Origin of the sequence: Pseudoalteromonas sp. P1-7a, assembly GCF_001401855.1 — a bacterium.
In the GTDB taxonomy this organism is placed as follows: Bacteria; Pseudomonadota; Gammaproteobacteria; order Enterobacterales; family Alteromonadaceae; genus Pseudoalteromonas.
This window is the reverse complement of record NZ_LKDU01000011.1, coordinates 57,672-114,411: the sequence shown is the minus strand read 5'-3', so window position 1 is coordinate 114,411 and position 56,740 is coordinate 57,672. Positions and strand designations below refer to the sequence as shown.

The window sequence follows — 56,740 nt, the reverse complement described above, 5'->3', positions numbered from 1 at the left end:
GTAGGAAAGTGGTGGAGCTAAGCAGGATCGAACTGCTGACCTCCTGCGTGCAAGGCAGGCGCTCTCCCAGCTGAGCTATAGCCCCACATTCCTAAATTACATAGTTGTAATTACTTGGTTGCTGAGTTCCAAGCGGGGTGAACTTTAAATATTTTTATAAAATTGGTCAAGTATTTTTTAGCAATATTTAACTGTTATCGTTTATTTTTGATAGACTCGTGAAAAATACCTCGCGAAACGACAAAAACAATGAAAAAAAGTATCTGTATACTTGCTTTGCTGCTTGCCGGCTGTGTAAGTAATGAAGCGCCTCCTTATGAAATAAATAACAAACAGTTTTATGAAAACGTAGATGAGCAGGGTAATAAAGTATTTGCTTATGTTGTTTCGGTTAAGGCCAAGCACCGTAGTAACATAAACTTAAATAACGGCGGACGAGGCGAGAAAAGACCGAGCCGCTCTGATGTAAAACGTTACATAGAACAAGAACACTTCGAAGACTCCAGTGTATTAAAACTTAAGCTGGAGGATGAAGCCGTCAGGTTTTTAAATCAAACCCTAAGTGAAAATAACTACTGTGAAAATAAACACGAAATTACACAAGTATTGTGGCGAGACTTAAGTGTGCAGCTAAGAGGGCGTTGTTTGTAGTATGTTGGCCGATAAAGCAAAGCTTGCGCAGCTATTAGCGCAATTAGGTATAAATTACGATGTGATAGAACATCCTGCGTTACATACTAGTTTAGATGCTGATGCATTTATGGTAGAACGCCCAGGTACGCGACTTAAAAATTTGTTTTTGCGTGATAATGAAGGAAAAAATCACTTTTTAGTGATCACCGCACACGACAAACAACTCGATTTAAAAACCTTATCTAAGCAACAAGGGCTTTCTCGGTTGGGGTTTGCTTCAAGTGAGCGCCTAGCGCGGTATTTAAAAGTACAACCAGGCTGTGTGTCTATGCTTGCTCTGGCAAACGACAAACAAAGCAAGGTCACTTTGTGGCTTGATCAAGATATTTGGTTTAATGAGCTGTTTCATTGTCACCCGTTTGAAAACACCCAAACTTGGCTGCTTACAAAAAATGATTTAAACATATTTTTTAAGCATACAGGGCATCAGCCTCGGGTAATGTTTTTACCTTCTCGATAGCCTAACGTGACTAAGACTAAACCAATAAAACACACACTCAGTAAGCAAAGCATAAATGCAGTTTGCCCTGAGTGCTGATAAACAATACCTGGTAATAACGAGCCCAGCGCTCCGCCGCTGTAATAAAACGATACATACCCGCCATTTGTTACACTTGCAGGTGCCTTGCTAATCTTGTTAACAAGCGGGGCTGCACTTGAGTGAATAACAAACATAGCAGCACAAAATATCGTAAATGCGATTAAAAACACACTCAGTTGCTGGCTTATAAGTAACACTATGCTTAAGTTATATACGATAAAAACCGCAGCCAGTAAATGCCAAGGCGAAGGCGCTTTTTTAGCAAGCCAAGGTGTGGCAATAGAGGCTAAAGCACCGATTAAGTAGCCGCTGTACACTAAACCTATATCGCGAGTATTTGTAATTAAAAAGGTGTGTTGCAAAATAAACGGAAGGTAATTTAATAAGGCCGCAAAGCAAAAAAACATACAAAAAACGGCACCATACAATTTTAATACTGCGGCATCTTTTAGCTGTTTAATATACGTTAGCGGCGTATGTGCTGGCATAACAGGTATCACAAAGCCCGTAGGCTTTATATTTATAGCTAGGCCAATAAGTACAAACGAAATAACATAATAAAAACTTTGCCAATGCCACACATCACTAAATAACGCCGCCAATACTCGGCCAAAGTAACCTCCAGCTATGGTACTGCCTATGTATAAGGTCATATTTTTTTGTAAGGCATTTGCGCTGTAGCGTATACCAATGTAGCTCGTCATCGCGGTAAGTGCGGCAGGTAAAGTTAAGCCTTGTATAAAACGCACCAAAAGTAATAGCTCAAAACTGGGCGCAGCTGTAAACAGTATGCAGCTCCCCCCTAAAATAAACATAGCAATACGTAAAATAACAAGTGGGTTTTGCTTGGCTAAAAAAAGCCCATAAATAAAAGGAGCTATTGCTAAAGGCAGCATGGTTACGCTCATTAAGCTGCCAGCAAGCGCTGGGGGCACGCTAAATTCGTTAGCAAATAAGTTTAATAAAGGCTGAGGTGCGTACAGCACAAAAAATATAAACACCGAGCAAATAAGTAAGTGAGCAAAGCGCATTGTTAGGCTTAAAATATAAGCTGATAAGTTAGCCAAAGTATATGAAAAATGGCTTATATTTCATAGGTTAAATCATTAACAATTGCGCTAAATCAAAGTGTATATTCAGCCCTTTGCTAGATTAATGCTAATAGCACTGTTATTTGTAGTCGTTGGTGATTAAAATAAACCTAATATAAGTTTTTAGTGGAACAAAGCCATGGGTTCATTACAAGACCAATTGCTGCAAGCAGGGTTAACAACATCGCACAAAGCTAAAGTTGCTAAGTCAGAAAAACGTAAGCAACAAAAAAAGCAAAAAAAGGGGGCTACTAGTAACCCAAGTGATCTGCAAAAGCATATACAGCAAACTAAATTAGAGCAGCAAAAAAAGGCTGAAGAACTTAACCAGTCGCGCCAAGAAGAGCTTAAGCAACGTGAGCAAGTTGCTCGTGTTAAGCAAATACTTGAGCACCATAACCAAGACTCTATCCGCGGTGAGCGTACCTTTAATTTTACTTACGACAACAAAGTAAAAGGGATAGACGTAAACGAGAAAACCCAAAAAGCGTTATCGGGTGGCCGTTTAGCTATTTGTGTACTGGAAGGGCAGTTTTACGTACTTGATGATGAACCGGCGCGTAAAGTCGCAGAAGTTGATGAAAAGTACATTGTTTTTCATGTTGAACCTGAAAACAAACCAAAAGACGAAGACGACCCCTATGCAGACTTTGAAGTACCAGATGATTTAGTATGGTAAGTGTCTGTTCAGTATTGTTTGCTACAGTTAACAACAATGGCTGAAAACGTAGTCATGTTTGTTTGATCGCCTAACGTAAATTGATACGTATGCTTTTTACCAGATTGTTTACTACAATCAATAGACTATTTTCTAACCGTCAAAAAGAAGAGTGAATATAATGAGCAAGATGAAAGCACTAATAGTAGGCGCGGGTATTAGTTTAGCCGCAAGTTTTTCGTTTAACGCCGCCGCTGCTGATGGCGAAGCCCTTTACACCCAAAAAATGTGTCAAACATGTCATGGTGCAGAAGGTAAAGCACCTATTATGGGCGCATACCCTAAAATTAATGGTCAAAACAAAGACTATTTAGTGGCCCAAATGAAAGATATTAAATCGGGCGCACGTAGTAATGGTATGACCGCGGCAATGAAAGCAATGGTTGCAACAGTAACGGACGAAGAGTTTGAAGCGATTGCAGACTACCTTTCAAAGGTAAAATAAAGCACCGCGTTTAAAAACGTATTATCGTTTTAAATTAAAGCGAAGCGTAAACAGCCACACATTTGTGTGGCTGTTTTGTTTGTGTTTGCTATAAAATTAATACTGCTTTAGACTTCTAAACATCTATTCGTACTTGTGTTGTTGTACGTATTTTAAAAGGCTGATTATGATTGATTTACCCCAACTAGATTTAAAAAATAAAGTATCGGAGCAAGAGTGGCAATTGCGCGTAGATTTAGCAGCGTGCTACCGATTAGTAGAGCATTTTCGTTGGGGGGATTTAATATACACGCATTTATCGGCACGTTTACCAGGGACTGATCACTACCTTGTAAATGCATTTGGCTTAACGTTCGACGAAGTAACCGCATCAAACCTGGTAAAGGTTGATTTGCACGGCAATATTATTGATGACACTCCGTTTAGTATTAACCCTGCGGGGTTTACTATTCATAGCGCCATTCACGAAGTGCGTGAAGATGCTCACTGTGTTATTCACTTACATACCAAAGAAACCATTGCCGTTGCGACACAAAAAAATGGCCTATTGCCACTAAGCCAATATTCTATGTTTTCGCTCCCTTCGCTGTCGTACCATGGCTACGAGGGGTTAGCTGTAAATGATGACGAGCGCAAAGTATTACAAGATGATTTAGGCAGTACCAATCATATGCTATTGGTAAATCATGGTGGCTTAACCGTAGGCCCAACCGTAGGCGATGCTTTTATGCGTTTTTATGACTTGCAACGAGCCTGCGAAATTCAGCTTGCATTACAAGCCAGTTCACAAGAGGTTATACCGGTGCCACAGCCAATTATCGACAATATTTATAACCAAGCTAATGTGGTACATAGTGGCAGTACAGGCGGGCAATTAGCGTGGCCTGCCATGTTACGAAAAGCGTACCGACTTGATCCCAGTTTTGCACAATAGCCTGCGTGGCTAATAAGGAATTTTAATGAAAGTAAATCGCGTAGAAGTATTTGATATTCATTGCCCAGAGCGTCCAGCTTGGACGCCGGTTTTTGTACGTATTCATACCGATGAAGGTATTAGTGGTGTAGGTGAAGCTGGTTTAGCTTACGATTTAGGCCACAGCGCAGCGGCAGCAATGATAAAAGAAATGGCTGATGCTTTTTTAATTGGGCACGACCCATTTCAAACCGAAAAGTTATGGTCGCGTATGTTACGCGAAAGCTTTTGGGGTTTAGGTGGCGGCCCTGTTGTGTATGCAGCGATGAGCGCCATAGATACAGCACTTTGGGATATAAAAGGTAAAGCACTTGGCTTACCTGTGTATCAACTACTGGGCGGTAAAGTAAACGATAAACTACGTACTTACGCATCGCAGCTACAGTTTGACTGGGACAGCGAGTTTAAAGCGCTAGTACAACCGCAAGAATACGCAGAAGCAGCGTTAAAAGCGGTTGGCGAAGGCTATGATGCAGTTAAAGTTGACCCTATTCAATACGATAAAGACGGGAATACATATTACGACCGCACTAAAATTATTTCTCGTGGTGAAATGAAGTTATACCGTGCGCGTATGCAAGCTATACGTGAAGCGGTGGGTGATGAAGTGGATATTATTTTTGAATGCCACAGCTTGCCTGGCGCAACTTCTGCTATTCAAATTGGCGAAATAGCCGAAGAGTTTGATTGTATGTACTACGAGGAACCCGTTAACTACTTAAATCATTCTTTACATGCAAAAGTAGCCGATAAAGTGGCCGTGCCCATTGCTGGTGGCGAGCGTTTATACAACCGCTGGGGTGTGCGCCCTTATTTAGAAGATCAAAGCATTGATGTACTACAGCCTGATATCGGTTTATGCGGTGGTTTTACTGAAACTAAAAAAGTATGTGACTACGCCGATATTTTTGATGTGCGTATTCAGGCGCACGTATGTGGTGGTCCCGTTGCGACTGCCGCATCATTGCATTTAGAAACCGCTATTCCAAACTTTTTGATTCATGAGCATCATACTTATGCCATTAAAAAGTGGAACCGAGAGCTGTGCTTACAAGATCCACAACCTAAAAATGGCTTTTTTGAAGTATCAGAAGAGCCAGGCTTAGGCATTGAATTAAACGATGAGATTGTTATGCGCTCGCAGCGTGTAGAAATTAAATAGCCTAAGCGTTATTTAAATACTATTGTTTAAAAGTAAAAGCCGGTAAGTGATAGCTCACTTACCGGCTTCTTTATAGCTGTGTGACCGCACCTAATACCTATGAGCAATAACGCTTGAATATTTTAAGGGATTAATTAGAAGGGTTAATTGAACACGTAACGCTGTTTATTTCAGCGGTGGCTTTACTATCAAGGTGGCGTATATAGCAGCGGTTATTGTTTATCATTAGCTCAAATTGATCGGGAAAGTTGCGCTGCTGATTAGCCGTTATATCGCTACGGTTAGTGTTTTTAAGAGTAAAGGTGCTGGAGTGCATAAATACATCGTCAGCAAGTTTTATGTTTTTTATATGCATTAGGCGCTCTATAACACGCGAAGCTGCTTGGCTATTTGGCGCGGTAAGTAAGGCATGATGCAGCTTAGGAGTAGGCTGCGTGTTAGACGCGCAACCACTTAAAATAGTAAAGATGCCAAGGGCTGATAATCGCGAATGTAGTGTCATAGTCATTGCCGCATTTAAGTAAGTGGTTAAATTTAATATAGATCAACACGCCCTACATATTATAAAAATGCTTAGCATTTGCGTAGCTGAGGTTATGCCATATTTTATTTGTTTTGCATAAGGCTTGATGGCTATGCCAAACATCATTATAGCTTGCGTTAATTTGGCAAACCGGAAAGTTACTCGCAAACATAATACGCTGCTCGCCAAAGTACGAGAACAAAGTGTCAAAACAGTATTGCTGCTGTTGTAAATTTAACGCTAAAAGCTCAAAACCCGAAAACTTAATCGCTATATTAGTGTACGCGCTTAGCATGCGAATGCTTTGTTGCCAGTTATTAATATTATTAGGTAAGCCGCCATGGTTTATTATTATTTTTAGCTGAGGCAGCGCCTTAGCGTAACGAGCAAGCTGAGCGGCTACGACAGTATTTTCAAGCTCAAACTGCGCTTCATAATGCAGCCCTTGCTGGCAAAGAGTTTGCAAATTACCAAAGCAAGCGGGGTTAAATAATCGCTGTGCGTCTGCGCCTTCGGTTATATCCCGTATGCCGATTAAATGCGGGTGTGCAAGGTCGTTAATTGCTTTTTCAAATTGCACAGGTACGCAATCTAACTGTGCGTAACTAATGGCTTTAAAGGGGAGCTTTTTTAAATGCGCCGTTAGCCAATTGAGTTCGTTAATGGGGGCGTTGTTATCAAAACCAGCCTCTATATGTACTATACCGGCGAGGGTAAAGTCACTGCTCCCTATTAGCTTTTTTTCACTAATAGGTTGTTTTATTAACTCTAAATTTGGCCATGCTGGTGGGTTTTCGCCTTGCAGCCAGGTATATTGCCCCTCGGCAAGGTTAAAAAAATGCACGTGGGGGTCAATAATTTTTTGGCTCATCGGCATGTGCTCATTGTGTTGTATAGCCGCCATCTATACTTTGCAGGCTACCGGTTATAAAGCTTGCATCATCACTTGCTAAAAAGCTAACTAGCGCGGCAACTTCATCAGCTTGGCCTAAGCGGTTTAGGGGTTGAAGGCTTGCCTCTTCTGCCACTATATCTGCCTTATTAGCACCGCTTTTTTTACAATAAGCATCTATGGCGTTATGAAATAGAGGGGTTTCTATTGTCCCTGGGCATACCGCATTTGCGCGAATATTAAATTGCGCGTAGTCAAGCGCTGTGGTTTTTGCCATAGAAGCCAGAGCATGCTTTGTCAGGTTGTAGGCAAACGAGTTAGGTTTACCAATTATTGCCTGATCTGAGGCTATTAAAATAATGGCGCCATTGTTTTGCGCTTTCATGCTTGGTAGTACACTTTGTACAGCCGCATAGGCCCCTTTCACGTTCAATGCAAATAACGCATCGAAGGTGTCCTCATCGGTATCCTCTATGCTAGCACTGAGGTGTTTACCAGCGTTAGAAACAAGTACATCTATGCGCGGGCTTCGATTACAAATGGCCGTAATACATGCTTTTACAGCACTAACATTACTCACATCGCATTGGTGAAAAGTACCTAGCTCGCTGTACTCAATATCTAAATTGTGCACCGTGTAGCCATTTTCAATAAAGCGCTTTACAACTGCTAATCCAATGCCTTTTGTACCGCCTGTAACAATAGCAACCTTAGACATACTTGCTCCTAATTTTAGGGATGTGACTAGTGAGAGTGACCGCAGCCGCCTTCTGCGTGAACATGGCCATGCGAAATTTCTTCACTGGTTGCTTCACGAACCGATACCACTTCTAAATCAAACGTTAGCGTTTTGCCTGCAAACGGGTGGTTTAAATCGCAATCTGCATTAAAGCGGCCTACTTTAACTAATGTTACTTGGTGCTGCCCTTGGTTTGAGTGCACCATCGCAGTCATACCTGGTTTCCACACTTTTACGTCACCTTGTAGGTGCTTAAGTGGAATACGCTGAATTAAATCGTCAACGCGCTCACCGTATGACTCGCTAGGTTCAAGTGTTACGCTAAACTTATCGCCCGCAGCTTTGCCTTCAAGGGCTTTTTCTAAGCCAGGAAGCATGCCTTCGCTGCCATGAATATAGCTAAGCGGCGCGTGGTTTACACTGCTTTCTAGTTGCTCGCCCGCTTCGCTTAAGGTGTAATGAAATTCAACTGCTGAATTTTTGCTAATTTGCATGCTTGTCTCTTTAAGTTTTTGACTAAGTTAAACGCCGATTTTACGCGAAATACCGAGCTTTATAAACTCAGCGTGGTTGAATAAGTGATTTTTGTAGATCTTGCAGTAAATCTTGTTTTTGCTGCGGTTGCTTGGGTTGTTCTGCCTGGGGAATAAATAGCGTTAATTGCGTGCCAGGCTTTAAAATGCTTGAGGCACTTAAGTTGTTCCATTTAGCTAAATCGCTGTGCGGCACTTCGTAAAGCTGGCTAATGCTCCACAAGCTATCGCCTTGTTTTACTTCATAGTCTATTTCTATGGTTGGGATCACGACTTCTTGAGGCTCCAAATATGGACTAATTTGATAATCTATAGTGAGCGATTTGGGGAGCGTTTTAGGCTGTCCAACAAACAGTTTTTCACCTATCCCTATCATATTATTTTGTTTGCCATTGAGCTGCTTTAACGCGCTTACCGACATGCTAAAGCGCCTTGCAATACTGTATAGCGTATCATTTTTTTTAACGATGTATTCGCCTGCAAAATTAGACTTAAAAAACTGACTTTTTAACAGTGCCTCTTGGCCAATAGGTAAAAGCAATGAATGGGGACCATTAGGTGAACTCTGATTTTTTAAATAACCTTGGTTAAGCGCGTGCAACTGTTTTGAGCCAACCCCAGAGAGCTTAGCAATGACCGAAAAATCAAACTGTTGGCCAATGTTCATTAGGGTTGTTATTGGTTTATTAGCAAGTTTAGGGCGCTTAAAGCCTTTTTGCGGGTGCTTTACTAAGTAGCTTAGCGCTAACAGTTTAGGCACGTAGTCGGCCGTTTCTTTTGGCAGCTTTAGAGAAAAATAATCGGTACTTTTACCGCGTTTTTTATTTCGCTCAATGGCTCGTTTAACTCGGCCTTCACCACTGTTATATGCCGCTAGTGCGTGAAGCCAGTCGCCATCAAAGCGTTTGTGTAAATAGCTAAGGTATTCAAGTGCGGCATCGGTGGAAGCAAGTACATCTTGTCGTCCGTCATACCACTGATCGGATTTAACCCCAAAATGATGTGCGGTGGCGGCCACTAACTGCCAAACGCCTACCGCTTGCTGCGACGAAGCAATGGTGGGTCTAAAATCACTTTCTACAAAAGGCAATAAAGCCAGTTCCATAGGCAGGCGTTTTTGCTCAATTTTTTTTACTATATGGTACAAATAAGGCGCGGCGCGTTTATTTACAGTGGGTAAATAGTTAGGTTGTTTTAAATACCAGTTAATGCGCTTTTTTAAGGCGCGATTTTGATACACCGTAAAATGTAGGTTGTTGGCAATATGCACCCATAGATTTTTAGCTTTCGCGAGGCGTTTTTTTACAACGTTTTTTTTTGCTTTTACCGGCGGGGCAGGCTTTGCTTGTTGTAATTGTTTTGGCTCTGCTGGCTCAAGGTCAATTTGGTTTTCGTAGCTTGGCTCAAAGTGAGTGAAAATCTGTGGTGCTTCAACAGGCTCTGCATTTTCTGTGGAGCTGCAACCAAACATTAAAATACACGCAAAAATTAAACACAATCCGCGAATTATCATCTCTTTTAAAAGTACCTTTATTTGTTAACACTATTCCGTGTGCTGAGTTAATTGAGCGCGCTTGAGCCCTGCTTGTAAAAATAATTGGCTCGATTTTGTATTTAACGCTTCTTGTTTGTACGGCGCTAATACATCCACAGGGAAACTGTTGATTAGCTCATCAAGTGATTGTTTTTTATTGTTTTTAACATGGGTAGTTAAATTTGTTAAAAACAATAAAGGTTGCTGAAGTTGCGTTTTTTTAAGCACCTCGCCGTGGCCGGGAAGTATTGTACGCAAATTAGGCTGATTAATATAGCGTTTGAGTAGGGCTTGCCAATTTTGTAATTGACCGTGACCAGGGTAGGGTAGCCAATCCACAATATCGCCGCCTATTAGCAGCGCGCCATTATTGGTACTGAGCGTTAAATCGCCGTTTGTATGGGCTTTTTCGGGCTTTATTTGTACGGCAAAGTTCCCTAAATCAATACTTTGTGGCTCACTAATTACAGTTGTAGGTGATTCTAAGTTATAGGTTTTCCAACGTAAAAAACGCTGTTTAGCTAAAGAGAGCTTTTCGCGCCACTGTGTTTGCTGTTGTTCGGGCAATGTGGCTAAGCGCTGATAGCTCAGTTCTATACTTTTTTCATAGCCTGCTAACTTATCATCGTACGCCTGCTGGTATGTGGCAAAGTTATCGGCTACTTGCTTATGCACTATTAGCTGTGCTTTTGGAAAGGCGTTTTGTAATACGGCCATGCCTAGCAAGTGGTCGTCATGAAAGTGGGTCGCTACTAAATAACATAACGGGGTTTTAAGGCGTTTTTTTAACTGTTTTGCCAGTGCTTCAACGGCTGCAAAGTTCCCGCTTGCATCAACCATTAGTGCGCATTGTTCGCCCTCTATGAGCACTTGGTTTGAATCGTAAAAGCGTAGCTTATTTTGTTGTTTTAAAAATTGCACATTGTCGTTAATTTGCTGCCAAGTAACCGCTGCCTGAGTAGATTGAGAAAATAGGCTAAGGGTAATAAAAAGAGCGGGGATTACAGTTACTAAAAGGGGTTTTAACGTCATTGTGTGTCTCTGCGCAGCATTTATTTATTATCATAATAAACAAAAAGCGCACGGGGCGCTTTTTATTTTTTTGTTGGGTCACTCGCCAAGCATTGGCTGAGTTTATCAATGAGTTGATCTTGCTGTTGTTGCTCTACACTGGCGTGCGTTTTAGCTTCTAGTAACTCATGGCTAAGTGTGAGTGCTGCTAAAAGTATCGCTTGTTGTTCGTTGCGAACTGATGAGCGTTGCTTTGTTTGCTCAACCAAGTCATTTAAATTTTTTGCTGCTGCTATTAATGCATCTTCTTGCCCAACAGGGCATGCAAACTGCTGCTCTTTACCTAGCAACTCAACTGTGACCCGCTGGTTTTGCAGCTCAGACATTAGCTTGCCTGTTGTGCGCTTTGTAGTTTATCAAGTAAGCCTGTTAACGTAGAGCTAGCATCTTTTTGCTTTTCTTCGTTTTCAAGGGCTTCTAGTTGTAAAATTTCGTTTTCATCACTTAGCTTTGCATTTTGCTCTTTTAAGCTAGCAACATCCGTTTGTAATTGGTTGTTGCGCTCGATAAGCGAGTCAATCAGTTGTTCGAGTTGTTGAAGAGTTGTGTTGTTCATAAAGGCGCTCATATAACTGTAATTAATGTCATGCAAATGTAAAGCAAAGTGTGTTGTTTTGCCAGCATTTACGGTGGTTTTAGCACAATTTTATTGTTTATTAAGTGATAATTCAGGGTAGGGGCTTTTTTGTTCATAAATGGTTCACTTAACTGCGCGCTTAGCGGTGAATAGGTTGCCAAAATACGGAGCTTGTGGTTCACTGCCGATATTAAATTGCGTATAGCGAAAATCATCCATGCTTAGTTACAGACACTCTTTTCATGCAGGTAACCCTGCCGATGTGCTTAAACATTTAGTACTTGCACAGGTACTTCAATATCAAACCATTAAAGATAAACCCCTCGATTACATTGATACCCACTCTGGTGCGGGGTTTTTTGAGTTAAGTTCATCAGATGCGCAAAAAACACAAGAATACAAAGAGGGCATTGCTAAGCTTTGGCAGCATAGCAGTGAGCACGAGGCGCTAAACGATTATATTTCATTAATTAAATCGTTTAATGATGGGGATGAGTTGGCGTTTTACCCCGGTTCGCCAAAAATTGCTGAGCATTACCTGCGCCGCCAAGACAAAGGCTGGTTTTTTGAATTACATCCGCGCGATTTGCAGTTACTTGAGCAAAACATGCAAGGTAAGCGTTCTATTCGCGTACGTGGCGAAAACGGTTTTGTCGGATTAATAGGGTTACTTCCGCCTGCTTCGCGCCGAGCATGTGTACTTATTGACCCGCCTTACGAGATTAAAGACGATTACGATACAGTTGTTACCACGCTGATAAAGGCGCAGCAGCGTTTTGCTACAGGTACTTATATGATTTGGTACCCTGTTGTTGATAGAGAGCGTATCAATAATATGGAGCAAGGTCTGATTGAGTCGAGCATGCGTAATATTCAATTATTTGAACTAGGTACTGAGGCTGACACTGACGTACACGGTATGACTGCCTCAGGTATGATAGTGATTAACCCGCCCTGGAAATTAAAGCAAACAATGGATAACGTGCTACCTGAGCTTGTTAAGCTTTTAAGTAAACCTAGCGGCTTTTACCGAAGCGAGCAGTTAGTAGATGAATAGTGTGTGAGAGTATTTAAATACGCGCACTAAAAAGCCCAGTTTAACTGGGCTTTTACTTAATTAAAATAGACCGCATTAAAGGTGGCAAGCGTGTTGCCACTGCTATCTTTTAATTCTAAAGACTCGCCTTCTATAGCCCATTTTTGTGTGTTATTGAGCATGTTTAACATCGCTGCTTCTTGCTCCATGCTTTGCGAACACATTTTTTTTGTGCTTGCTAATTGGCTAAACGATATTGAATGTTGCTCTGTACTGTAGCTGCCGCTGACGTTATTACATCCTAAAAAGCCGTTAACACGGTTGTCTTTATCAAATTGTATGAACGGCTCTTTTGTTCTTACACTGACTGTTTGTGCATTAATTGTCACTGCCTTCCAGTATGTATTTGCAAGCGTTACATCACTTTTAGGTGAGGCGACTCTTTCAAGCTCAATTTCGTGAAGGATCCCTGATTTTGCATTTTTAAAAGGGTTGTACTGCCTTGTGCTGGTATAAAGAACCTTGTCTTTATTAATGATTCTGGCTGTGAGGCTGTAGCGGTGTTTATCAACAATGTTGTTGTCATCATACGCAAGCTCTACGGTATACGGTGGCGCTTTGTTTATATCTAGGATTTGTTGGGTGATTATTTCGGCTTTTACGTCTGCTTTTGATACATCCGATAGCGTTACGATCAGTTGCGACCCTGGGCGTGGCATACTGCGATCTTTATAGCTTACTTGAGCGGTCAATCCCATCACGTTTTTTTCTTGTGCTGTAGATTGTGACTCGTTAGCGGGTTTTTCACAGCCCGCTAATGTGAATGCACTTAGTGCTAATAAACCTAAGCTTGTAAATATGCGTTGTTGAAACCTCAATTGATGTTTAGCCATGCTTGCGCTCCTTATTCCTGTATTGCTGGTAAGTGTAGGGGGAGGGAGCTTAATCATGGCTTAATTTTTAAGGCATAAAAAGGCGCTAATGCGCCTTAGCATAAAGCTATTTTTTGACAAACTTAGTTAAAATAACAATGCGTTGGCCCTCTACACGCCCTTCAATATGCTCAGGGTTACTTGTTAAGCCTATGTTGCGTACTGCTGTGCCGCGTTTGGCGGTCAAGCTACTGCCTTTCACATCTAAGTCTTTAATTAGCGTAACGGTATCGCCAGCTTGAAGTACTACGCCGTTACTATCTACATGTTTTATATCGTCATCTTCAGCAAGGGCTTTTTTGGCCCACGCAAGTGTGTCTTCTTCAAGGTAAATCATATCTAGCGCATCTTGTGCCCAGCCACTATCAACAGCTAAGCGTGTAAGCATTCTATAGGCTACCACTTGTACGGCAGGCGTTTGGCTCCACATGCTGTCGTTTAAACAGTGCCAATGTGTTGGGGTAAGCTCGCTGTTGTTTTCTATTTGATCTTTACAGGTTTGGCAGGTGTAAATGCATTTATCTGAGTGGGTTTCGGTAACAGGAGGTACTTCGTAAACAGATAAGTGTTCGGTTGCGCTGCACAATTCACACTGATTATTGCTGCGCTCGATTAAGGCTTTTTCAATACTCATAAGGCATTCTTATATAGGAGGAGGTTTACATTTGGCCGTATTATACCCCAGTGGCGGCTCAGGGCGATACTAATCCCTTAAGTTTTGTGCGGGTATTGGCTCTATGTACTTATCTTCGATACGTTTTATATAACCATTGCTGTGTAAGTAAGCAATTGCTTGGTTTATTTTAGGCAATAGGGCTTTATGCTTAGCTAATAACCGTACTCTTAAATATCCGTGCGAATGCTGTGCGCCAAACCCAATTTTAATATTTAACTGCTTAGACCAATACGCTGCGGTGTGAATCCCCATAATGGCAACATCAATACGCGCTTTAGATAATGCAATTAGTAGCTCTTTTTCAGAGGGAAAGTCGACGCGATTATATTTTTCATCATCGTGGTAATCGTAACCAAGTACGGTACCAACCTCTTTCGAATATAAACTTTGTTCAGTTTGATACTGCGCCACTTTATTAGGTAAAGCTATAATCATTTCAGTTGCGGGGATCAGCGGGTCTGAAAAAACATAGTAAGGATTATCCCGCTCGTTTTGGGCTAACCATTTTAAAGAGAACACATCAAAATCTATAAAGCCGTTTTCTAAATACTTGGCAATGCGTTTGGTGGGTAGCTCCACATGATTGACGGTAATATTTGCCTGCGCCATTAAAGCGGTAATAATTTCTGGCAAAATACCAGGGTTTTCTGGGTTACTGGTGTAAAAAGGGTAATGGCTGCCCGATGCACTAACATTATAGTTAAGCTCTGGCTGGCTTTGCTCTGCATTGGCAAATGTAGCAAGGTGGGCAATAAATAAGAATAAAAACAACTTTAAAAAAAACAAATAAATAACCTTTGCTAAACTTTTATGAGTGAGTGCTATGTAATTTAGCTTTACATGCAAGGATTCTAGAATCTTCATGGTAGTTGAATTACAGTATATAACTTAATTGTAATAAACAACGTTAAATAAGATAGGTTTTTATAAGTGAACCCTACAAATATTTTTGAGAACGGGCAAAAGCTAACGCAGTTTGTTGCAAGGCAACCTATTTTTGATGCACAGCAGAATGTGTTTGCCTATGAGCTACTTTATCGCGATTCAGCCCATAACGCATTTCCTGTGGGGACTTCTGATGAGCAAGCAACTAGCCGCTTATTTTTTAATACATTAATGATGTTAGGGCCAGATAAACTTACAGCACATCACTTAGCGTTTATTAATCTTTCTTCCGCCACTATTTTAGAAAACTTTCCAAAATTGCTAGTGCCCCAAAATTGTGTGTTAGAAATCGTTGAGCGTACAAACAAAATAGCAGAGGTTACTCAACGCGTTAAAGCGCTCAAGCAAGAGGGGTACAGGTTTGCTTTAGATGATTACGATGGTGACGATAAGTGGGCGCCATTACTTGCGCATGTTGATTACATCAAAATTGAAATGGACGATGTAATAATTAAGACCAATATGCGGATAAAAAAAATTAAACGCGCTAACCCGCATGCAAAAGTGATTGTTGAGCGCATAGAAACACATGCGCAATTTCATTCGTTAAAAAAAGCGGGTTGCGATTTATTTCAGGGTTACTTTTTTGCACGTCCTGAAATGATCACCTACAAAGATGTGGAGCCGGGCAAAGTGATTGTGTTTGATTTACTGCGCTTTACGGCAAAAGAATCTTTATGCTTTGATGAAATACAAAAGCGAGTAGCCAGAGATGTAGCCATTACAGCGCGTGTATTAAAGTTAGCTAATGCCCGCTCGAGTAGTACCAAATTAACCATTACCTCTATATCGCAAGCGGTTGTGTATTTAGGAGAGGATAGCATCAGGCAGCTAGTTCGCGTTTTAGCACTGAGTGAGTTAGGCGCTGATAAACCGACAGAACTTACAAAGCTTGCGTTAACCAGAGCCCAGTTTATTGCGCTATTGTTAGGTCAGAGTTATCCAAAATTGGTTGGCCAAGGCTATTTGGTTGGGCTATTTTCGGTAATGGATGCAATTTTAGATACAGACCTTGAAGCTATTGTTAAAGAATTTTCGTTAGATGAAAGTATTGCCCAGGCATTATTAAACAATGAGGGCATTTTAGGGCAAAGCCTTGCGCTTATTAGAGCGTTTGAACTAGATGAAATGGATAAAATAGCGACACTAATGCCAGCAATAAACAGTGATCTGCATATAGGGCATATTTTTAATTATGTGCTTGATGCAGTGCTGTATAGTGACGAAATTATTGAGGCTATAGCAGAATAAATATGCGTAATTGGTTATCTATTTTAAGTATTGTGGTTGCATTAGGGCTGTTATTCCCAGGGGTTACTAAGCCCGTATTGACGATTGAGGGTAACATTGATAAATCGCAACTGGCTAAGGTTGGGATAGACATGTTAGCCGAGGAAGGCGATGGCCGGACCCGCAGTATGTTAATGATGTTCTCTAGCATGTTAGGGCTTGATAAATTAGAAGGTGAAATAAACGCGTACAATAAAACCCAAAGTATATGGGGGACTATTAATGAGCTGGCTAGCAATAATAATTTATTTGTAGCGGTGCTTGTTGGGTTGTTCTCTATTGTGATTCCATGTTTAAAGCTACTGATGCAATTGCTGTATTGCTGCTTGTCGGCCAGCGTATTTAAAAATAAGTTAGGTGTAGTTATTTGCGCGCTGAGCAAGTGGAGCATGGTGGATGTGTTTGTTATTGCGTTAATAGTGACTTATTTGGCAGGCAATGCACATGGCCAAAGTAGCGATTTACTCATTATGCATAGCACGTTTGGCGAGGGGTTTTGGTATTTTAGTGCTTATTGTATTTTTGCTATTTTAGCGAGTAGCTTAATTACCCCGCCTAAAAAAGAAAATTAATCATTTGAGTTCGCTCAACAACTCAAATATTATTATTGGGTAATTTACTTAATAGGCTTAGTTTTGCAGCGTTTTTACTCAAATTTGCTCGTTGTTGTGATGTTACTCACGTTTGTGGGGCAAGCCGTCGCGTCTGTAAATCAGCAGTGCGAAATGCCACATATGAGCCTATCAGCAAAGCATGCCACACATGTAATGAGCGAGAGTAAATTGCCTACAGGTATGATGGAAATGGATTGCTGCAATGATGAAGCCGATATTCAAAGTGAGTGTCATTGCCCAATAAATGGCTGTGGAAGCAGCTCTATTCTAACGTACCCAGCCTTATTTACTGCTTTTTCGTTATCGAGTGAAAAAGTTACCCTGTTTAATAGCGGTCTCTCCTCCCCTCCCAGTAATACCTTATATCGCCCTCCTATGTTTGCTTAAACGCAGAATAGGTGTGATACCAATCGACCTGATTATTAAGCCATTTAGCGTGCCAAATAAAGCGTTAACAGCGTTATAAACCTCTCATGTAGAACACCTACATGGCGATGTTTATGCCTTGTTATCACTGTATTTAACTGTTGCTATAAATACTCAATAACTCATTACCATTGGTATGCGTGAAATTTAGCTATATTGGCTTAAAGCGCCTGTTCTGCTTGTTAATTTAAGATTTTTATTTTTAATTTTAGATGGAGCAGGCAATGACCCGCACTGTAATTTTTAAAGCTGTATTACTAAGTGCCACCTTATTTGGTGCTGTATTTAATAGTGATGCCATAGCAAAAGTACCCACCCTTAATTTAACGGATGCCATAAACATGGCGCTCAATAACGAGCCGTGGCTGAGCGCCAGTGAGCAAAAGCAAGCCGCCGCCACAGCGCAAAGTATTGCTGCAGGTACTTTACCAGACCCAGTACTGAGCATAGGTTTACAAAGCGTACCCGTAGATGGCTTTGCGTTTGATCAAGAAAACATGACGCAGTTAAAACTGGGTATAAGCCAAAGCTTTAGCCGTGGTAATAGCCTGGCACTTAGCCAGCAAGCAATAAAAGAAGAAGCACTTGAGCAGCCGTGGCTGAGGGCGCAGCGAAAGGCGCAAGTAAAAGCGAGGGTGATGGAACTGTGGTTAAATGCCTACAGAGCACAGCAAAGTATTGCGTTAATTGAACAAGATAAAGCATTGTTTACCCAGCTAATTGAAGTTACCGAAGCCAGTTACTCCAGTAGCTTAGGCAAAACCCGCCAACAAGATATTATTCGCGCACAATTGGAGCTGACGCGCCTTGAAGATAAACTGATTATATTAGCGCAGCAACTAGACGCCGCTAAACAAGGGTTAGTCCAGTGGTTACCACACAGCATATTAAGCCAACCATTAAGCCAGGCTTTTGCAGCGCCAGCTCCGCTTGCACAATTTAATAGCTTAGACCTTGATGAGCTCATTAAGTTACTTATGGCGCACCCCTCTATGGTGGCAATAGATCAGCGTATAGCCGCTAAACGCACACAAGTGAGCCTTGCTAAACAGAGCTATAAGCCACAACTTGGCGTAAATATGGGTTATGGCTACCGCGCTGATAATCAATTTGGTGAATCGCGTGCTGATTTACTTTCGGTTGGCGTGAGTATTGATTTGCCTTTATTTACCGACAACAGGCAAGATCAGCAAGTTAAAGCCGCTATTGCCACTGTAGAAGCCATTAAAACCGACAAACGCGTGGCGCTACAAAATCTAAAAGGGGAGTACTTTAAAGAGGTTAGCCAGCTTGAGCGAATTAAGCAGCGCCATACGCTTTATCAAAACACATTATTACCGCAAATGTCACAACAAGCGCAGGCTACTTTAAACGCGTACACCCGTGATGATGGCGACTTTTCTGATGTTATGCGTGCGCGTATTAGTGAGCTAAATGCCAAAATAGATGCGCTTAATATTCAAATAGACAAACATATTATTATTGCTCGCCTAAATTATTACGCAGCCAGTTTAGACTCGCTAGTAATGGCTGAGTTACGAGGGTAAAAAATGAAAACGAACTTAAAATACCTTGTAGCACTGCTTACTGGTGCCGCGTTAATGTTTATTGCTAATCGCTGGCTGATTAATGACACAGAGCACTTAGCCACAACCGCTGATAGTAAAAAAGCGAAGCCGTTGTATTGGGTTGCGCCAATGGACAGTAATTATAGGCGTGATGAGCCAGGCCTGTCGCCAATGGGTATGGAGCTAGTACCTGTGTATGCAAACACTGAAAACGACAGCCCAGGTACTATAAAAATATCACCTGAAGTGGTTAATAACTTAGGCGTTAAAACCAGTAAAGTGCAAGTTAAAACGCTGCAAAGCAATATTAATACAATCGGTTATGTGCAATACAACCAAGACCAGGTAACCCATATTCATCCCCGAGTAGAAGGCTGGATAGAAACGTTATTTGTAAAAGCGCAAGGGGAGCCCGTTAGTGCTGGTGAGCCTCTTTACACGCTTTACTCTCCTGAGCTTGTGAACGCGCAAGAAGAGTTTTTACTCGCAGTAAATAGAAAAAACAGTGTATTGCTTCGGGCTGCCAAAGCGCGTTTAGAATCGCTAAATGTGTCTGATGGCTTTATAGAACGCTTAGAAAAAAATAAAAAAGTGATGCAAAACATTACGTTTTACGCGCGTCAAAGTGGCGTGCTTGATGAGCTTAATATACGTGAAGGTTTTTATGTTAAGCCCGGCACCTCAATGATGAGTATCGCTAAATTAGAGCAAGTATGGGTAGAGGCAGAAGTATTTGAGCGCCAAGCAGCTTTAGTAACCAAAGGGCTCCCTGTGACGATGACACTTGATTACATCCAAGGTAAGCAGTGGCAGGGTGTAGTAGATTACATTTACCCAGCGCTTAATACTCAAAATCGTACTCTACGTGTAAGGCTGCGTTTTGAAAATACCGCCGGGCTTCTTAAACCTAATATGTTTGCTCAAGTAAGCATTCACACACACAGTAACTCAGCGCAACTTGTTATACCTAAGCAAGCGCTTATTCGTACAGGTGCACAAAACCGAGTAGTACTTGCCCTAGGCAATGGACGCTTTAAATCCGTGGCAGTAAAGGTTGGGCAAATTAGTCAACAAGAGGTGGCTATTCTATCAGGCATTACCAAGGAGGATAGTGTTGTGACTGCTGCGCAGTTTTTAATAGACTCTGAGTCGAGTAAGGACTCAGACTTTGAGCGTATGAGCGCACCAAGCACTCAAGCGATAAGCAATATGCCTGATATGGAAATAGACAAGGCTGAAGCGGTTCAAACAGCCACAGTAATGGGGACCATAAATAATATAAACCCAGCCCAGCGGGTAATTAACATTAGTAGAGAGGCTATTGCTAAATGGAACAGAGGCCCCGCTACGATGGACTTTATACTTGCTAAAGCGCTTGATATTAATGCGCTTTCCCCTAATCAGCAGGTTAATTTTACCTTTAGCATTATCGACGGTGAATTTGTAATAAGCAAAATTGCTGAACACCCCACTGGCAAAGGCGTAGCTCATCACTCAATGCATGGGGAGTCATTATGATAGTTGCTGTTATTCGCTGGTCGATCGTTAATCGCTTTCTCGTTTTGTTGCTGAGTATTATTGTATTTGGCGCGGGTATTTACAGTGTTAAACAGACTCCCGTTGATGCGCTTCCAGATTTATCGGACGTACAGGTCATTGTTAAAACCAGCTACCCAGGCCAAGCGCCCCAAGTAGTGCAAGACCAAGTTACCTTCCCGCTTACTACGGCCATGCTGTCTGTGCCTGGCGCTAAAACGGTGCGTGGTTTTTCGTTTTTTGGCGACTCATATGTGTATATTATTTTTGATGAAAATACCGATATTTACTGGGCCCGCAGCCGCGTTCAAGAGTATCTAAGTCAGGTAGAAAGCCGCTTGCCGACTAGCGCAAAAGCGCAACTTGGACCCGATGCCACAGGAGTGGGTTGGGTTTATTTATATGCGTTAGTTGATAAAACAAATCAGCTCAATATTAGCCAACTTCGTAGCTTGCAAGATTGGTTTCTAAAATTTGAACTACAAAGCGTTGAAGGGGTATCTGAAGTGGCCACTGTGGGTGGCATGATAAAGCAGTACCAAGTGGTTGTAGACCCCATTAAGTTACGTGCTCATGACCTTCCTCTTAGTTTGATACAAACGGCTATTAGCCAAGGTAATCAAGAAACTGGCGCCTCAGTAATCGAAATGGCTGAAGCTGAATACATGGTAACCAGCACAGGTTATATTAAAAGTGTCGCCGACTTAGAAGCCATTCCATTAGGAATTAATGCCCAAGGAAGTGCATTACAATTACGAGATGTAGCAAATGTACGCTTAGGCCCACAAATGCGACGAGGCATTGCAGAGCTTAATGGCGAAGGCGAGGTTGCGGGTGGCATTGTGGTGATGCGTTATGGCGAAAACGCCCAAGAAACGATTTCTCGGGTAAAAGCAAAACTTGAGTCATTAAAACAAGGGTTACCCGAAGGGGTTGAAATAATACCGGTTTACGACCGCTCCACGTTAATAAAAAGCGCGGTCGATAACCTGAGCAGTAAATTGTTTGAAGAGCTCATTATTGTTGCCTTAGTGTGTGTGGTATTTTTATTTCATGTGCGCTCATCGCTGGTGGCTATTATAACCTTGCCTATGGGTATATTAATGGCTTTTATTGTGATGTATTGGCAAGGTGTAAACGCGAATATTATGTCGTTAGGCGGGATTGCTATTGCCATTGGCGCAATGACAGATGGTGCTATTGTAATGATAGAAAACATGCATAAACATATGGAAAAAACGCCACTAACCAAGCAAAACCGTTGGCAAATAGTGACTAAATCGGCCACGGAGGTCGGCCCTGCGTTATTTTTTAGTTTACTCATTATTACAGTAAGTTTTATGCCTGTATTTATTTTAGAGGCGCAAGAAGGGCGCATGTTTGCCCCGCTTGCTTATACAAAAACGTATGCGATGGCAGCCTCTGCCGGTTTAGCGATAACCTTAGTGCCGGTGCTAATGGGCTACTTTATTCGGGGTAAGGTCATTTCTGAGCATAAAAACCCTGTTAATAGAGCCTTGGTTGCAGGGTATAAACCGCTGTTAGCCACCGTACTTAAATTTCCAAAAAGTACGTTATTTATTGCATTTATAGTGACGGTTATAGGCTTTTATCCGGTAAATAAAATAGGCAGTGAGTTTATACCTTTGCTAGATGAAGGCGACTTAATGTATATGCCAACAACTTACCCAGGGCTTTCTATTGGTGAAGCACGAAAAATTTTACAGCAAACAGACAAGCTCATAGCCTCAGTGCCAGAAGTAAAAACTGTATTTGGCAAAATAGGGCGAGCTGATACCGCTACCGACCCCGCACCGCTGACAATGATTGAAACCTTTATTCAATTTAAGCCCAAATCACAGTGGCGAGAGGGCATGACGAAGCAAAAAATTAAAGCCGAGCTAGAAAGCTTAGTTGCATTACCGGGCCTTACAAATGCGTGGGTTATGCCAATAAAAACACGGATTGATATGCTTGCCACCGGTATTAAAACGCCCGTAGGTATTAAAATTGCAGGCCCAAGCTTGTTAGAAATTCAAAACATTGGGCAGCAAATTGAGCAGTTGTTAAAAGATGTGCCTGGCACAGCCTCTGTGTATTCAGAGCGTGTGGCCACAGGGCGTTATATTAAAGTGGATATAAACCGCGAAAAAGCAGCACGGTATAATCTAAATATAGCCGACATACAACAGGTTGTAGCCACTGCCATTGGCGGCTCAAACGTGACTGAAACAATTGAAGGGCAACAGCGTTACCCGGTAAATTTACGCTACCCGCAGCGCTTTCGTTCTTCGCCTGAAGATTTAAAATTATTACCTATTATTACACCATCAGGACAACATATTGCACTTGGTGATGTTGCTAAAGTATTTATTGAAGATGGCCCTACCGGCATTAAAAGCGAAAACGCGCGTTTAAATGGGTGGAGCTTAATTGATATTAAAGGCAGTGACATTGGCAGCTATGTAGCACAAGCACAGCAGGTACTTAGCGATAATCTACAATTACCTGCTGGTTATTCAATTACGTGGGCAGGGCAGTACGAATACATGCAACGCGCAAAAGCAAAGCTTACTTATGTGATACCGCTTACACTCGCGATTATTGTAATACTGCTATACCTTAATTTTAAATGCCTAAGCGAAGTACTTATTATTATAGCCACCCTTCCTTTGGCTATGGTGGGCGGCATTTGGCTAATGTACTTTGAAGCGTTTAACTTTTCGGTGGCAGTGGGTGTAGGGTTTATTGCATTGGCTGGTGTTGCCGTAGAAATAGGCGTCATTATGCTTGTATATTTAAACCAAGCTTATACAGCGCAACAACAGCAGTGCGAGCAAACCGAAACTGCATTTAACTTACAAGCGCTACAACACGCTATTATGCAAGGTGCAGGGCTAAGAGTGCGCCCCGTAATGATGACGGTAGCGACAATTATTGTTGGTTTATTACCTGTTTTATACGGTACAGGCACTGGCAGCGAAGTAATGAGCAGGATAGCTGCGCCTATGGTAGGCGGCATGTTAAGTGCGATTATACTTACATTATTAGTTATCCCTGCCGTGTATTTACTGTGGAAAAAGCGGCATATTTCTCATTAAAGCTCGGGGCAATGCGCTTTGTATTGCCCTATAAAAATTACCCGTATTTTGTAACTTGTACCAGATAAACCGCCTAGCTCCTCTTTTTTGTTATTTAATTCGTTGTTTTTAATAAAGTTTATGTTGGCACGTTTTACGCAACTCATCGCTTATACAGTCAACTCAGTAAGGAATGCACATGCAAGTTAAAACAATTAAAGAAGTGTACGATTGGACCGTTTTATTTCACACACAAATGGCGGCAAATTTTTACAGCGTTAAGGAGTTGCTTGACGAACGTAATGCAATGCTAGTGGACTATTATTTAGATTATGAAAAAAAGTTAGCTGAAGACCTAGTTGGCTTTAAAGCAATTACTGAGATCAATACTTTAGATACTTACAGCTACGAATACTTTGCAGATAACCCCGAGCTAATTACGTTTAAGGATATAAGCAAAGACCAAGAGTTTGATGAAAAGGTTATTCAAAATTATCTCTCTGAGCAGCATAAAAAAGTAATCGAACTTTACGAGTACTTATTAGAGCGCGCAGAAACAGAAAACGGTAAAGAAAAGCTCGAGCAAATTTTAGAGCTCGAGAAGCAAGGCATTAAGCAAATGATGCAAAGCTCAAACCGCCATATGGATATGTAAGCCCAACATGTAAAGGCTCGCTTTAAGCGAGCTTTTTATTACTAAATGCACTCAAACTCAATCCCCGCTTTTTTTAAATAGAGTTGTTCTTGCTCAAGATCCGCTTGAAGTAGAGTATGCTCTTGCAAGTAGCCATTACTAAATTTAATAAACAACCCTAAGTTGCTTGCGCTTATTTCCATATCTGGCTTTAAGCTAACTTGGCGTTTTTGATTAAATAAAATAGCTAAGCGTAAAATAACAATAAGCTTAAGTACGTGCTTTTGAGAAATAGTTAAAAACTCTGGCAGCTCAGTCAGTTTAATTTTTTTACGATAAAAGCGTATAAGTGAGCTTAAAATAAGTTGCTCTTGCTGCGTAAAACCGGGTAATTGACTATTTGCCACTATATAAGCGCTGTGTTTGTTAATGCCTGAAGAGTTAATGGATAAACCAATTTCATGTAATTTTGCTGCCCACGTCAGCAACGCAACATCATCGTTGTTATCTAGATACCACACATTTTTTAGCTGTTTATAAAGCCAAATAGCCGTATCCGCAACACGTGCTGCGTGTGTTTTATCAGCGGTGTAGCGCTCACTTAAATTATTAATAGTGTTTGAGCGAATATCCTTGTCGGCCAGCTTCTGCTGCATTTCGTGCAGTAACCCTTCTCGTAATGAAAAGTCGCTATAGGTAAGCTCTTTAATGGCAAACTCTGTAAATATTGCGATTAAAATTGCTAAGCCACCACATATACTTTGTTGGCGCTCAGGTGTGAGCCCTGCAATAGTTAAGTTATCAATGTGTTTAGCACTAATGCACTGCCCTTTTAAAGTGAGTAAATTGTCAAAGGTGATTTTAGGCTGTTGCGTATTGGCAGTGTTTATTATCGCTAATATTGATTTTATAGTGCCTGAGGTACCAATTACTGATTGCCAATTTTCATTTACATAAGTAGAAAAAATAGCCTCGAGCTCTTGCTCGGCTTTTATTTGCGCTTTGTTAAAGCGTTTGGCCGTTATTTTACCATCGCTAAAAAACTGCTTAGTAAAGCTTACGCAACCCATATTGCGACTAGATAAAAGTTTATGCTTAAAATGTTTACCTATAATAAGCTCGGTACTGCCGCCGCCAATATCGATCACTAAACGGTTTTCTTCATTATGAATATAATGTGCTACACCTTGATAAATAAGGCGCGCCTCTTCTTGTCCAGCGATTACATCGATATGGAAAGGAAACACATTACTTGCTTGTGCTAAAAAGGCATTAATATTTTTAGCTCGCCTAAAGGTGTATGTAGCCGCCACTTTTACGTTACTGGCAGGAAAATCGTGCAACGTTTTAGCAAATTGCTTTAGCACCACTAAAGCACGACCGATGGCTGCCTGGCTTAAGCGAAACTTGTCATCTAATCCATCAGCTAAATAAACGCGTTGTTTTTCTTTATGTAGAATTTGCAAAGTGCCGTTCACTTCCCGAGCAACCACTAAATGAAAGCTATTGGAACCTAAATCAACGGCAGCAATGGAAGGATGATCATTCATTATAATAAGTGTGTTCCCATTTTTTTAGATAATCGTAAATGGCTATTTGAGAGCGAATTTTTTTACGGTTACCCCGTCTTACATAAGCGTTTTTTTGTTCGCTATCAATAATACGTGCTTTGGTACGGTCTTTAAATTGTAGCTCTAATATATCAATTATGAGCCGTTTTAACTTAACATCTAATATAGGCACGCCTACCTCAACACGGTGATCTAGGTTACGTGTCATCCAATCAGCAGAGGATATAAATACTTTTTCATCGCCATTATTTCCAAATACCATGACCCGAGGGTGCTCTAAAAAGCGGTCAACGATACTAATTATCTTAATATTGTCGCTAAGTTGAGGCATACCAGGAATAAGTGAGCACATGCCACGTACAATAATTCTAATTTTAACCCCTATTTTGCCAGCAAGGTAAAGCCTATCTACCAGCTCTTTATCAGCGAGGTTGTTTACTTTTACAGTAATTTTGCCCGGTTTGTTGTTATTAACATGGTCAATTTCGTTATTGATTAAATTAAGCAGCGTTTCACGGGCATTTATTGGCGAAAGCATCAGGTGGTCAAATTTAAAGGGTTTATAACTGCTCTCTATAAATCTAAATACGCTGTCGCTTTCTTCACAAATGCCAGTGTGGCGAGTAAATAAGCTAAAGTCAGTGTAAATTTTGGCTGTTTTTTCATGAAAATTGCCTGTGCCTATATGAGCGTATTTTACTATTTGGCCTTTTTCTTTACGGTGCACGACACATAATTTGCTGTGCACTTTTAATGCTGGTATACCAAAAATCACTTTAATACCTGCACTGCTTAGCACCTTTGCCCATTCAATATTATTTTGCTCGTCAAAACGTGCTTTTAACTCGACCATAACGGTCACTAATTTTCCGTTTTTAGCGGCATTAATTAATGAAGAAATTAACCTAGACTTACTCGCTACACGATAGATATTTACCTTTATTTGTGTAACTTTGGGGTCAAATGCCGCTTGGCGCACATATTCAAGCACATGGTTAAAGGTATGATAGGGGTAATAAAGTAAAATATCTTGCTCACTAATGGCATCAAATACACTGGCGTGCTTTTTAAATGCACTACTTTGCAATGCGGGAAGGGGTTTGTTTTCTAAATATTGGCGCCCTACATTAGGGAACGTTATAAAGTCTCTAAAATTACGATAACGCCCCCCAGGAATTAACGCATCATGATGCGTGACACCGAGGCGCTTTTTCATCACTTTGAGCATGCTTTCAGGCATGGCTTGATCGTAAACTAACCTTACCGGCTCGGCATAAATACGTTGTTTTAATCCTTTGGACATTTTATCAAGCAAGCCAGCTTCTAGTTCATCATCTAGGTTGTACTCGGCATCGCGGGTTAATTTTATTGCATAACCGGCAATGCTTTTATAGGAAAAAAAACTACTAAATACATCATTTAAAAAGTAAGTGATTACATCGTCAAGCATCACAATAGTTTTATGGCGGCGGGTTTTTTCTGGAGGCAGGTTTATAAAGCGATCAACCCTGTCGGTGGGTACCTCAAGCATGGCGTAATAACTTTTTTCATCACTCATTTCTACAAATAGGTAGGTCATGGTGTCGTTTATATAGTCGGAGTAATCTTTGTTTTCGTTTAGTAAAATAGGAGAGGTGTGCTGTAGAACGTGCTCATGAAAATAATTTTTTAGCCAGTTTAAATGAAACACGCTTAGCTCATCAGGGCGGCTCACGTGAATATTATGATGGTTTAGGTCGACTAATACTTGCTGATGAATGTGGTTAAACTTTTTACCTAACTGACGCACTTTTTTTTGTATCTCGCTAAGTAGTATTTCGTCTTCTTCAAAGTTAGCATCGGGGAGTTTATTTAGTAAAATTCGGCGTTTTACCTCTGCAACACGTACTCTAAAAAACTCATCTAAGTTATTAGAAAAAATACCTAAAAAACGCATGCGCTCGATAATTGGGTTATTTTTATCTTTAGCTTCTTGCAGCACACGCTCGTTGAATGACAGCCAGCTTAGCTCTTTGGCAAAATATTCAGTTGTTTGAGAGGGAGTTATGTGGGCATTCATCTCTATTCCATTATTAGGATATGCTTTAAGTTTAATTTGGGCTGTGTATACGCTTAGGGGAATTGCAATGTAAAAAGCGATAATACGAGTAATAATCAGCCCTTTTTATTTAAATTTACGCCAGTTAGATGACATAAAAATGACTGCCGTGTCATTTTTATGTCAAGGGCGTGCTAGTTTAGGCCTCTTCAATATCTACAATTAAGTCACTGGTAATTGATTCAAGCGCATCAATCACTTCTTCTTTGTTCATACCGCTGGGTAAAGTAACCGTGGCGACAGCACTAAAAATAGGCACTCCCCAATTTGGCGCGCTCTGCTGTCTTGAGTTTAAATGAGTGATGCTTGCGCCTTTATGGCGTATTACACTTGCCAGCTCTTGTACAATACCAGGTCGGTCGTTGCCGGTAATAACAAAGTTTATTTGTTCTTTGCTGCTTGGCTCTACCTCTGTGTTGCCGGTTTCAATACGTACATCGAGTTTAGGTAAGGCATTTAATGCATTTTGTAATGCTTCAAAGTGTTCCTGGGCTACTTCAACCTGAATAATACCTGCAAAGTGACCAAGTAAGTGGCTTAAATTACTGCTTAGCCAGTTTCCCTTATTTTGCAAAATAACAGATGAAATGCTTTCTACTAATCCGGGCCGGTCTTGCCCTAAAATGGTGATCACCAACTGCTTCATAAATAGCTCTCTCTAAGCCTGAAAATGTAAATGCGTAGGCATTAATTATGTGTAATGCTTCTATCAATGTAGGGGGTAAAATAAACGCATAGAAAACTACTCGTTTATTACTACTTATTTGTATATTTATCGTTGTATTTTTTTAGCTTAAGCGCTGTTGTCTTCATTCGTTATACATAGTTTTAGTATTGTCTGCGTTAAATTGTTTGTCCAATAAAAGCACAAATTAGTTCCTACAAAAACATAAATCCACACTGAATCAATTAACAATTTTATAGCACTTTTGATAATAAGTGTCATCGTATTGTGCTTTCTGCTCAGGAACGCCCAGTTTTCACTCGCTTTGAGCAGTACGTATTTCGTTTAACCATAAAAGTGTAAATAGGTAATGCGTAATAAACGTATAAATATAGATGAGCTAAATACTGCAAAGCGCGCTATTGAGTACCTAATAAAGGGGCTGTTTTAAAGCCTTGCAGCGGGTATTTATTACATCTGTAACATTACTGTCATCTTGATGAAATATAATTCGCGCAACAACAGAATTAAAGGGTGTGTTGATGACTTCCAATCCGAATAAGCCGACTTTAAATACGGATCGAAGCCGTCTATTTAAAGACCGGTTTGCAAAGTGGGGTATTTCCGCAGGCGGAGTAATGGTATTAATAGCATTGTTATTAATATTCTTTTACCTTCTTTATGTGGTACAACCAATTTTTGAGTCAGCAAAAGTAGAAAAGCGTAACAGCTTTAACGTTACTAATGCTGATCAAATCGTGGGCTTAGGTGTTGAGGAACAAACAGAGGTTGCCTTTTTACTATCCCAGCAAGGCGAGGTCATTTTTTATAGTGTGCAAGATGGCAGCTTTGGTCAAAAGCTTAAAACATTAAGCGCTAAGCTACCAAGTGATGCATCAAGCTTTGCAAACAGTGCGCCGTTTCAGGGGCATTATGCGTTTGGCTTAGAAAATGGCTCAGTGATGCTTGTCGCACCTAAGTTTTTAGTCACTTTTCCAAATAATCAAAGAAAGCTAACACCGCGTCTAGATTACCCTCTTGGCGAAATGGCATTAGAAGTTGACGATCAAGGTGCAGCCATCAAGCGCTTTGCATTTAGCCATTATGAAGATAAAACAGCTGTTGTTGCTTTAACCGAAGACAAGCGCGTGTTGTTTAGTAGCTTTGTGGCTGAGGAAAACATGTTCACTGGTGAAGTTGAATGGGTAGTTGAGCGCACCGAACTTGATGTAAATGGGCGTATAGACGAGCTATTAATTTCGCCGGATACCACCCGAACTTTTGTGCGTTCAGCTAATCAAATTTATGTTTACGATACCCGCTATCCAGATGATGTAGAACAGATCCAGTTACTGTCAGCTAATGAAGAAAACGCTAATATAGTATCAGCCCAGCTGCTTGCTGGTGCTAACTCGCTAATGTTGGCAAACGACAATGGTGAAGTCTCGCAGTGGTTTGAGGTGAACACGGATAGCGGTCGTGAGTATCAAAAAATTCGCTCGTTTGAAACAACGAAGCAAAGTAAGCTGAATATTTTCACTGAGTTTTATCGTCGTACTTTCTTTACAACAAGTAGTAACGGTGAGTTAGGTATTTATTACACCACAAGCGAGGCAAAACTTTGGCAAGGTAAAGTCAGTGAAGGTGAAATTAAAAACTTTGCTATAGCCCCACGTTCAAATGCAGCGCTAATTTTAGCCGATAACCAACTAACCGTATTAGAGATTCATAATGAACATCCAGAGGTTACATGGTCAGCCCTGTGGCAAGAGGTATGGTACGAAGGTTACCCAGAGCCAGGCTACATTTGGCAATCTACCTCAGCAAGCGATGACTTTGAGTCTAAATTTTCTTTAGTTCCTATTTCGTTTGGTACCTTAAAAGCTGCGCTGTACGCCATGCTGTTTGCAGTGCCTATTGCGCTCTCTGCTGCTATTTACACCGCATACTTTATGTCGAGTGAGCTACGTAGAGTGGTAAAGCCGACCGTCGAAATTATGGAAGCTCTGCCTACAGTAATACTCGGATTTTTAGCTGGCCTGTGGTTAGCGCCACTTATAGAAGAGCACTTACCTGCCATTGTTGGTTTACTTATTTTATTGCCATTAGGTGTATTAGCCACCGCACTAGGCTGGACTAAGTTACCAGCGAGTATTCGCCATAAAATCCCTGAAGGGTCACATTCTATTCTGCTAATTCCGGTCGTGTTATTTATTGGCTGGCTGTCGTTCGCGATGAGCGAAACAGTCGAGCTTTGGATGTTTGATGGAAATGTACGTCAATACTTAACCAATGAACTTGGTATGACGTTTGACCAACGTAACTCGTTAGTTGTGGGTATTGCGATGGGCTTTGCGGTTATTCCTACTATTTTTTCGATTGCGGAAGATGCCGTATTTAGTGTGCCTAAACACTTATCAAATGGTTCACTTGCACTTGGTGCTACACAATGGCAAACGCTAGTGCGTGTTGTACTACTTACAGCAAGCCCAGGCATTTTCTCTGCTGTGATGATGGGCCTTGGCCGTGCAGTAGGCGAAACCATGATTGTATTAATGGCAACCGGTAATACGCCGATTATGGATTGGAGTATTTTCCAAGGTATGCGTACTTTAGCTGCAAACATTGCGGTAGAAATGCCTGAATCAGAAGTAGGCAGCTCGCACTATAGAATACTATTCTTAGCAGCATTTGTACTATTCATATTCACCTTTGTTTTCAACACAGTGGCTGAGTTTGTTCGTCAGCAGCTGCGTGAAAAATACAGCTCAATGTAAGTGGAGAGACACGACATGGTAAAGCAGTGGTTTAAGTCTGGTTCTCCTTGGATTTGGATGACAGGCGGTGCAGTAAGCATCAGCTTAATCTCAGTTCTTGGTTTATTAGCAATGATAGCTTGGAAAGGGTTGAGCTTTTTCTGGCCATCGGAGGTGGTTCAATTTGAGCTAGAAGGGTCTATTTCAAAACAAACCATAATTGGTGAAGTTTACGACCGAGAGCTCGTACCTACGGCACGTTTAGCGGCAACCGGTATTGATGTTTCAGGCTTTAATAAAGATGAAGTTGAGCGTTTACTTATAAAAACAGGTAACCGCGAATTTGTAGATTTAGATTTTCGCTGGATTTTAGAAACTGATATTACTGAGCAAAGTACACCGGCTACGCTTGCTGTATTTGAGCGTAGTAAAAACGGTAACTTTTATGGTTACATAGAAGGTGTAATTAAAGATGGAAAGCCAGTTACTGGCGATAAAATCGAAACATTACATGAGTTAGTAGAACGTGCGGTTGATTTAAACGATGAAGCGCTTGATTTACAAAATGGCGAAATTGGTCATATTAACTACGAGCTTGAGCGTTTACGCCTACAAGAAAAAGCCTACCTACTTGATGACGAGCTAACCGATGAGCGCGTTGCTGAGCTTGCCCAGGCACGTGCCGAGTTACGTAATGAATACGCAGTACTTGAAAAAGAGCTATTTTCACTGCGTAAAAAAGCCAAGCGTGACCAAGTATTAGTTAAAGATATGCGCGGTGAAGTGGTCACCATTCCACTGTATCAAGTACTTGATGTTTGGCTGCCGAACGACATGGGCTTTTTCTCAAAACTAGGCCATTACTTTGTACAATTGGGTAAGTTTGTATCAGACGACCCACGTGAAGCTAACACCGAAGGCGGCGTATTTCCTGCAATATTTGGTACTGTATTTATGGTAATGCTGATGGCTGTTATTGTGACTCCATTTGGCGTAGTTGCTGCAATTTACTTGCATGAATACGCAGCTAAAAATGCAGTAACTAAGATGATTCGTATTGCGGTAATAAACCTTGCCGGTGTGCCATCTATTGTTTATGGCGTATTTGGACTGGGCTTTTTTGTATACATGCTTGGGGGAAGTCTTGATCAATTATTCTACCCCGAAGCCGCACCAACACCAGTATTTGGTACACCCGGTGTAATGTGGTCGGCACTTACATTAGCTATCCTTACATTACCGGTTGTTATTGTATCAACTGAGGAAGGCTTATCGCGTATTCCAAGTACAGTACGCGATGGTTCATTAGCGCTTGGAGCCACCAAGGTTGAAACCTTATGGCGAATTATTATTCCTATGGCAAGCCCTGCAATCATGACAGGTTTAATACTTGCTGTTGCGAGAGCGGCCGGTGAAGTTGCACCATTAATGTTGGTAGGTGTTGTAAAAATGGCCCCTACGTTACCCCTTGACGGTAACTTCCCATATTTTCACTTAGATAGAAAGTTCATGCACTTAGGCTTTCATATTTATGATGTAGGCTTTCAAAGCCCTAATGTTGAAGCGGCGCGCCCGCTGGTATACGCAACGGCCTTCTTATTGGTGTCGGTGATTATTACCCTCAACATAACAGCGATAGGCATACGTAATCATTTACGTGAAAAATTCAGATCGCTTGAACACTAATTAGTAAAGAATTATAGGTAACAAACATGATTACAGTCGCTCCACAAGTAAACCAAGCTAATACAGGCTTGAAGTTAGACTTAGAAAACTTAACTGATGACCAAAAAGCGTTAGAGATTAAGGACCTTGATCTTTACTATGGTGAAAAGCAAGCGCTTAGCAAAGTGAATATGAATATTCCTAAAGGTCAGGTAACCGCGTTTATCGGCCCATCGGGTTGTGGTAAATCAACCCTGTTGCGATGCATTAACCGCATGAACGATTTAGTCGATGTGTGTCGTATTGAAGGTGAAATATTACTTCATGGTCAAAACATTTACGATAAAAAGGTCGATGTGGCCGCGCTTCGTCGTAACGTAGGTATGGTGTTTCAACGTCCTAACCCATTTCCTAAATCGATTTATGAAAATGTGGTTTATGGCCTACGCTTACAGGGTATTAAAGAAAAGCGTAAGCTAGATGAAGTAGTAGAGCAATCACTTCGTGGTGCGGCACTATGGGATGAAGTAAAAGACAGATTACATGATAGCGCATTTGGGCTATCGGGTGGTCAGCAACAGCGTTTAGTTATTGCCCGTTCAATTGCAATTGAGCCTGAAGTACTATTACTTGATGAACCAACGTCGGCACTTGACCCAATTTCTACATTGGTTATTGAAGAGCTAATTAACGATTTAAAAAATAAATTTACCGTAGTCATTGTTACGCACAACATGCAACAAGCTGCACGTGTATCTGATCAAACGGCCTTTATGTACATGGGCGAATTAATCGAATACTCAGATACTAATACCTTATTTACAACGCCTAGCAAAAAGAAAACAGAAGACTACATTACAGGCCGTTACGGCTAGTCCTTGCTTGGTTATTGTGAACGAATTTAAGAGAAGGTAATTATGGAACATAATATAAACAAACATATATCTGGTCGCTTTAATCAAGAACTAGAAAATGTTCGTAACCATGTACTAAACATGGGTGGCTTAGTTGAGCAACAGCTAAGCAGTGCACTTGACGCAGTAAGCCGTAACGATGCTGAACTAGCACAAAAAGTTCGCCAAAACGATTACAAAGTGAATGCAATGGAAGTAAGCATCGACGATGAGTGTACACGCATTATTGCGCGTCGCCAGCCCGCAGCAAGCGATTTACGCTTGGTTGTTGCTATTGCTAAAACGATTGCTGATTTAGAGCGTATTGGCGATGAAGCTGAGCGTATTGCTAAAGTAGCTTTGGACTCATTTACTAAAGATCAGCAAGATTTATTAGTGAATATTGAAAATATGGGACGCCAAGTATTAAAAATGCTACATGATGTACTTGATGCATTTGCGCGTATGGATGTACAACGCGCCTTTGAAGTACATAAAGAAGATTCAAAAGTTGACCGTGAATATGAAGCAATTACGCGCCAAATTATGACTTATATGATGGAAGATCCACGCTCAATCCCAAAAATTATGGATTTAGTATGGTCTGTACGTTCATTAGAGCGTATTGGGGACCGTTGCCAAAATATTGCGGAATACATTATATATTTTGTTAACGGAAAAGATATTCGTCATACATCTCAAGAGGATATAGAAAAATCGTTGTAATATTTTTTCTATCATTCTTTTTTATTAAAGCGGCTTAATGCCGCTTCATGCATTGTTAGCTGCGGTGAAATAATAAAAAGCGTTCACAATCGCGGCTAATACTGTAAAATTCATGCTGCAAAGCATATCAATTTGATTAAAGGGTCAGTTATGCCTACAAACGCGTTTTTAGGGGTATTTGCAAAATCTCCTATCAAACCAATGGAAGAACACATCAAGAAAGTTCATCAAGCAAGCAAAGCTTTGATACCTTTCTTTAATCACGTATTTAAAGAAGAATGGCAGCAAGCAGAAGAGCTTCGTTTAACTATTCGTAATTTAGAGCGTGAAGCTGATGATATGAAAAGAGATATACGCTTACAATTACCGCGTGGTTTATTTATGCCGGTAGAGCGTACAGATCTGCTCGAACTCGTAACTCAACAAGATAAAATAGCAAATAAAGCAAAAGATATTGCAGGGCGCGTAATTGGTCGTGAAATGACTATTCCTAGCGCTATGCAGGCAGACTTTTTAGCTTATCTAACACGTTGTGTTGATGCGACTAAACAAGCATCAAAAGCAATTAATGAGTTAGAAGAGTTATTAGAAACGGGTTTTAAAGGTCGCGAGGTTACCTTAGTTGAAAAAATGCTCGTAGAATTGGATGCCATAGAACAAGACACGGATGAAATGCAAATTAAAGTACGCCGCCAACTGCGTGATGTAGAAAGCGAGCTAAACCCAATTGATGTTATGTTTTTATACAAAATAATTGAATGGGTTGGCGAGCTTGCAGATATTGCAGAGCGCGTAGGATCACGTCTTGAGCTGATGTTAGCTCGTTAATTTATACAAATCAGTTCAAACGAAAGATTAAGGTTACACAATGGATATCATTGCATCTTACGGCACGGTATTAGTTTTAATTGCCGCAGCAGTCGGCTTTTTTATGGCTTATGGTATTGGCGCGAACGACGTCGCTAATGCGATGGGTACTTCGGTAGGTTCTAAAGCGTTAACAATAAAACAAGCAATTATTATTGCGATGGTTTTTGAATTTGCTGGTGCTTATTTAGCGGGGGGTGAGGTTACATCAACAATTCGTAAAGGTATTATTGATGCAGCTCCTTTTGCAGCGCTGCCTGATTTAATGGTTTTAGGTATGATCTCTGCGCTTTTTGCAGCGGGTACTTGGCTATTAATCGCCTCATTTTTAGGTTGGCCTGTTTCAACTACTCACTCAATTATTGGTGCAATCATAGGTTTTGCATTAGTTGCAGTGGGTACAGAGGCTATTCAGTGGAATAAAGTTGGAGGTATTGTAGGTAGTTGGATTATAACACCGGCAATTTCAGGCTTTATTGCTTACTTAATATTTATGAGTGCGCAAAAGCTAATTTTTGATACCGATGCACCGCTTAAAAACGCGAAGCGCTTTGTACCTCTGTACATGGGTTTAGCGGGTTTTATTATGGCGCTAGTAACAATTAAGAAAGGCTTAAAGCATATAGGTATTAATCTAGGTGCTACAGAGGGCTACTTAATTGCTATCGCGATTGCTGTGATTGTAGCTATTATTGGTAAAATTGCGATTTCACGTTTAAATATCGACCCTAAAGCTGATAAACAAATGCAATTTAATAACGTAGAAAAAGTATTTGCGGTATTAATGGTATTAACAGCGTGTTGTATGGCGTTTGCGCATGGCTCAAACGACGTAGCGAATGCAATTGGCCCACTAGCTGCGGTTGTGAACATTGTTGAAAGCAACGGTGAAATCGCTAAAAAAGCGGCTATCGCATGGTGGATTTTACCACTCGGTGGTTTTGGTATTGTTGCGGGTCTTGCTATTTTAGGTAAAAAAGTAATTAAAACAATAGGTGAAGGTATTACACATTTAACGCCTAGCCGTGGCTTTGCTGCAGAACTTGCGGCTGCATCAACCGTTGTTATTGCATCAGGTACTGGTATGCCAATCTCTACTACACAAACCTTAGTTGGTGCGGTATTAGGTGTAGGTATGGCACGCGGTATTGCTGCTCTTAACATGGGTGTTATCAGAAACATTGTAGTTTCTTGGGTAATTACATTGCCAGTTGGCGCTGCCCTTGCTATTGTTATTTTCTACGTACTAAGAACCGCGTTTGGGGTTTAACAAAAAAGTACTCAAAGACTTTTAGCTTGAAAAGATCTCAACGCCTTTGGTGTTGGGGTCTTTTTATTTGTGGAAAGAAAAAATGACCAACCTACCAAGTATTAAACAGCTGCAGTATTTATTAGCTGTACATCAGCACCAGCATTTTGGCCGTGCAGCAAGTGCGTGCTTTATTGGGCAATCTACTTTAAGCAGTGCAATTCAAAACCTTGAAGAAACACTCGGTTGTCAGCTAATAGAGCGAGAGAATCGTAGCCTCATGTTTACCAGTATTGGTGAAGAAGTTGTTGAACGCTCTCGTAAAATTATCAACGATACAATTAGTTTAAAAGAGTTAACGAAAAGCTTTCTAACGCCACTCAGTGGCAAGTTAGTGGTAGGGGTTATACCTACTATTGCAAGCTTCATAGCAGCGCCTTTGTATCATTTTTGTAAGCAAACCTTTTGTGATTTAGAACTGGTACTTGTTGAAGATACCAGCGATAAGTTATTAGATAAGCTTGAACACGGCCATATTGATTTAGCGTTGTTAGCTCTGCCTTATCAAACAGAGAAGTTTCATACCCAAGTATTGGCTAAAGATCACTTTAGTTTAGTGCACCACAAAGATTACAGCCCAGCTAAAGGCGTTGAAGACTTTAATTTACTACCTGAGGCGAGTGTATTTTTATTAGAGCGAGAGCACTGTATGACAGGGCATGCCTTGAGTGCGTGTCACTTAAATCGTTCAAGCTGTATTAATCCGTTTGAAGCTGCAAGTCTACATACTTTACTCAGTATGGTAGAGCATCAGCTAGGGGTTACATTTTTACCGCAAATGGCGATTAATGCGGGCATTCTTAAAGATAAAAATATGATAGCAACTCCCTCGCAAGGTGATGCTTACCGAGATATAGGCATATTGTGGCGAAAAACCACGGGAAGAATTCGCGACTTTAAATTATTCAGCCAGCAGTTGGAAGTGTTTTTAGCTCGCCAATGCAGCCTGGACTTTGAGGGTTAATCCTAATTACTTTCAAGAGTAAATTAAAGCAAAAAAACAGCAGCCTATAACGGCTGCTGTTTGCTATGTGTTTGGCTTTCAAAGGGTTCTAGCTCGGGTAGAAAAAGTAAATAAATCCACACAACTACATTAAAATACGGGAGTAGGCCTAAAGTAGCAAATACGCCTACTGGGTAGCCCTTTAGCTGCGCGTATCGATAGCACTGATACGCAATTACACAATGTATTACGAGAAGTAAAATAATCAACTGCGCCATACCTTCCTCCTTAAACCTGACAAGCTTTAACCTCTATGTAATTGCTAGCCATGTATGTTTATAGGTAATGTCATGTTTTTATTGTTAAATCATCAAAACAACAAGACATTTACTAAGTGGTACGTAAAGTATAGGCAATAAGTGCAATAATGATAGTAATAAAATGCTTAAAACTGTTTAAAAATGTTTAGCTGACGCTAGGCTGTTGTTGGGTAAAAGGTTTCTTCTGGTAAATAATTTTAAGCGTCGATTGTACTTTTTCTACAGGGACGGGTCGGGCAATAAAATAGCCTTGTCCGTAGTCAACACCAATCTTTTTTAGGGCAAAAAATATCTCTTCGCTCTCTACGTATTCAGCTACTGAGCGCTTATCAAGAGAGCGGCTTATATCGTTAATAGCCTTAACGAGTGCTAAGTCGATTGGGTCGTTAATCATGTCACGCACAAACGAGCCGTCTATTTTAACATGCTGTGCAGGTAACTGTTTTAAATAGTTAAATGTGCTAAAGCCTGTACCAAAGTCATCAATAGAAAAATGACAGCCTAAACTGTTTAGCTTTTCTATCATTTTACGGGTAGCTTTTAAGTTGTTGACTGAGGCCGACTCGGTAATTTCAAAAATAATACGCGAAGGCGGTACGTGGTATTTTTCTAGGCTCGATTCTATATGTGGCAATAAGCGTTCATCTAAAAACGATTGAGCAGAAAGGTTAATAGCCACTTGATTTAAATCTGGGTGTTCAGCAACGCTCGCAATAGCATTACGAATAACACATTGGTCCATCAAAAAAGTATCGTTAAGTAGCTCAAGGGAGGGAATAAATTGATTAGGAAAAATAAGCTTATCGTCTATTTTAAGACGTAGCAACGCTTCAAAATAAGCCACTTTATTGGCCTTAAAGTCCCATATCGGCTGATAGTGTAGTTCCACGTTGTCCTGTTGAAGCGCCTGTCGGATCTCATGCCCCCACTCAAGTCCTGTTTGCAGAGTGTTATTCTGCGCATCTTCTTTTGAGTAGCAATGCACTAGGTTACGGCCTAAACTTTTAGCAATATATAGGGCAATGTCGGCTTGCTTAAGGCATTCACTCGGATCACAATTTTGAGCCGTTATTTGCGTTAAGCCAATAGAGCAACTAATTGAGTAAACTTGGTCTTCTGATTTAAACTCGTGTTGTTCAATCGCGCTACAAATACTCTCTGCAATTAGGTGAGCATCTAGCAACTGGGTATTTTTTAAAATAACTGCAAATTCGTCACCGCCTATTCTACAAACTAAATGTTTAGCGCTAATGTTCGCTTCAAATAATTGGGCAACATCTTTTAGTACTATATCGCCTTGTTGATGGCCTTTACTATCGTTAATTATTTTAAAATGATCTAAATCGATATAAATAAGTGCGTGCTCTACACCACCATAGGTATGCTTGGTTTGGCATATTTTATTAAGTTGTTGATCAAAATAATAACGATTATGTAAGCCTGTGAGCGTATCATGCAGTGCTAAGTGGCGCAGTTTTAACTCGGCTTGTTTTCGCTCATGTATGTTGTCGATTGTGGCAGTAATAGTGGCATTATTACTGCTGTTTTTTATTAGCTGTAACCGGCATTCAACCCAAATCTGATTGCCATTTTTATGATTAAGTTGAATTTCAACTTGCTGCTGTTGTGTGCCGCCATTAAGAATATCGTTAATGGTCGTATTTAGTTTTACTTGGCATTCATCTGAGCAATAGTCGATTAAAGACTTTTGCAAAGACGATTTAACCCCAAAGCCACTTAGTGTTTCCCAAGCGGGGTTTATAAAGCGAATTTTACCTCGTTGGTCGAGCTCTAATACCACCGTGTTTAAATGCAGTAAAATACGTTGGTGCGCCGAAAACAGCTCCTTGTAGCGAACTTCGCTAATACTTAGCTGCTCAACCTTTTGTGCAAACTCAGCATAACTCACCATAAAGTCTTCACGACGCGCAGCATGGTCACACACCTTATTTAAAAACGACGGGTCGTACGGCGCTCTTATAAAGTCAGTCACACCTGACAACAGTAATTGCTCTGCATAGTCTGCATCGTTATTGTCAATAATAGTGACAATGGCTTGTTTAGGGTTATGTTGTAGTATTTCTTCGACTAAAAGACTTGAAGTATCAGCGCGCGACGCGGTTGCATCAAGCAATACAATAGCAAATTGTTGTTGGTTGTAAGCATTTAAAGCACTTTGGCTTGATGTAACATGGGTAATAGCAAAATTGAGCTTAAGTTGCTGCGCTATTTCATCGGCTTTTTGCGCTATTGGTTCTAGTAAGAGTAAATTAAGACGGCTACTTTTTTCTAAATGTGTAGATAATACATTTGCCAACACCTGCGGCAACATGTCTTGGTGCTCAAAGGGCAGTACAGCGTCTATGCCGTAACTCCGTGCGGTGGTTTCTGCTATACGCTCACAGTAGATTGGCGGAATAAGTAAAATAGGGGTATTTTTAGGTGTTTTAAGTAAGCCTGAGCGGATCATGCGAGAAAAGCGCCAGCCATCTATTTTCCCTACGCTTAAACCAGTGATAATCATGTTTACGGGCTGTTTTTTTAATAGGGTGAGCGCATCTTGGCTATCTGCGGCTTCTATGAATTCAAATACGTTTAAGTATTCTAAAGTGGCGCGTATAGTTCGGCGTTCTTCGCTACTTGCGTTTAGAATGAGCAACTTCAGCTTATCTGCCACTTTTTTATAACCCCAAAACTAAACCATTATTATCAAAGGCAGTAAGAATAATGATATTTACTAATAAGAACAAGATTATTTAAAGTAGTTACTCAAATGTATCTAAAATAGGGTGAATCCTCTCAACTGTTGTAGATATCTTGAGCTTAGCCCAGGATAGATATACACTTGGCGCGATTTTATTGATGTGGAATACCGACTATGCGCGTGGCTGACTTTAGCTTTGACTTACCTGATGAATTAATTGCTCGTTTTCCTAAACAAGACAGAACCAGCAGCCGTTTACTAACCCTAGATGGCTCAACTGGCAACGTTGAACACAAAGTGTTTAGCGACCTACTTGATTTAGTTAACGAAGGTGACTTATTAGTATTTAATAATACCCGCGTTATTCCTGCCCGTATGTTTGGTCAAAAAGCCTCTGGCGGAAAAGTTGAAGTGCTTGTAGAGCGTGTAGTTGATGAACACCGCGTACTTGCCCATGTAAGAGCTAGTAAGTCGTTAAAGCCGGGTAACGAAGTTATTTTAGAAGGCAAAGCAAAAGCGACCATGATTGCGCGTCACGATACGTTATTTGAGCTTGAATTCGATCGTAGTCAAAATGTACTCGATATTCTAAACGATATTGGTCACATGCCTTTACCTCCTTATATTGACCGCCCTGACACCGAGGCTGACCGCGAGCGTTATCAAACCGTTTATGGTGAAAAACCTGGAGCCGTAGCAGCGCCTACGGCAGGGCTGCATTTTGACGATAAGTTAATGGCGGCACTAAAACAAAAAGGCGTAAACATGGCGTTTGTTACGCTACATGTAGGCGCGGGTACGTTTCAGCCGGTGCGTGTAGAAAGTGTAGATGAGCATGTAATGCACTCAGAATACATTGAGGTGCCTGACAGCGTGGTACAGGCTGTTGCACAAACTAAGGCAAATGGCGGGCGTGTAATTGCAGTAGGAACAACTTCAGTGCGTTCGCTAGAGTCGGCAGCAAAAATACACGGCGGTAAATTAGATAGCTATTTTGGCGACACCGATATTTTTATTTTTCCGGGTTATCAGTTTAATGTAGTTGATGCCATGGTGACTAATTTTCACTTGCCTGAATCAACCCTAATTATGCTAGTAAGTGCCTTTAGCGGCCAAGATAACATTATGGGTGCGTACAACACCGCTATTGAACAAAAGTATCGCTTTTTTAGCTATGGTGATGCGATGTTTTTAACGCGTAAATAAACACCTTTATAATCGGTACACTTACTAAAAACCCAGCGCACACGCTGGGTTTTTATTTGCCTGTGCTAATACGTAGTGAATTTAGCGCAGCTAATAGTAATAGCGGGGCAAAAAGGGTAGAATCGAGCGGTTAAATTATAGCTTGTTGGACTGTTTTTCCGACATTGAGGATGATATGAAATTTGAATTAGACCGCACCGACGGAAAAGCGCGCCGCGGCCGCTTGATTTTTGACCGTGGTGTAATAGAAACGCCTGCATTTATGCCAGTAGGTACTTACGGTACTGTTAAGGGCATGACCCCAGATGAAGTTAAAGCCACAGGGGCACAAATTTGTTTGGGTAACACCTTTCATTTAATGTTACGCCCAGGTACTGAAATCATTAAGCAACACGGTGATTTACACGACTTTATGAATTGGGACTTTCCAATTTTAACTGACTCGGGTGGTTTCCAAGTATTTAGCCTTGGCGCTATGCGTAAAATTACCGAAGAAGGCGTGTTGTTCCAATCGCCGGTAAATGGTGACCAAATTATGATGTCGCCTGAAAAATCAATGGAAGTACAGCGTGATTTAGGCTCAGACATCGTGATGATTTTTGACGAATGTACGCCATACCCAGCCACTGAAAAAGAAGCTAAAGAGTCTATGGAGCTATCGCTTCGTTGGGCTAAGCGCTCTAAAGAAGGCCACGGCGACAACCCATCAGCTTTATTTGGTATTATTCAAGGTGGTATGTACCCTGAGTTACGTGCACAATCACAAAAAGGCCTAGAAGAAATTGGCTTTGATGGTTACGCATTAGGTGGCCTATCAGTGGGTGAGCCTAAAAACGAAATGATGAATATTCTTGATCATTGTGCGTACAAAATGCCAGAGGATAAACCACGCTACTTAATGGGTGTAGGTAAACCTGAGGATTTAGTTGAGTCTGTACGCCGTGGTATTGATATGTTTGACTGTGTAATGCCTACGCGTAATGCACGTAATGGTCATTTATTTATTACTACAGGCACAATTAAAATTCGTAACGCAGTGCATAAAACAGACACTGGTCCGCTTGATCCTGAGTGTGATTGCCATACTTGTAAAAATTACTCGCGTGCTTATTTACATCACCTTGATAAATGTAACGAAATTTTAGGCGCACGACTAAACACAATCCATAACTTACGATACTATCAGCGTGTTATGGAAGGCCTACGCAATGCTATTAGTGAAGGTAAACTAGAAGAATTTGTTAGTGATTTTTATGCTCGCCGTGGCCAAGAAGTGCCAGAGCTTGCAGATATAAATTAAAATTTAAAAATATAGAGGAAGTATTATGAGTTTATTTATTTCAAACGCACACGCCGCTGCTGGTCAACCTGCTGCAGGTGGTGGTTGGGAAATGCTAATTATGTTAGCTATTTTCGGTTTGGTTTTTTACTTTTTAATTTACCGCCCACAAGCTAAGCGCGTTAAAGAACATAAAAGCTTAATGAGTGCGATGGCTAAAGGTGATGAAGTACTTACCCAAGGCGGTTTAGTTGGCAAAATCGTAAAAATTGCTGAAGATAAAGATTTCATCGTGATTTCTTTAAATGAGCAAGCTGAAGTTACAGTACAAAAATCGGCAGTATCTGCTGTATTGCCTAAAGGCACAATGAAGTCACTATAAAAATAAAAAGGACATGCCTGTGTTAAACAAGTTTCCAATTTGGAAGTATTTACTTGTTTTAGCTGTGGTAGCCATTGGCCTTTTATATGCTTCTCCAAACTTGTATGGCCGCGATCCGGCTATACAAGTTTCGGGGGCAAAAGGTGCAGATGTCGATCTCAGTGTAGTAGACAAAGTAAACGCAACCCTCAAACAACATAATGTAACAGCTAAGTCTACCGTGCTTGAAGGCGGCCAAGTATTAGTGCGTTTTAAAAATGTTGAAGAACAGCTAAAAGCGCAAGACTTACTGCGTAATTCTCTTAGCGACGATTATATTTCTGCTATTAATATGGCACCCGCTCAACCAGCATGGTTAAAATCATTGGGTGGTAACCCGATGAAGCTAGGTCTTGATTTAAGTGGTGGTGTTCACTTCACCATGGAAATCGACATGGCAACCGCGGTAGATAATCAGCTAGAGCAAATGGAACAAGATTTTCGTAGCGACCTACGCGAAGAAAAACTTCGTTACCGTAGTGTTCGCCGTGTAGCAGGGTCTGAGCGTATGCGTGTAGAAATGCGTACCGAAGAAGATAAAGAGGCGGCTGAACGCTTCTTAGCATCGCGCTACCCACTAAACGTATACATTGATGATAGCAGTAACGATCGCGCATTTTTTGCCACTATGAGTGAGCAAAAGCTTAAAGAAATACGTGACTACGCTATTAAGCAAAACGAAACCATTATTCGTAATCGTATTAACCAAATTGGTGTTGCAGAGCCTAACGTACAGCGCCAAGGTGCTGAGCGTATTATTGTGCAACTACCAGGTGTACAAGATACAGCACGCGCTAAAGAAATTTTAGGTGCAACGGCCACGCTTGAATTTCGTGAAGTAGACGAAAATGCTGACCCAAGTGCGGCTGCTCAAGGGCGTATTCCCGCAGGCACAGAAATGATCATGAGTCGCGATGGTTACCCTGTGGTACTTAAAAAGCGTGTCATTCTTGAAGGGAGCCATATCACAGGTGCGCAATCAGGCAACGATGAATACCAGCGCCCACAAGTGAGCATTACCTTAGATAGCAAAGGCGGGGCAAAAATGAATGCCTTTACCAAACGCGCTATTGGTAAGCGCATGGCCACGGTATTTATAGAGTACAAGCCATCGGGCAAAAAAGACGCTGACGGTAAAGCACTTCCACCTATTAAGGTAGAAGAGGTTATTAACGTTGCGACTATTCAAGCTCGTCTTGACCGCTCATTCCGTATTACAGGTATTGATAACCCAGCCGAAGCTCACAACTTAAGCTTGCTATTACGCGCCGGAGCACTAGTTGCGCCAATTCAAATTGTTGAAGAGCGCACAGTAGGCCCAAGCCTAGGCCAAGAAAACATAGAAGCGGGTATGACAGCTGTAGCTCTTGGTTTTGCGTTTGTGCTTGCCTTTATGCTTATTTACTACAAAGGGTTTGGTTTAGTTGCCAACATAGCACTTGCCGCTAACTTAGTACTTATTGTAGGTGTAATGTCGTTAATTCCAGGTGCTACATTAACGCTGCCAGGTATTGCCGGTATTGTATTAACCGTAGGTATGGCAGTAGATGCTAACGTACTTATTTTTGAGCGTATTCGTGAAGAGCTGGCCGATGGTCGTAGCCCGCAACAAGCCGTTCATTTTGGTTACGATAGCGCCTTTAGTACTATATTTGATGCCAATATCACCACACTAATTGCGGCCATTATATTATTTGCAGTGGGCACCGGCCCAATTGCAGGTTTTGCCGTAACGCTGGCAATTGGTATTTTAACTTCAATGTTTACAGCCATAGTTGGTACCCGTGCGGTAATTAACTTATTTATTGGTGGTAAGCGCATTGATAAACTTTCAATTTAAGGAGCGGACATGCAAATTTTAAGTTTGGGTGGTAAAACCCTACGTTTCATGTCACTTCGTAAAGTGGCAATGGGTTTTTCTACGCTATTAATTTTAGCGTCGTTTGCCTCAATTTTTATCAAAGGTTTAAACTTTGGTTTAGATTTTACTGGCGGTACTGCTGTAGAGGTTGGTTTTTCGCAACCTGCAGATTTGAAAAAAGTACGCTCAGTATTAGCTGAAAACGGTTTTGCCGATGCCTCAGTGCAGCTGTTTGGTTCTAGCCAAGATATTTTGGTGCGTTTAGCGCCGCGCGGCAGTGAAGTAAAAGCCGAAGTTATTGGTAATCAAGTGATTACTGCCTTAAAGCAAGCTGATGAAAGCGTAGTAATGCGCCGTATTGAGTTTGTAGGTCCAAGCGTAGGGGAAGACTTAAAAGAGCAGGGTGGCCTTGCCATGTTAACTGCGCTTATTTGTATTTTGATTTACGTGGCATTTCGCTTTGAGTGGCGTTTTGCTGTGGGCGCAGTGGGGGCATTACTACACGATGTAATTATTACTGTTGGCTTGTTTTCTGTATTAGGGTTAGAGTTTGACTTAACTATTTTAGCGGCCATATTGGCGGTAATTGGTTACTCACTTAACGATACTATTGTGGTATCTGACCGTATTCGTGAAAACTTCCGTAAAGTACGCATCGACGACACGATTGAAATTATCGACATGTCGTTAACGCAAACACTTAATCGTACACTTGTAACGTCAATCACCACCATTTTGGTATTGATTGCGCTATTTGTGTGGGGCGGACAAACCATTCACGGTTTTGCTACTGCCTTGTTATTTGGTGTGTTTATTGGTACTTATTCTTCAGTTTACGTTGCAAGCTCGGTAGCGATTACCATGGGCGTAAGTAAAGAAGATTTAATACCCGAAGTGGTAGAAAAAGAAGGCGCCGACCTAGACGCATTGCCGTAATAGAGTCAACGCTTAAAAAAAACCGCTCAATTGAGCGGTTTTTTATTGCGTGGTACTTAATACACATGCAATAAAATTGTCATACAGGCTTGCTACTTTAATGCCCCAATTAAACAACAATCAGGTTTTGCAGTGGCAATGCAGCGCAAAGTACTAGACTATATTTTAATTAATGGTGAAATAACCACGTTATTTCAGCCTATTTTTGATATAGCTAATCAAGCAATTATAGGTTACGAAGCGCTAAGCCGTGGGCCCAAAAACAGCCCTTTAGAAATGCCTAACCGATTATTTTCAGCAGCCAGCGAGCACGCTTTAATTTCAGAACTTGAGCTATTGTGTCGCTCAAAAGCAATTGAAAATTTTGTAAAGCTTAACTTAAGCGGTAAGTTATTTTTAAATGTAAGTCCTAAAACGTTGCTCGACCCTTGCCACCCAAAGGGTGAAACTCTTCACTTAACAGAGCAATTTGGCTTAGCAGCAAACCGCGTAGTAATTGAGGTAACAGAGCAAGAAAAGGTCGACGATGGCTTTTTATTATTAAAAACAATTGCACATTACCGGGAGCTGGGTTTTACCATTGCCATTGATGACTTAGGTGCTGGTTACTCGGGGTTAAAGCAATGGTCTGAACTCTGCCCCGACTTTGTAAAAATAGATCGTTACTTTATTGATCATTGTGATGAAAGCGAAGTTAAAAAAGAATTTTTGAAATCGATTACGGTACTAGCAAAAGCAACAAACACCGCGGTCATAGCCGAAGGCATAGAAAGAGTGGAAGAGCTTGCCTATGTTAAAAGCTTAGGAATAGCAAATGTACAAGGGTTTTTACTGGAAAAACCAAACACAACCCCCAGCCTTGATTACAGCTCAGCGCAATTACACTCATTAAACTTTAAGCAGTCAAATAATACATTTGATCAATCAATGGCGATTGGTTGGCTTGCTATTACACAAGAAGCAATAGGCAGCGAAACCCGTTGCAAAGATGCCCATACGCTATTTGAAAAAGACAAGTCTGTGATGAGCCTAGCGGTGTTAAATAAAACTGGCCAGCCTGTTGGATTACTCCATAAAGATCAGCTTACAGAAGTGTTTGCCGCGCCTTATGGCCATGCTCTTTACGACAAGTGCCCCGTCACCGATTTTATGGATAAACAGCCTTTAGTGGTGGATGAAAATCAGCTTCTCGACGCTGTGAGCCAGCAAATTACAGAGCAAGACTTTGATATTCGTCGCCACATTGTGATCACGCGTGATAGACGTTACCTTGGGCTTGCCCCCTTACGTGATATTTTAAAACACATAACAGAAGAAAAAATTCGTCATGCCCAGCATGCTAATCCGTTAACCATGCTCCCTGGAAATGTGGCGATTAATGAGGCAATAGAGCAACGGCTACGCTCTCAAAGTGCGTTTTCGCTGGCTTATATAGATCTTAATCATTTTAAGCAATTTAATGATTTATACGGCTATGCCAGTGGAGATAGTGTGATCAAGTTATTGGCAGATGTAATTGTGCAAGCCTGCGAAAACAGTGCTAACTTTGTAGGACATATAGGTGGTGATGACTTTATGGTGGTGTTTGCTCAATCAGATGCTGTGCATATTTGTAATACCGTAATTGAGCAATTTGAACTGCAATCACGCACTTTTTTTACGCCTGAGCACATTAAGAGCAAAGGTTACTGGGCTACAAATCGTGAGGGAGAAAAGCAATTTGTACCTTTACTAACGTTATCAATTGGCCTTGTGGAGCCCGACTTACAGGAATGTAAAAACAGCCATCAAGTTGCAGCGTTGGCAACAGATGCTAAAAAAGAGGCTAAGCGGTATCGCCATAGTTATTTGTTTATATGCAAGCGCAGAAAACCTGCGCCAGCCCTAGTGCGCCTAGCACCAGAAAATAAACAGGTAGTATAAAAATAGGTAATTATTATGTTGCCATTAAAAATTGTCGTTGGTGGGTTTGCTTTATTTGCAATTAGCTTTTTTACGCATGGGGTTGAAGTTGTTAATGTTGCTCAAAAGCAAAGTGTGCAAAATGCACGCGAAGAATACCTAAGTGAACTATTAACACGCGCGCTAGAGCGGGCCAATTATCCTGTAGATATAAAAATGCAGCCAGTGAGCTTGCAGCAACAACGTGATTTAATTGAGTTAAATAAAACAGGGTTAGATATTTATTGGAGCATGAGTAGCCCCGAGCGAGAGGCGCGGGCAATAGCGGTTAAAATACCCTTATTCAAAGGGTTTATAGGTAAGCGCGTTTTGCTAACCAGTAAAAAAAATGTTGGAAAATTTAAAGGTATTACTACTTTAGCGCAGTTAATGGAGCTTTCTGCAGTGCAAGGGCATGATTGGCCAGATACAAAAATAATGGCCTATAACGGCTTACCTGTAAGGCCGCTGAGTAACTATCAAGCTATGTTTACGCTTACCAGCCGGGGACGAATCGATTACTTTCCACGATCATTTATCGAAGTTAATTCTGAATTGGTTGCTAATGCACAAAGTAACTTAGTTATTGTGCCTAATTTATTTATTAGTTACCCCACGGGTATTTATTACTTTGTTGTTAGTAGTAAACCTGCTTTAGCGCAGGCTATAGAGCGGGGGCTAAAAAAAATGCAAAACAGTGGTGAGTTTGATGCGTTGTTTGATGAGTATTTTGCAAAAGATATAAACTCACTCCCTTTTACTAAAGGATACGTCACAGAATTAAAGCTTGATAACCCTTACTTTTAAAACAAAAAAGGAGCCTCAGGCTCCTTTTATTATACAGTTAACCGCACTTTATTAGCGAAGTAACGACTCAGATAATACAGGGCGAATTTCGCGGATAATTGCTTGAGTAAGCTTAGGGGCTCCACAAATAATGTTGCCGCTATGGTTGTAGTTAATACCACCTGCAAAATCAACAACCATGCCGCCAGCTTCTTTTACAAGTAACTCGCCAGCTGCTGTATCCCAAGGTTTTAAACCAATTTCAAAAAAGCCATCAACACGGCCCGCGGCTACATATGCCATATCAAGGGCAGCAGAGCCTGCACGGCGAATGTCTGCAGTGTGTACAAATAAAGCTTTAAATGCATCTGAGTATGCATCTAAGTGATGCTTTTGTTTAAACGGAAAGCCTGTTGCTAAAATTGAACCAGCTAACTCTACGGTTTTAGTCACCCGTAAACGTTTGCTGTTTAGTTGTGCGCCTTGGCCACGAGATGCAGTGAAAAGTTCGCCACGAATTGGATCGTAAATTACAGCTTGGTCTAAACGACCTTTTACTTTTAGTGCGATAGAAACCGCGAAATGAGGGATACCCTTGATGAAGTTAGTTGTGCCATCAAGTGGGTCAACAATCCATTGGTAATCTGCATCTTTGCCTTTGTGCTCACCTAGCTCCTCACCAACAATGCAGTGGTCTGGGTAAGATTTTAAAATTGTATCACGAATTACGGCTTCGGCTTCTTTATCAATGTTGGTCACTAAATCGTTAGTGCCTTTTTGTTGAATTTCAACTTTTGATAAATCTTCACTTGCGCGAAGTAAAATTTTGCCTGCGTTGCGCGCAGCGCGAACCGCAATGTTTAACATTGGATGCATGGTATTACCTTTGGGTTGTAAAAGAACGTTTATATATTTAAGCCGGCGTATTTTAGCGACTTTTGCCATAAAGTAAACAATAAACCCCAAATACTTTTGTGTGTTTTTTGTACTACCTTGAAACACCTATATATTTATTCATTTAAAATTTTATAAATAACTTGAGCTTTGGGTAATAAACCTATCTCCAGCTGCTATTTTTAGTGCTAACAGTGCTGATTTTACTTGCAATAGGCCTGCTCTTGATACGTGAATTTGCCTTGTTTTCATTGTAAATATTTGGCCAAAGAAAATTAATTCAAACATCACAATAGTTCATTATGTTAGTAAATATCTTAGTCGGGGGACGGGTAAAAAAATAAAAAAGTGCTTTACCTAAAGTTAGCTTGAGGTTTTATCTTATTTTTAAGCAATTAACTAAGGTAAATAATAATGAAATTAGAACACGTACATTTAGTAGTAAACGATATAGACGCAATGCTTACATTTTACCGAGCAGCGTTTCCGTATTGGTCAATTAGAAGTGAAGGTAACAACACGTGGTATGGCAAACCTAAGCGCTGGGTACATTTTGGTGACGATAATCACTACATGGCTATAAGCGACAACGGCGAGCATAAAAACAGAGATTTGACAGGGCATCAAGTCGGGCTAGCGCATTTTGCCTACGTTACAAATAACTTAGACGCTGTTATACAACGCTTAAAAAACGCCGGATTTAGCGCTGATAAAATGGGGGCGGAAAACCCATTTAGAAAAAACGTATACTACTTAGACCCAGCAGGGTTTGAGGTTGAGTTTGTGCAGTATATGAGTGACATTCCAAGCGAGCGAAATAACGACTTATAAAAAGAGTATTAAAAAGAGGACAGAAAAGCGCTCAATAGGGCTTTTCTATCCCCTACACTTTATGTGCACTATTTATTGTTCACGCCAAGCTGCGCTTTTAAGTCATTAGCAAAGCTTATAAACTTTTCTTTTATAGTACGCTTTACTTTAACCTCTACAGAGCCTAATACAGTCCTTCCTTCAATCTGAATTGTGGGGCCTTGGCGCTTATTCAGCGAGACCGTTTTATTTTCAAAGCTGCCCATTATACAAAACATTTTTGAAACCACATTAACGTGCTCTGGTACGTATATTTCTTCACTTCCAAAATAACAGCTGACGTGAATAGTGACGTGTTGGTGAGTGAATATGGCATCGGTAAAGTCGAGCACAATTGACCCCATATAATTTTGGATATAAATATCTTTAGGCACAACCCATTGGCCGCTACGTTCGCTTGAGCCCAAAATGCTTTTTAACGTTAGGCTTTCATTTTCGCCTTGTTGTGTACTGTAGTTAGGCGCGAACTGAGTTTGTTTTTGAGCAGTATACTGTGTATCGGCATGTAGAGTTAAATCCTCAACTAAGCCAAGTAGAGCCGTGTTGTCGGTTGTATCCATAGCGCTGTCTAGGCGCCTTTCGAAGGCTTCAGCAGATATCTCACCATGGCTGTAATTATAAATAAGTTGATCTATCACTTGCTCACGAACTTGCTCTATTGGGCGGTCTTCAATTTTTACAGACATGGGATTAATCCTTTTATATTTGCATTATCGTTTTATTAGCAAGCCATATACCAATATTAAAGTTATTGTATATCAATCACTTATTCTTTATTCGAGTTCCGTTGTTTTACTATATTAACGATAAATTAACCAAAACAGCAATATAATCGTTATTTTTACCACTTAAGAAAGTTTTACCTAATAGCCTGTAAATGTTTACTCAGCTGTATTTCTATTTATAGCTCATGAAACGTCTAAGTGCATGAATTTAATTAATAAATAAAGTTGGCCTAAAGCTCGCATATATAAAAGTGTCTTTAATCAAAAGGAGAAAGATTATGAAAACATTTAACAAATCTATGATTGCGGCTTTAGTTTTAGGTACTACAGCTATGGGTGCTCAAGCGGGCACGTGGGAAAATGAAAGTAAAGATGCTTGGATTGATGGTAAGGCAGAAACAGTGCTTCTTATGAACACTAATCTAAACAACTTTGACATTAACACTGATGTAAAAAATGGCAAGGTAGTACTTACAGGTAAAGTAAACAGCGACCTTGATAAAGAGCTAGCTGAAGAGCTTGTAATTAGCCTAGATGGCGTATCTGATGTAGAAAACAACCTAACTGTTGTGAAAAACATGGATATGGACGACAAAGACCGTAACACTATGGATGATGACGATAACGACTTAACTGACGCTAAAATCACCACAGTAATTACAACACGTTTCTTATTTGACTCAGAGGTTGACGGTACAGATATCGACGTTGATACCGACAACGGTATAGTAAAGCTTAAAGGTTCAGTTGAATCTGAAGCTGAAAAGCAGCTAGCAGTAAAAATTGCTAAAAATGCTGAAGACGTTCGTGACGTAGTAGATGAACTAACTATCGTTGCTGAATAATGCACTATACTAAAAAGCCCAGCTTAGCTGGGCTTTTTGCTTGTCATTTTTAAAGGAGCTACATTATGGATATCATTCGTATAATATTGTCGATTTTATTACCGCCACTGGGTGTATTTTTACAAGTTGGTTTAGGTATGCACTTTTGGCTAAATATTTTACTAACTTTACTGGGTTACTTCCCTGGTTTAATTCACGCTATTTACATTATCGCTAAAAAATAATGTGTGGTGTGTTCAATGTGAGCCGGCCACTTTTTTATAATTATTAAAATTGTAAAAAAGCGGCTTGCATACTTCTGCATTTATTTTCCCACTATTTCCTGCCTATTCGCACGCAAAAAGATTACTATTTAAGCAGTCGGCTTACTGATTGTTAAAATAAAGGTTTTTGCTAGTGACAAGCCTTAAAAAACTTTTTATACTGCAACCCGCTTTAGTCGCTCAGTGGCTAAACGCTTCAAAAATTAACTACCGCGTAGTTATACAAAGTTGGCCCCTTAGCTCAGTTGGTTAGAGCACACGACTCATAATCGTTAGGTCCCCAGTTCGAGTCTGGGAGGGGCCACCATTTTTCAATGCTTTCCAAGTAAATACCTACTAACAGAAATTACCCTGTGCTACCTCTGTGCTACTTTGTAGTATATACATAGTTAGGTTAGGTTTACAGCACTAGCTGAGAAAGGCTTACAGGGCTTTAGAGAGTATCAGTGTGAGATAATTGTGGCAGCCTCAACTACCACATAAAAGAGCTTTGGTGTTACTCGTCAGTATTTATAATTTCACAGAGCTGTTTTCTGTGCTTTTCCATTACTTTTTTGTACTTAACTTGCTTCTCAATTTCCCCAGAGTCTAAGTGCTTAACGTCAACAACTTCATTCCTACGGTATTTTCTTGAATTGACAACTTGTTTAATCAAGGTATTTTTTACTATTGTTGCATTAACTTCCTTACGAATCCTCTTAATGTCAGCTTTCGTTAAATCTTTCAATACTAGCTCATCTTGGTCAATATCATTAAGAATTTGTAATAACCTCTCAGCTTCATCTTTTTTATCTTGCTTGTCTACATGACTTCGCATTTTAAGAAGCAAGATATTTAGCAGCCTGGCTTTAGATATGTTCGCGTTTATACCTTCTATACTGATAATTAAATCACAATAATAGCGCGCCTTTTTATTCTCACCTTCTTTAATCAGATCAAATACTTTTCTTTCAAATAAATAAATATCATTCGGATCAACAGTTTTTATGTAGTTTTGAGCTCCTTTAAAGAAAGCATCCTCTGCTTGCTGGTTAGGCGTATTACCCTGTAGGCGATAACTTAGAGCGAGAAACTTGTTGGCTAAAAACGCGGTATCTGCTGTTGTATAATTCCGCTTTAAATTCGCAGTGTAGCCAAGCATGTATTTAGAAAGCTCTATTTTTCCTTGTTGAAGTACCGCAACAGATAAGTTCAACATAAAATCGCCGAAACCTGATTTTTCTTTGACACAATATTGAGACAATGTATCTAGAATATCCGCGATGTAGGCTCTCCTATCCATCTTTTCTGCAATATCTATAAGCAACAAAATGTCACTGTCATTTACATCTAAGTCTTGGGGCTCCTGCTCATCTAGGAGAACATCACTTTCTTTAAAAAGTGATATAATTTCCAGTCCTATTTCTTCAAACCGAGACTTGTTTGTATTGAGAGCATGAATTAATGGTTTTATTCTTTGCTTGCTATTCTCTGTGTACTTTGTGCAGGAAATGAAATACTCATATGCTTCGTCAGGACTGCTTTCAGACCTCAACTTACCCAAAGTAAAGTAGCTTGATGAAATTACCTCATTTGGTGTGCCCTCATCGTTTTCATGTATAAAATTTTCCAACTTATGCACCACATCCGATCTTTCTATGTGGCCACTTTGAAATTGGATTTTATACTCTAGAAGTTTGATCGGCTTCTCAAACTTTCCAGTTTTTAGCGTCGCTAACTCGTTGATACATTTTTGAGCATCGTCATATAGGCTTTCTTTGAAATAGCTATATGCCAGCATATAGTTCTGTTCAATATATAAGACTGGCCAAACATCCCCTTCAAGCATATTTTTTTCGTAAGTATCAATCGTCTGCCGATACTCACCTAATAAGAAATAGCAAGCGCCAAGCTTGTAATAGATGTTAATAAGTTTGTCACCATGAACTCCATCTTCTTTAAGAAGCTTTTTGTATAGCTCTTTGGCTTGTTCGTAATCTTTGTTTTCAAACTGTTCATCAGCTTTACTAAGTGAGACCTTCTTACTTTTGTTAACCTCAACCAGCCAGTCCAAACTCAATGAGCGTTCGATAATTTTGTTTTTTATACAAAGAGAACCTTTTTCATAGTCAGAGCTCAAAATTCCAGCGAGGTATAGCTTACTTTTTACAGAATCAGAGAGCTGCTCTAATTTATTGTAATATATTGATAAAACACCTTCCCTGAGCTCTGGGCTTGAGACCATTAAAGAGCGAATATGGTCAATTGGAGGGCGGTCATAATTATTGAGATAGAGCTCTTGAACTATTTTATCAATATCCTGTGCTTGGGGTTCTACATCATTTAAAACAATGTTCTCAACCTCAGATAGTACTTCCCAAGTTAGCCTAGGGTTTCCCCCTGTCCAATAATAGACTCTATCTTTCACATTCTCGCTGAGCTTATCGTTTAAAGACGCTTTGACTAAGAAGTTATCAAACTCATGTCTGGTAAAGTCCCCTAAAAGAATCTTCTGTCCTATATTGAATGGCGATATAGATTTATCCTTAATAATATCGCTCGGTTCAGCAACTCCAGAAAGAATGTAATTCAGTCTCTCAAGTTCAACAAAGTTTACTCGTTCAAAAAAGACGCTTCGTATTTGAGCGAAGATTTTATCCGAGTAGTCGGCGGCTGTAAGTGAGTCAATTTCATCTAAGTTAATGATTAACTTACCTTCTATCTTAGACAAAATTAAGCGCAACTCTCTTACGTGCTCTCTGTGAGCCGGTAGCTTTAACTCTCCTCTATTTCTTTCTATTTTAGATTCGATATCTTCCAGCTTATCGAAGTTACTATCGATAATTTTATCAATAATATTTCGAAAGCATTCTCTGTCTGTTTCAAATCGATTTGAGAGATCTATATACGCAAAAATATCACTATCTGTTTCTAGTTCCCTTTTTGCGTTTAACAATAAATTTGTTTTTCCCATTTGCCTAGCCACAAGGATGTAACCAGGCCTTCCCATATCATTCAATAGGCGCTTTATTTGATTATCTGCACTTCTTTCCACGTACAAGCTAGAGGGAATAATGGTAAATGGACCTAGTTTCTTATTGTCGTAATCATTAATCATTTCCAATCTCCATCAGCATTTCTCTAAACTTCTCTTTAACTTTCCTCGGGTTACCATTTAATTCGCTCATGCATAATTCCAGCGTGCTATCAGAGGGTAAATTGGATCTAATTAGATCAATTAGCTGGCTTATATCTTTATTTTCCCAGCGAGGCCATTCTAAAATCTTTAGTCTTTCTGATACTTTTTCTTGTTCAAGACGAAATTCGCTATTTGGCTGAAAAATGGATGAAAGAATAACCCTAACATTTGACCCTCCATTTATCTTAGTAATCAGAGAGAACAAGTATTCTGCGAATTGATTAAACATAGGTATATTTTTGATTGGAATTTCTTCAATAAATAAGAAATAGCTTCCGTTCGCTACCGCATTATCAATCACTTCAGAAATTTTACTAATTGAACTGTTTATATTAGAAGTAGGAATGCAATCTATTAATTCTGGAGCCATTTGTTCCAAAATAGTATCGAAAATTTCATGGAAACTACATTCTAAACAGGACGCTAGTGAAATATATTTGAAATTAACATTTCGTCTGAAAAGTTCCCTAAGGATTGAAGATGTTTTACCTGTTCCAGACTCGCCGCAAACCCACAAACTATAATGAGATAGCATCAATGTTAGTTTATGATCTTCTGCTCTTTCAAAATAATAAGGCTCATGTTTAAGCTCATAGCGATCAAACAAGACTGGGCTATTTTCAAGGCCTACGTCATTACACTTAGATAGAAATTCATTTTTAACGAGTAGATCAAGTAGTAATTCGTGAGATTGATGCTCTTTGCCATCAGGCTTGACAATAGAAGAGTGATCGCTATCAGGAATTGTTTTACTGTGAAAATATCTCACAGCAGATTCTTTATTGACCAC

At 40.5% G+C, this 56,740-nt stretch carries 52 protein-coding genes and 2 tRNA genes (1 of these 54 running past the window's edge); 32 read left to right on the top strand and 22 right to left on the bottom strand.

What is annotated here, in order from left to right; all coding sequences use genetic code 11:
- Positions 1-9 precede the first annotated feature (9 nt).
- Positions 10-85: transfer RNA gene (locus AN389_RS09415), tRNA-Ala, on the bottom strand.
- 164 nt (positions 86-249) lie between these two features.
- Here AN389_RS09415 and AN389_RS09410 point away from each other — a divergent pair.
- Both AN389_RS09410 and AN389_RS09405 read left to right on the top strand, forming a co-directional pair.
- Positions 250-651, top strand: a complete 402-nt coding sequence (locus AN389_RS09410; protein WP_055019691.1) for a hypothetical protein — start codon at positions 250-252, stop codon at positions 649-651.
- A gap of 1 nt (position 652) precedes the next feature.
- The gene (locus AN389_RS09405) at positions 653-1,153 is read left to right on the top strand and encodes a prolyl-tRNA synthetase associated domain-containing protein (protein ID WP_055017946.1); all 501 of its coding nucleotides are present in this window, start codon (positions 653-655) and stop codon (positions 1,151-1,153) included.
- Here the strand turns inward: AN389_RS09405 and AN389_RS09400 are convergent.
- Positions 1,120-2,265: an MFS transporter gene (locus AN389_RS09400; RefSeq protein ID WP_055019690.1), complete on the bottom strand. Its 1,146-nt coding sequence runs from the start codon at positions 2,263-2,265 to the stop codon at positions 1,120-1,122. The genes AN389_RS09405 and AN389_RS09400 overlap by 34 nt on opposite strands.
- A 199-nt stretch (positions 2,266-2,464) precedes the next feature.
- On the opposite strand from AN389_RS09400, the gene AN389_RS09395 reads away from it, so the two are divergent.
- The 4 genes from AN389_RS09395 to AN389_RS09380 all read left to right on the top strand — a co-directional run bounded on the left by AN389_RS09395 (position 2,465) and on the right by AN389_RS09380 (position 5,623).
- Positions 2,465-3,004, top strand: coding sequence for a DUF2058 domain-containing protein (locus tag AN389_RS09395; protein ID WP_004587650.1), 540 nt, complete (start codon positions 2,465-2,467; stop codon positions 3,002-3,004).
- 160 nt (positions 3,005-3,164) lie between these two features.
- Positions 3,165-3,488: a c-type cytochrome gene (locus AN389_RS09390; RefSeq protein WP_004587649.1), complete on the top strand. Its 324-nt coding sequence runs from the start codon at positions 3,165-3,167 to the stop codon at positions 3,486-3,488.
- 166 nt (positions 3,489-3,654) lie between these two features.
- Positions 3,655-4,422 carry a class II aldolase/adducin family protein gene (locus AN389_RS09385; RefSeq protein ID WP_055014674.1) on the top strand — a complete coding sequence of 256 codons (768 nt, stop codon included), beginning with the start codon at positions 3,655-3,657 and terminating at the stop codon, positions 4,420-4,422.
- Between the two features lie 25 nt (positions 4,423-4,447).
- On the top strand, positions 4,448-5,623 hold the full coding sequence (locus tag AN389_RS09380; RefSeq protein ID WP_055014675.1) for a mandelate racemase/muconate lactonizing enzyme family protein: 1,176 nt from the start codon (positions 4,448-4,450) through the stop codon (positions 5,621-5,623).
- 130 nt (positions 5,624-5,753) lie between these two features.
- Here the strand turns inward: AN389_RS09380 and AN389_RS09375 are convergent, their stop codons facing one another.
- The 8 genes from AN389_RS09375 to zapB all read right to left on the bottom strand — a co-directional run bounded on the left by AN389_RS09375 (position 5,754) and on the right by zapB (position 11,471).
- Positions 5,754-6,125 carry a hypothetical protein gene (locus AN389_RS09375; RefSeq protein WP_055019689.1) on the bottom strand — a complete coding sequence of 124 codons (372 nt, stop codon included), beginning with the start codon at positions 6,123-6,125 and terminating at the stop codon, positions 5,754-5,756.
- Positions 6,126-6,177: 52 nt separating this feature from the next.
- Positions 6,178-7,017: an amidohydrolase gene (locus AN389_RS09370; RefSeq protein ID WP_055014677.1), complete on the bottom strand. Its 840-nt coding sequence runs from the start codon at positions 7,015-7,017 to the stop codon at positions 6,178-6,180.
- A gap of 10 nt (positions 7,018-7,027) precedes the next feature.
- Positions 7,028-7,756 (bottom strand): SDR family NAD(P)-dependent oxidoreductase, encoded by a 729-nt coding sequence (locus AN389_RS09365; protein ID WP_055019688.1) that lies wholly within the window; start codon positions 7,754-7,756, stop codon positions 7,028-7,030.
- Between the two features lie 26 nt (positions 7,757-7,782).
- Positions 7,783-8,271, bottom strand: a complete 489-nt coding sequence (locus AN389_RS09360; protein WP_024031457.1) for a peptidylprolyl isomerase — start codon at positions 8,269-8,271, stop codon at positions 7,783-7,785.
- Positions 8,272-8,338: 67 nt separating this feature from the next.
- Positions 8,339-9,823 (bottom strand): LysM peptidoglycan-binding domain-containing protein, encoded by a 1,485-nt coding sequence (locus AN389_RS09355; RefSeq protein WP_408003054.1) that lies wholly within the window; start codon positions 9,821-9,823, stop codon positions 8,339-8,341.
- Between the two features lie 30 nt (positions 9,824-9,853).
- The gene (locus tag AN389_RS09350; RefSeq protein WP_055014679.1) at positions 9,854-10,876 is read right to left on the bottom strand and encodes an MBL fold metallo-hydrolase; all 1,023 of its coding nucleotides are present in this window, start codon (positions 10,874-10,876) and stop codon (positions 9,854-9,856) included.
- A gap of 62 nt (positions 10,877-10,938) precedes the next feature.
- A complete protein-coding gene (locus AN389_RS09345) occupies positions 10,939-11,241 on the bottom strand; it encodes a cell division protein ZapA (protein ID WP_055014680.1) in 303 nt (100 codons plus the stop codon).
- Positions 11,241-11,471 carry a cell division protein ZapB gene (gene zapB / locus AN389_RS09340; RefSeq protein WP_024031454.1) on the bottom strand — a complete coding sequence of 77 codons (231 nt, stop codon included), beginning with the start codon at positions 11,469-11,471 and terminating at the stop codon, positions 11,241-11,243. The genes AN389_RS09345 and zapB overlap by 1 nt, the downstream gene beginning before the upstream one ends.
- 238 nt (positions 11,472-11,709) lie before the next feature.
- Here zapB and AN389_RS09335 point away from each other — a divergent pair, with 238 nt between their 5' ends.
- A complete protein-coding gene (locus tag AN389_RS09335) occupies positions 11,710-12,549 on the top strand; it encodes a 23S rRNA (adenine(2030)-N(6))-methyltransferase RlmJ (RefSeq protein WP_055019687.1) in 840 nt (279 codons plus the stop codon).
- Positions 12,550-12,605: 56 nt separating this feature from the next.
- On the opposite strand, the gene AN389_RS09330 is transcribed toward AN389_RS09335, so the two are convergent.
- From AN389_RS09330 to AN389_RS09320, 3 genes are all read right to left on the bottom strand, one after another.
- A complete protein-coding gene (locus AN389_RS09330) occupies positions 12,606-13,421 on the bottom strand; it encodes an META domain-containing protein (RefSeq protein ID WP_055014682.1) in 816 nt (271 codons plus the stop codon).
- A gap of 106 nt (positions 13,422-13,527) precedes the next feature.
- A complete protein-coding gene (locus tag AN389_RS09325) occupies positions 13,528-14,094 on the bottom strand; it encodes an alkylphosphonate utilization protein (RefSeq protein WP_055014683.1) in 567 nt (188 codons plus the stop codon).
- A gap of 69 nt (positions 14,095-14,163) precedes the next feature.
- Complete coding sequence (locus tag AN389_RS09320) at positions 14,164-14,922, bottom strand: ABC transporter substrate-binding protein (RefSeq protein WP_055014684.1); 759 nt, start codon at positions 14,920-14,922, stop codon at positions 14,164-14,166.
- A gap of 144 nt (positions 14,923-15,066) precedes the next feature.
- On the opposite strand from AN389_RS09320, the gene AN389_RS09315 reads away from it, so the two are divergent.
- From AN389_RS09315 to AN389_RS09285, 7 genes are all read left to right on the top strand, one after another.
- A complete protein-coding gene (locus AN389_RS09315; protein ID WP_055019686.1) occupies positions 15,067-16,332 on the top strand; it encodes an EAL and HDOD domain-containing protein in 1,266 nt (421 codons plus the stop codon).
- 2 nt (positions 16,333-16,334) lie between these two features.
- Positions 16,335-16,943, top strand: a complete 609-nt coding sequence (locus tag AN389_RS09310; protein WP_055014686.1) for a paraquat-inducible protein A — start codon at positions 16,335-16,337, stop codon at positions 16,941-16,943.
- A gap of 63 nt (positions 16,944-17,006) precedes the next feature.
- On the top strand, positions 17,007-17,372 hold the full coding sequence (locus AN389_RS09305; RefSeq protein WP_055014687.1) for a hypothetical protein: 366 nt from the start codon (positions 17,007-17,009) through the stop codon (positions 17,370-17,372).
- Between the two features lie 263 nt (positions 17,373-17,635).
- On the top strand, positions 17,636-18,958 hold the full coding sequence (locus AN389_RS09300) for a TolC family protein (RefSeq protein WP_055019685.1): 1,323 nt from the start codon (positions 17,636-17,638) through the stop codon (positions 18,956-18,958).
- A 3-nt stretch (positions 18,959-18,961) separates the two neighbouring features.
- Positions 18,962-20,497, top strand: coding sequence for an efflux RND transporter periplasmic adaptor subunit (locus AN389_RS09295; RefSeq protein ID WP_055017943.1), 1,536 nt, complete (start codon positions 18,962-18,964; stop codon positions 20,495-20,497).
- Entirely contained in the window at positions 20,494-23,616 is a 3,123-nt protein-coding gene (locus AN389_RS09290; protein ID WP_055019684.1) for an efflux RND transporter permease subunit, read from the top strand. Before AN389_RS09295 ends, AN389_RS09290 begins: the two co-directional genes overlap by 4 nt.
- 178 nt (positions 23,617-23,794) lie before the next feature.
- Positions 23,795-24,250, top strand: a complete 456-nt coding sequence (locus AN389_RS09285; RefSeq protein WP_055014691.1) for a hypothetical protein — start codon at positions 23,795-23,797, stop codon at positions 24,248-24,250.
- 41 nt (positions 24,251-24,291) lie between these two features.
- On the opposite strand, the gene AN389_RS09280 is transcribed toward AN389_RS09285, so the two are convergent.
- From AN389_RS09280 to AN389_RS09270, 3 genes are all read right to left on the bottom strand, one after another.
- On the bottom strand, positions 24,292-25,779 hold the full coding sequence (locus tag AN389_RS09280) for an exopolyphosphatase (RefSeq protein ID WP_055019683.1): 1,488 nt from the start codon (positions 25,777-25,779) through the stop codon (positions 24,292-24,294).
- Positions 25,772-27,859 (bottom strand): polyphosphate kinase 1, encoded by a 2,088-nt coding sequence (gene ppk1 / locus AN389_RS09275; protein WP_055014693.1) that lies wholly within the window; start codon positions 27,857-27,859, stop codon positions 25,772-25,774. Before ppk1 ends, AN389_RS09280 begins: the two co-directional genes overlap by 8 nt.
- A gap of 178 nt (positions 27,860-28,037) precedes the next feature.
- Positions 28,038-28,544, bottom strand: a complete 507-nt coding sequence (locus AN389_RS09270; RefSeq protein WP_024031441.1) for a glycine cleavage system protein R — start codon at positions 28,542-28,544, stop codon at positions 28,038-28,040.
- A 560-nt stretch (positions 28,545-29,104) separates the two neighbouring features.
- On the opposite strand from AN389_RS09270, the gene AN389_RS09265 reads away from it, so the two are divergent.
- The 7 genes from AN389_RS09265 to AN389_RS09235 all read left to right on the top strand — a co-directional run bounded on the left by AN389_RS09265 (position 29,105) and on the right by AN389_RS09235 (position 37,742).
- A complete protein-coding gene (locus AN389_RS09265) occupies positions 29,105-31,339 on the top strand; it encodes an ABC transporter permease subunit (RefSeq protein ID WP_055014694.1) in 2,235 nt (744 codons plus the stop codon).
- Positions 31,340-31,354: 15 nt separating this feature from the next.
- The gene (gene pstA / locus AN389_RS09260) at positions 31,355-33,004 is read left to right on the top strand and encodes a phosphate ABC transporter permease PstA (RefSeq protein WP_055014695.1); all 1,650 of its coding nucleotides are present in this window, start codon (positions 31,355-31,357) and stop codon (positions 33,002-33,004) included.
- A gap of 26 nt (positions 33,005-33,030) precedes the next feature.
- Entirely contained in the window at positions 33,031-33,858 is an 828-nt protein-coding gene (pstB, locus tag AN389_RS09255) for a phosphate ABC transporter ATP-binding protein PstB (RefSeq protein WP_055014696.1), read from the top strand.
- 42 nt (positions 33,859-33,900) lie between these two features.
- On the top strand, positions 33,901-34,602 hold the full coding sequence (phoU, locus tag AN389_RS09250) for a phosphate signaling complex protein PhoU (protein ID WP_055014697.1): 702 nt from the start codon (positions 33,901-33,903) through the stop codon (positions 34,600-34,602).
- Positions 34,603-34,752: 150 nt separating this feature from the next.
- Positions 34,753-35,430: a TIGR00153 family protein gene (locus AN389_RS09245; RefSeq protein WP_004587620.1), complete on the top strand. Its 678-nt coding sequence runs from the start codon at positions 34,753-34,755 to the stop codon at positions 35,428-35,430.
- A 40-nt stretch (positions 35,431-35,470) separates the two neighbouring features.
- Positions 35,471-36,739 carry an inorganic phosphate transporter gene (locus tag AN389_RS09240; protein ID WP_055014698.1) on the top strand — a complete coding sequence of 423 codons (1,269 nt, stop codon included), beginning with the start codon at positions 35,471-35,473 and terminating at the stop codon, positions 36,737-36,739.
- Between the two features lie 82 nt (positions 36,740-36,821).
- A complete protein-coding gene (locus AN389_RS09235; protein WP_055014699.1) occupies positions 36,822-37,742 on the top strand; it encodes a hydrogen peroxide-inducible genes activator in 921 nt (306 codons plus the stop codon).
- A gap of 44 nt (positions 37,743-37,786) precedes the next feature.
- Here the strand turns inward: AN389_RS09235 and AN389_RS09230 are convergent, their stop codons facing one another.
- Complete coding sequence (locus tag AN389_RS09230) at positions 37,787-37,999, bottom strand: hypothetical protein (RefSeq protein ID WP_024031438.1); 213 nt, start codon at positions 37,997-37,999, stop codon at positions 37,787-37,789.
- Between the two features lie 187 nt (positions 38,000-38,186).
- Positions 38,187-40,718 (bottom strand): EAL domain-containing protein, encoded by a 2,532-nt coding sequence (locus AN389_RS09225; protein WP_055014700.1) that lies wholly within the window; start codon positions 40,716-40,718, stop codon positions 38,187-38,189.
- Between the two features lie 201 nt (positions 40,719-40,919).
- Between AN389_RS09225 and queA the strand changes: the two genes are divergently transcribed.
- The 7 genes from queA (at position 40,920) to AN389_RS09190 (ending at position 49,196) form a co-directional block, all read left to right on the top strand.
- Entirely contained in the window at positions 40,920-41,951 is a 1,032-nt protein-coding gene (queA, locus tag AN389_RS09220; protein WP_055014701.1) for a tRNA preQ1(34) S-adenosylmethionine ribosyltransferase-isomerase QueA, read from the top strand.
- A gap of 175 nt (positions 41,952-42,126) precedes the next feature.
- A complete protein-coding gene (gene tgt, locus AN389_RS09215; protein WP_055014702.1) occupies positions 42,127-43,251 on the top strand; it encodes a tRNA guanosine(34) transglycosylase Tgt in 1,125 nt (374 codons plus the stop codon).
- 25 nt (positions 43,252-43,276) lie between these two features.
- Positions 43,277-43,612 (top strand): preprotein translocase subunit YajC, encoded by a 336-nt coding sequence (yajC, locus tag AN389_RS09210; RefSeq protein ID WP_055014703.1) that lies wholly within the window; start codon positions 43,277-43,279, stop codon positions 43,610-43,612.
- A 19-nt stretch (positions 43,613-43,631) separates the two neighbouring features.
- Complete coding sequence (gene secD, locus AN389_RS09205) at positions 43,632-45,491, top strand: protein translocase subunit SecD (protein WP_055014759.1); 1,860 nt, start codon at positions 43,632-43,634, stop codon at positions 45,489-45,491.
- Between the two features lie 9 nt (positions 45,492-45,500).
- Positions 45,501-46,448, top strand: coding sequence for a protein translocase subunit SecF (gene secF / locus AN389_RS09200; protein WP_055014704.1), 948 nt, complete (start codon positions 45,501-45,503; stop codon positions 46,446-46,448).
- Between the two features lie 138 nt (positions 46,449-46,586).
- Positions 46,587-48,371 (top strand): bifunctional diguanylate cyclase/phosphodiesterase, encoded by a 1,785-nt coding sequence (locus AN389_RS09195; RefSeq protein WP_055014705.1) that lies wholly within the window; start codon positions 46,587-46,589, stop codon positions 48,369-48,371.
- Positions 48,372-48,386: 15 nt separating this feature from the next.
- A complete protein-coding gene (locus AN389_RS09190; RefSeq protein WP_055019682.1) occupies positions 48,387-49,196 on the top strand; it encodes an ABC transporter substrate-binding protein in 810 nt (269 codons plus the stop codon).
- Between the two features lie 51 nt (positions 49,197-49,247).
- Here the strand turns inward: AN389_RS09190 and suhB are convergent, their stop codons facing one another.
- The gene (suhB, locus tag AN389_RS09185; RefSeq protein WP_055014760.1) at positions 49,248-50,051 is read right to left on the bottom strand and encodes an inositol-1-monophosphatase; all 804 of its coding nucleotides are present in this window, start codon (positions 50,049-50,051) and stop codon (positions 49,248-49,250) included.
- Positions 50,052-50,483: 432 nt separating this feature from the next.
- On the opposite strand from suhB, the gene AN389_RS09180 reads away from it, so the two are divergent.
- Positions 50,484-50,900, top strand: a complete 417-nt coding sequence (locus tag AN389_RS09180; protein WP_055014707.1) for a VOC family protein — start codon at positions 50,484-50,486, stop codon at positions 50,898-50,900.
- A gap of 68 nt (positions 50,901-50,968) precedes the next feature.
- Here AN389_RS09180 and AN389_RS09175 read toward each other — a convergent pair whose 3' ends face one another.
- Complete coding sequence (locus AN389_RS09175) at positions 50,969-51,625, bottom strand: LiaF domain-containing protein (RefSeq protein WP_055014708.1); 657 nt, start codon at positions 51,623-51,625, stop codon at positions 50,969-50,971.
- Between the two features lie 317 nt (positions 51,626-51,942).
- On the opposite strand from AN389_RS09175, the gene AN389_RS09170 reads away from it, so the two are divergent.
- The 3 genes from AN389_RS09170 (at position 51,943) to AN389_RS09165 (ending at position 53,079) form a co-directional block, all read left to right on the top strand.
- A complete protein-coding gene (locus AN389_RS09170) occupies positions 51,943-52,509 on the top strand; it encodes a BON domain-containing protein (protein ID WP_055014709.1) in 567 nt (188 codons plus the stop codon).
- A gap of 65 nt (positions 52,510-52,574) precedes the next feature.
- On the top strand, positions 52,575-52,733 hold the full coding sequence (locus AN389_RS20165) for a YqaE/Pmp3 family membrane protein (protein WP_004587604.1): 159 nt from the start codon (positions 52,575-52,577) through the stop codon (positions 52,731-52,733).
- Positions 52,734-53,002: 269 nt separating this feature from the next.
- Positions 53,003-53,079, top strand: a tRNA-Ile gene (locus tag AN389_RS09165).
- Between the two features lie 189 nt (positions 53,080-53,268).
- Here the strand turns inward: AN389_RS09165 and AN389_RS09160 are convergent.
- Together AN389_RS09160 and AN389_RS09155 are read right to left on the bottom strand one after the other, a co-directional pair.
- A complete protein-coding gene (locus tag AN389_RS09160) occupies positions 53,269-55,869 on the bottom strand; it encodes a tol-pal system YbgF family protein (protein ID WP_055019681.1) in 2,601 nt (866 codons plus the stop codon).
- Positions 55,862-56,740 carry the 3' portion of an ATP-binding protein gene (locus AN389_RS09155; RefSeq protein ID WP_055019680.1) on the bottom strand. It continues 606 nt past the right edge of the window, so only the last 879 of its 1,485 coding nucleotides appear in the window; its start codon lies beyond the right edge, outside the window; the stop codon is at positions 55,862-55,864. Before AN389_RS09155 ends, AN389_RS09160 begins: the two co-directional genes overlap by 8 nt.

Excerpts from the sequence above, each read along its gene's own strand:
- AN389_RS09410 (WP_055019691.1), top strand. The coding sequence starts at position 250 with ATGAAAAAAAGTATCTGTATACTTGCTTTGCTGCTTGCCGGCTGTGTA.
- AN389_RS09405 (WP_055017946.1), top strand. The coding sequence starts at position 653 with ATGTTGGCCGATAAAGCAAAGCTTGCGCAGCTATTAGCGCAATTAGGT.
- AN389_RS09400 (WP_055019690.1), bottom strand. The coding sequence starts at position 2,265 with ATGCGCTTTGCTCACTTACTTATTTGCTCGGTGTTTATATTTTTTGTG.
- AN389_RS09395 (WP_004587650.1), top strand. The coding sequence starts at position 2,465 with ATGGGTTCATTACAAGACCAATTGCTGCAAGCAGGGTTAACAACATCG.
- AN389_RS09390 (WP_004587649.1), top strand. The coding sequence starts at position 3,165 with ATGAGCAAGATGAAAGCACTAATAGTAGGCGCGGGTATTAGTTTAGCC.
- AN389_RS09385 (WP_055014674.1), top strand. The coding sequence starts at position 3,655 with ATGATTGATTTACCCCAACTAGATTTAAAAAATAAAGTATCGGAGCAA.
- AN389_RS09380 (WP_055014675.1), top strand. The coding sequence starts at position 4,448 with ATGAAAGTAAATCGCGTAGAAGTATTTGATATTCATTGCCCAGAGCGT.
- AN389_RS09375 (WP_055019689.1), bottom strand. The coding sequence starts at position 6,125 with ATGACACTACATTCGCGATTATCAGCCCTTGGCATCTTTACTATTTTA.
- AN389_RS09370 (WP_055014677.1), bottom strand. The coding sequence starts at position 7,017 with ATGAGCCAAAAAATTATTGACCCCCACGTGCATTTTTTTAACCTTGCC.
- AN389_RS09365 (WP_055019688.1), bottom strand. The coding sequence starts at position 7,756 with ATGTCTAAGGTTGCTATTGTTACAGGCGGTACAAAAGGCATTGGATTA.
- AN389_RS09360 (WP_024031457.1), bottom strand. The coding sequence starts at position 8,271 with ATGCAAATTAGCAAAAATTCAGCAGTTGAATTTCATTACACCTTAAGC.
- AN389_RS09355 (WP_408003054.1), bottom strand. The coding sequence starts at position 9,823 with ATGATAATTCGCGGATTGTGTTTAATTTTTGCGTGTATTTTAATGTTT.
- AN389_RS09350 (WP_055014679.1), bottom strand. The coding sequence starts at position 10,876 with ATGACGTTAAAACCCCTTTTAGTAACTGTAATCCCCGCTCTTTTTATT.
- AN389_RS09345 (WP_055014680.1), bottom strand. The coding sequence starts at position 11,241 with ATGTCTGAGCTGCAAAACCAGCGGGTCACAGTTGAGTTGCTAGGTAAA.
- zapB (WP_024031454.1), bottom strand. The coding sequence starts at position 11,471 with ATGAACAACACAACTCTTCAACAACTCGAACAACTGATTGACTCGCTT.
- AN389_RS09335 (WP_055019687.1), top strand. The coding sequence starts at position 11,710 with ATGCTTAGTTACAGACACTCTTTTCATGCAGGTAACCCTGCCGATGTG.
- AN389_RS09330 (WP_055014682.1), bottom strand. The coding sequence starts at position 13,421 with ATGGCTAAACATCAATTGAGGTTTCAACAACGCATATTTACAAGCTTA.
- AN389_RS09325 (WP_055014683.1), bottom strand. The coding sequence starts at position 14,094 with ATGAGTATTGAAAAAGCCTTAATCGAGCGCAGCAATAATCAGTGTGAA.
- AN389_RS09310 (WP_055014686.1), top strand. The coding sequence starts at position 16,335 with ATGCGTAATTGGTTATCTATTTTAAGTATTGTGGTTGCATTAGGGCTG.
- AN389_RS09300 (WP_055019685.1), top strand. The coding sequence starts at position 17,636 with ATGACCCGCACTGTAATTTTTAAAGCTGTATTACTAAGTGCCACCTTA.
- AN389_RS09295 (WP_055017943.1), top strand. The coding sequence starts at position 18,962 with ATGAAAACGAACTTAAAATACCTTGTAGCACTGCTTACTGGTGCCGCG.
- AN389_RS09290 (WP_055019684.1), top strand. The coding sequence starts at position 20,494 with ATGATAGTTGCTGTTATTCGCTGGTCGATCGTTAATCGCTTTCTCGTT.
- AN389_RS09285 (WP_055014691.1), top strand. The coding sequence starts at position 23,795 with ATGCAAGTTAAAACAATTAAAGAAGTGTACGATTGGACCGTTTTATTT.
- AN389_RS09280 (WP_055019683.1), bottom strand. The coding sequence starts at position 25,779 with ATGAATGATCATCCTTCCATTGCTGCCGTTGATTTAGGTTCCAATAGC.
- ppk1 (WP_055014693.1), bottom strand. The coding sequence starts at position 27,859 with ATGAATGCCCACATAACTCCCTCTCAAACAACTGAATATTTTGCCAAA.
- AN389_RS09270 (WP_024031441.1), bottom strand. The coding sequence starts at position 28,544 with ATGAAGCAGTTGGTGATCACCATTTTAGGGCAAGACCGGCCCGGATTA.
- AN389_RS09265 (WP_055014694.1), top strand. The coding sequence starts at position 29,105 with ATGACTTCCAATCCGAATAAGCCGACTTTAAATACGGATCGAAGCCGT.
- pstA (WP_055014695.1), top strand. The coding sequence starts at position 31,355 with ATGGTAAAGCAGTGGTTTAAGTCTGGTTCTCCTTGGATTTGGATGACA.
- pstB (WP_055014696.1), top strand. The coding sequence starts at position 33,031 with ATGATTACAGTCGCTCCACAAGTAAACCAAGCTAATACAGGCTTGAAG.
- phoU (WP_055014697.1), top strand. The coding sequence starts at position 33,901 with ATGGAACATAATATAAACAAACATATATCTGGTCGCTTTAATCAAGAA.
- AN389_RS09245 (WP_004587620.1), top strand. The coding sequence starts at position 34,753 with ATGCCTACAAACGCGTTTTTAGGGGTATTTGCAAAATCTCCTATCAAA.
- AN389_RS09240 (WP_055014698.1), top strand. The coding sequence starts at position 35,471 with ATGGATATCATTGCATCTTACGGCACGGTATTAGTTTTAATTGCCGCA.
- AN389_RS09235 (WP_055014699.1), top strand. The coding sequence starts at position 36,822 with ATGACCAACCTACCAAGTATTAAACAGCTGCAGTATTTATTAGCTGTA.
- AN389_RS09230 (WP_024031438.1), bottom strand. The coding sequence starts at position 37,999 with ATGGCGCAGTTGATTATTTTACTTCTCGTAATACATTGTGTAATTGCG.
- queA (WP_055014701.1), top strand. The coding sequence starts at position 40,920 with ATGCGCGTGGCTGACTTTAGCTTTGACTTACCTGATGAATTAATTGCT.
- tgt (WP_055014702.1), top strand. The coding sequence starts at position 42,127 with ATGAAATTTGAATTAGACCGCACCGACGGAAAAGCGCGCCGCGGCCGC.
- yajC (WP_055014703.1), top strand. The coding sequence starts at position 43,277 with ATGAGTTTATTTATTTCAAACGCACACGCCGCTGCTGGTCAACCTGCT.
- secF (WP_055014704.1), top strand. The coding sequence starts at position 45,501 with ATGCAAATTTTAAGTTTGGGTGGTAAAACCCTACGTTTCATGTCACTT.
- AN389_RS09195 (WP_055014705.1), top strand. The coding sequence starts at position 46,587 with ATGCAGCGCAAAGTACTAGACTATATTTTAATTAATGGTGAAATAACC.
- AN389_RS09190 (WP_055019682.1), top strand. The coding sequence starts at position 48,387 with ATGTTGCCATTAAAAATTGTCGTTGGTGGGTTTGCTTTATTTGCAATT.
- suhB (WP_055014760.1), bottom strand. The coding sequence starts at position 50,051 with ATGCATCCAATGTTAAACATTGCGGTTCGCGCTGCGCGCAACGCAGGC.
- AN389_RS09180 (WP_055014707.1), top strand. The coding sequence starts at position 50,484 with ATGAAATTAGAACACGTACATTTAGTAGTAAACGATATAGACGCAATG.
- AN389_RS09175 (WP_055014708.1), bottom strand. The coding sequence starts at position 51,625 with ATGTCTGTAAAAATTGAAGACCGCCCAATAGAGCAAGTTCGTGAGCAA.
- AN389_RS09170 (WP_055014709.1), top strand. The coding sequence starts at position 51,943 with ATGAAAACATTTAACAAATCTATGATTGCGGCTTTAGTTTTAGGTACT.
- AN389_RS20165 (WP_004587604.1), top strand. The coding sequence starts at position 52,575 with ATGGATATCATTCGTATAATATTGTCGATTTTATTACCGCCACTGGGT.
- AN389_RS09160 (WP_055019681.1), bottom strand. The coding sequence starts at position 55,869 with ATGATTAATGATTACGACAATAAGAAACTAGGTCCATTTACCATTATT.